This window comes from Nonomuraea antimicrobica, assembly GCF_039536965.1.
Lineage (GTDB): Bacteria > Actinomycetota > Actinomycetes > Streptosporangiales > Streptosporangiaceae > Nonomuraea > Nonomuraea antimicrobica.
Map to the genome: position 1 here is coordinate 1 of NZ_BAAAZP010000121.1, position 57,671 is coordinate 57,671.

A 57,671-nucleotide genomic window follows, 5' to 3' on the forward strand; every position below is an offset into this window, starting at 1 on the left:
CCCGCCCGGTTGCGCCTGGCGGCGGTGCTGCGCCGGGTACCCGGGCGCTGGGGCGAGGCGGTCGAGCACGCCACTCTGGCCGGGCCGCTCGCGCCCGTGCTGCCGGGGCCGCAGGTCCTGCTGGGCGATCTCGCGCTGCAGCGCGGCGAGCACGTACGCGCCGAGCGCTCCTACCGGGCCGCGCTCGCCGTCGACCCCGGCGACCCGCAGGCCCGCGTCAACCTGGGCCTGGCCCTGCTGCGCTGGGACCCGCCCCGCCCCCACCACGACCCGGCCTGGCCCGTCGACCCGCGCGAGACGGGACGCGCCAGGCGCGCGCTGGAGGTCTGGTCCCGCCAGGTCCGCCTCCTGCTCGCCGTGGCCACGGTCGCGATCGGCGCGAGCGCGCTGCTGCTCGACTGGGGCGCCCAGGCGCGCCTGAGCGGCCTCGCCGTGCTGGTGCTGCTGGCCCCGCTCACCGTGCGGCAGGCGCGGCGGGTCGGGATGTGGGCGTACGTGGGGGCGATGCTCGGCCGCGACCCCTGGCTCGGCGTGTCAGTGGTGTCGGCGGCGCTGTCGGTGGCCGCGTACGCCGCCTGGCTGGTGCTCGGGACGGCGCCGGGCCTGCCGTCCGCGCTCGACCCGGTGTGGGCCGGGCTGGCGGGCATCGTGGTGCTGGGCTGGCCGGCGCTGGCGGCGGTGCGCGCGCTGGCCGGGTGGTGGCGGGGACGTCCGCTGCGGGCCTTGGCCGAGACGCTCCCGGCCCGCGAGAGCGAGCGCACGGCCAGGCGGAACACCGGCGTGCTGCTCTGGATCGTGCTGGGCAGGACGTGGTCGGTGCTGCTGGCGGTGGCGGGCGGGGCGCTGGCGGTGGAGCCGCGGGCGGCGGTGGCCGCGGTGGCCGTGCCGTACCCGGTGGTGCGCGGCTACCTGCGCGCCCGGCGGCGCGACGACCAGCGGCCGGGTGACAGGTGGCCGGGTGACCAGTGGCCGGGTGACAGGTGGCTGGCGGTGGCGATCGGGCTGGTGGTGGCCGCCGCCGTGGCCTGCGCGGCGGGCGGGCTGCTCGGCACGGCGTGGGGGTGGTGGGCCGGGCTGGGCGCGCTCGGCGCGGTGGCGATCGTGTTCGCGGTGCGGGGACTGCGCTCGTGGTGGCGGGGCGGGCCTGGGCCGTGGCGCTCGTCCCTGCTCATGTGCGACCTGCCGATGGGGACCGAGCCGTCCGTCGCGCTGACCTCCGAGGTGCGCCGGACCTTCTCCTACGCGCGCAGCGTCGTCCTGTCCTACGGCGACGCGCTCGGGCCCAGGGTCGCCGGCGCGGTCGCCTCGGTCACCTCCGCCGGCGAGCTGCGCCTGATCGCCGGGACCGAGGCGTGGCAGGCCGTCGAGGACGACCCCAGGGTGGCGGTGTTCGCCACCGACCCGCTGCAACGACGATTCTGGGTCGAGGTACGCGGCATCGCCAGCGCCGACGCGGACGTCCTGCGCATCACACCCAAGCAGGTGCTCGTCGGCGAGTTCCCCGGGCGGCACCAACGTTCGGGAGGCAGATAGCCCTTTTCGTGACCTCCACCTAGCGTGTCAGGACCGCCCAACCGTCGCCTCGGTGCGGTATAACCGGGGGCGGACCGGGGAGGCGTGATGCGTGAGTCCGACAGGGCCCAGGCCGCGGGGCGGGCCGCGACGCGGGATCTGTTCGAGAAGGTTCGGCTGCGTTATTTCCAGATCCCCCCTGCCGTTCGCCGGGTGCTCTACGCGGTCACGCTGGTGGCCGCGATGGGCGTGGGCGCGGCACTCGGGTGGGACCTCATCAAGACCTTTCCCATCGTGCTCGTGCTGCTCGCGTTCGTCGCGCTGACCATGCGCTACCCGCGGGCCGCCGCCACCGCGCTGGTGGTGGTGGGCTGGGGCGCGCTGGCGCTGTGGGCGTTCTCCGGGCTGTTCCCCCCAGGGGCCGGCACCGTGCACCTGATGGTCGGGCTGGGCCTGGCCGTGGCCGCCGCCGCCCACCTCATCCGCTGGGTGACGCCGTGGGTGAGCACGCTGATATCGCTGGCCCCCGCGGGCGTGCTCGCCGCCGCGCTCTCCCCCGTCTCCGACGGCACCGCGACCTGGGCCGCCTACGCCGTCGCGGCCGCCGTGCTCGTCCACCGGTTCGTGCTCGCCCGCCGGGCCCGCGCGGCCAGCGTCGCCGCGGAAGAGCAGAAGGTACGCGTGCGCGCGCGCGAGGGCAGGCCCGAGTCGCCGCCCGACAAGACGGGCGCGCCGCCGCAGATCTCCGTCGAGGAGGCGCTCGGCGAGCTGGAGAGCATGATCGGGCTCGCGCCGGTCAAGGAGCAGGTACGCTCCATCGCCGCCTCCATCGAGGCCTCCCGCCTGCGGGCCGAGGCCGGCTACACCACCGAGCGGCCCACCAGGCACTTCGTCTTCGTCGGGCCGCCCGGCACCGGCAAGACCAGCGTGGCCCGCGCGCTGGCCAAGATCTTCTACGCGTTCGGCCTGCTGGAGACCCCCTACGTGGTCGAGGCGCAGCGGGCCGACCTGGTGGGCGAGTTCCTGGGCGCCACCGCGATCAAGACCAACGAGCTGGTCGACCGGGCGCTCGGCGGCGTGCTGTTCATCGACGAGGCGTACGCGCTGATGAACTCCTCCGACGGCCAGCCCGACAGGTTCGGCGCCGAGGCCGTGCAGACCCTGCTCAAACGCGCCGAGGACGACCGCGACCGGCTGATCATCATCCTGGCCGGCTACGAGCAGGAGATGGGCACGTTCCTGTCCAGCAACCCGGGCCTGGCCAGCCGGTTCGCCACCCGCGTACGTTTCCCCGGCTACTCCCCCGCCGAACTGGTCGACGTCACCGAGCTGCTCCAGCGGCGCAGGGGCGACCAGATGGGCTCCGAGACCAGGCGGGTCCTGCTCGGCCTCTTCGACGACGTGCACCGCCGCGGCCTGGTCGACGAGCTGGGCAACGCCAGGTTCGCGCGCAGCCTGGTCGAGGCCGCCGCGCAGGCCCGCGACGTCCGCGTGGTGGGCGCCGGCGGCACCCCGACCACCCAGGACCTGGTGACCACCACGACGCCCGACGTGACCAAGGCGTTCGAGGAGCTGACCGCCCGCTTCCGCGGCTACGTGGCCACGCCCACCCTGGAGGAGGCGCTGGCCGACCTCGACCAGATGGCCGGGCTGGCCCCGGTCAAGCGGCAGGTGCACGCGATCGCCGCCCAGCTCCAGGTGGCCAGGATGCGCCAGGAGCGCGGCCTGCCGACCCCGCAGCAGATGCGGCACTTCGTGTTCGCCGGCCCGCCGGGCACCGGCAAGACCACGGTCGCGCGCGTCCTGGGCCGGATCTTCGCCGCGCTCGGCCTGCTGGCCAGGCCCGACGTGGTCGAGGCGCACCGGGCCGACCTCGTGGGCCAGCACCTCGGCGCCACCGCGATCAAGACCAACGAGCTGGTCGACCGGGCGCTCGGCGGCGTGCTGTTCATCGACGAGGCGTACAGCCTGGTCAACCCCGGCTACCAGGGCGGCGACGCGTTCGGCGCCGAGGCCGTGCAGACCCTGCTCAAGCGCGCCGAGGACGACCGCGACCGGCTCGTCATCGTGCTGGCCGGCTACGAGCGCGAGATGGACTCCTTCCTGGCCACCAACCCGGGCCTGGCCAGCAGGTTCAGCCAGCGGGTGGCCTTCCCCAGCTACTCGCCGCAGGAGCTGTCGCGGATCGCCGTGCTGCTGGCGGAGAAGTCGGGCGACACGTTCGACGACGAGGCGCTGCGGCGCCTGGACGAGGTGTTCACCTGGGTGTGCGACGACCGGCTGATCGACGGGCTGGGCAACGGCCGCTTCGCCAGGTCGCTGTTCGAGCGGGCGGCCATGCGGCGCGACGTGCGGCTCGCGGCCCACGCCCAGCGCGGCGGGTCGGCCAGCTCGGCCGATCTGACCACGATCACCAGCGAGGACGTCCGTACGGCCGTGGACGAACTCTCCGGACGCTGACCTTCTTCGCAAGTTCCGTGCGGCGGCACCCTCACATAGTGTAGCTATATGACTACGATGAGCCACGTTCACTGACTCGTCGTACGTGCGGTGCGCGTAGGAGGGGGAGCGATGGCGGGGTTCCTGGCCCGCAGGCTGCTCAACTACGCCGTGCTCGTCGTCGTGGCCGCCAGTTCGGCCTACCTGCTGGCGGCCACGGCCCTCGACCCCCGCTCCAACTACGCCGACCGCACCCCCAAGCCGCCGCCCGCCGTGGTCGACGCCCAGCTCACCGCGCTCAACCTCAACGACAAGACGCCCCTGCTGCAGCGCTACGCCACCTGGGCGGGCGGGGTGCTGCACGGCGACTTCGGCAAGACGGTCGCGGGCGCGCCGGTCAACGACGATCTCGAGCGGCGCATGGGCGTCACGTTCCGGCTGGTCGTGCTGGGGCTGTTCTGCGGCAGCCTGCTCGGGGTGCTCACGGGGGCGTTCGCGGCGGCCAGGCAGTACGGCTGGCTCGACCGGCTCTCGACGGGCCTGTCTTTCGTGGTGCTCGCGGTGCCGGTGGTCGTGCTGGCCAACATGCTGATCCTGATCGCGGCGTGGGCCAACGAGCGCGTGTTCGGCCGCCAGGTGCTGCTGGTCAGCGGCGAGTACAGCGACGGGCTGACCGCCGGGTTCTGGGGCCACGTGGTCGACCGGCTGCAGCACCTGATCCTGCCGACGATCTCGCTCTCGATGGGGCTGATCGCGGTGTTCAGCCGCTACCAGCGCAACATGATGCTCGACGTGCTGGGGGCCGACTTCGTCCGTACGGCCAGGGCCAAGGGGCTGAGCAGGCGCCAGGCGCTCGTCCGGCACGCGCTGCGCACGGCGTTGATCCCGGTGGCGACCTACTTCGCGTTCACGTTCGGGGCGCTGCTGACGGGGGCCACGTTCACGGAGAAGATCTTCGGCTGGCACGGGCTGGGCGAGCAGCTCATCAACTCGATCTTCAGCAACGACGTCAACACCGTCGCGGCCATCTCCATGCTGGCCGCCGTCGCCGTGCTCTGCGCCTCGCTCGCCTCCGACCTGCTGCACGCCGCGCTCGATCCGAGGGTGCGGGCCTGATGACGCTGTCCGAGGAGGAGCTGGCCGAGGAGCTGACCGGCGGCGCGCTGACCAGGGCGCCGTCCAGGACCCGCGTGGTCGCCGGGCGGTTCTTCCGCTCCACGCAGGGACGGATCGGGTTCGCGGTGCTGGCGCTGATGTTCCTGCTGGCCTTCGCGGGCCCGCTGTTCAGCCCGTGGACCTACACCGACAAGGACTTCACCGCGTTCCTCCAGCCCCCGTCGGCACGCCACTGGTTCGGAACGCTCCAGACCGGCTCCGACGTCTTCGCGGTCACCCTGCGCGGCATGCAGAAGTCGCTGGTCGTGGGGCTGCTGGCGGCGCTGGTGTCCACCGCGCTGGCGGCGGTCGTGGGCGCGTTCGCGGGCTATTTCCTGGGGTGGACCGACCGGGTGCTGAGCTGGGTGACCGATCTGCTGCTCGTGCTGCCGGCGTTCCTCGTGCTGGCCATCCTGTCGCCGCTGTTCGGCCCCGGCCAGTGGCCGCTGTTCGTGGTCATGCTGGCGCTGTTCCTGTGGATGGTGACCTCGAAGATCGTGCGCGGGATGGCGATCTCGGTGAAGGAGCGCGAATACGTCCAGGCCGCCCGCTACATGGGCGTCCCACCGGTGCGGATCATCTTCCGCCACGTGATCCCCAACCTGTCGTCGCTGCTGATCGTGGACGCCACGCTCAACGTCAGCAGCGCCATCCTCACCGAGACCTCGCTGTCGTACTTCGGGTTCGGCATCCAGCCGCCCGACGTGTCGTTCGGGACGCTCATCGCCGACGGCTCCAAGACCGCGGTCTACGCGCCGTGGACGTTCTGGTTCGTGGCGGGCCTGCTGGTGGTCACGGTGCTGGCGGTCAACCTGGTCGGCGACGCGCTGCGCGACGCGTTCGACCCGTCCTCGGCCAGGGGGGCGCGATGAGCCCGGTGCTGGAGGTCAGCGACCTCAACGTGTCGTTCGGCGACGTACGCGCCGTGCGGGGGGTGAGCTACTCCGTGAGCCCGGGCGAGGTGCTCGGCATCGTGGGCGAGTCGGGCTCGGGCAAGTCGGTCACCTCGGCGGCCGTGATGGGCCTGCTGCCGCCCGGCGCGCGGGTCACCGGCTCGGTACGCCTGCACGGCAGAGAGCTGATCGGCGCCCCCGAGCGCGCACTCAACTCCTTCCGCGGCAGGTCCATGTCGATGGTCTTCCAGGACCCGCTCTCGGCGCTCACCCCGGTCTACCGGGTGGGCGACCAGATCGCCGAGGCCGTACGCGTGCACCAGCGGGTCAGCAAGGAGACCGCCCTGATCAAGGCCGTCGAGCTGCTCGACCTCGTCGGCATCCCGCATCCGTCCGAGCGGGCGCTGGCCTTTCCGCACGAGTTCTCCGGCGGCATGCGGCAGCGCGTGGTGATCGCGATGGCCATCGCCAACGACCCCGACGTGATCATCTGCGACGAGCCGACCACGGCGCTCGACGTCACCGTCCAGGCCCAGGTGCTGGAGGTGCTCAAACGGGCGCAGGCCAAGACCGGCGCGGCCATCATCATGATCACGCACGATCTGGGGGTGGTGGCCGGGTTCGCCGACCGCGTCCTGGTCATGTACGCCGGCCGGCCCGTCGAGGTGGGCCCGGTGGACGACATCTACTACCGGATGCGGATGCCGTACACGGTGGGCCTGCTCGGCTCGATCCCGCGGGTCGACCGCGACGGCCGGCAGCCGCTGGTGCCCATCGACGGCAACCCGCCCTCGCCCGCGGCGCTGCCGCCCGGGTGCCCGTTCGCGCCGCGCTGCCCGATGCGGATCGACGCGTGCGAGGAGAGCGAGCCGCCGCTGTTCGAGGTGGGCGAGGAGCACGGGGCGGCCTGCATCCGCTGGCAGGAGGTGGGCCCGCGGCCCCCGGGCCGCCACGCGGCCCCCGGGGAGGGGGTGCACCTGCGGGTCCGCGGCGAGCGCACCGTGCTCGACGTGCGCAACCTCGTCAAGGACTACCCGCTGTTCAAGGGCGCGGTGTTCAAGCGCAGGGTGGGCACGGTGCACGCGGTCGCCGGGGTCAGCTTCGACCTGCGGCAGGGCGAGACGCTGGGCCTGGTCGGCGAGTCGGGCAGCGGCAAGACGACCACGCTCACGGAGATCCTCGAACTGGCCGCGCCCCAGGAGGGCGGCATCGTCGTGCTCGGGCACGACACCGCCCGGCTGACCAGGTCGGAGCGCAGGGAGATCCGGCGCGACATGCAGGTGGTCTTCCAGGACCCGCTGGCCTCGCTCGACCCGCGCATGCCCGTGCACGACATCCTGGCCGAGCCCCTGCGCACGCACGGCGGGGGCGACCCCCGGCGGCGGATCGGCGAGCTGCTCGCGCTGGTCGGCCTCGACCCGTCCCACGCCGCCCGCTATCCACAGGACTTCTCCGGCGGGCAGCGGCAGCGCATCGGCATCGCCCGTGCGCTGGCGCTGGAGCCCCGGCTGCTGGTGCTCGACGAGCCCGTCTCGGCGCTCGACGTGTCGATCCAGGCCGGGGTGATCAACCTGCTCGACTCGCTGCGCACGAGGCTCGGGCTGTCCTACCTGTTCGTGGCGCACGACCTGGCCGTGGTGCGGCACATCGCCGACCGGGTGGCGGTGATGTATCTCGGCAGGATCGCCGAGATCGGCCAGGTGGACACCGTCTACAACGCTCCCGGCCATCCGTACACGCAGGCCCTGCTCTCGGCGATCCCGCTGCCCGACCCGGCACGCGAGCGTTCCCGTGAGCGGATCCTGCTCGAAGGTGACCTGCCCAGCCCGGCCAACCCTCCGACGGGCTGCAGATTCCGCACCAGGTGCCCGAAGTTCCGCGCCGAGCTGACCGACGACGAACGCAGGCTCTGCGTCGCCGTCGAGCCCGAGGTGCGGGCACTGGGCGACGACCAGGGTGCGGCCTGCCACTACGCAGACAGGCGCGAAGTCGTCTAGACCTCGCTCGATCCAGGAGGAAATCGCTCGATGAAAGCATCACGTGTGGCCGTGGCCGTCGCCGTGACGGGCTCGCTGCTGCTGGCGGGCTGCGGAGGGGGCCGGGGAGGCGGCCCGGGGGGCCAGGAGAGCGCCGGGGACGAGCGTACGATCAGGGCCTTCGACATCAACCCGCAGCCGCGAGAGAAGGTCAAGGACGGCGGGACGCTGCGCTGGGGCATCAACGAGTTCCCCGCCCAGTGGAACAGGAACCACGTCGACGGCAACCTGGCGATGGCCGCCGTGATCAGCAACGCGCTGCTGCCCTCGCCGTTCACCTCCAACGAGAAGGCCGAGATCTCGGTCGACCCCAACTACGTGGTGGACGCCGAGGTGACCGATCAGCGGCCCAAGCAGGTGGTGACGTACACGCTGAACCCGAAGGCCAGGTGGTCCGACGGCAAGCCGATCACGTGGGCCGACTACCAGGCCCAGTGGCACGCGCTCAACGGGCGCGACCCCGCCTTCCGCATCGCCTCCTCCACCGGCTACCAGGACATCGAGAAGGTGGCCAGGGGCAAGGACGACCACGAGGTGGTGGTGACGTTCGCCAAGCCGTTCGGTGACTGGCAGGCGCTGTTCGGGCCGCTGCTGCCGGCCGCCACCAACCGCAGCTCCGAGGCGTTCAACAACGCGTGGCTGAACAAGATCCCGGTGACGTCCGGGCCGTTCAAGTTCGGCGGGTTCGACCAGACGGCCAAGACGATCACGTTGCTGCGCGACGACGCGTGGTGGGGCGAGCGCGCGAAGCTCGACCGGATCATCTACCGCGCGTCGGAGCAGGACTCGCTGATCAGCGCGTTCAGCAACGGCGAACTCGACCTCATCGACGTGGGGCCGTCCGCGCCCGACTACGCGCGGGCCAGGGCCACCTCGGGAGCGCAGGTGCGGCAGGCGGCCGGGCCCGACTTCCGGCACTTCACCTTCAACGGCTCCAGCGACCTGCTCAAGGACCGCACCGTACGGCAGGCCGTCCAACTCGGCATCAACCGCCAGGCCATCGCCCAGTCGGACCTGCAAGGGCTCGACTGGCCGATCGCGCTGCTCAACAACCACTTCTTCATGAACACGCAGGAGGGCTACCAGGACAACGCCGGCGACCTCGGCGGGTACGCCCCCGCCCGGGCGAGGCAACTGCTCGACGCGGCCGGCTGGAAGCTGAACGGGGCCGTCCGCCACAAGAACGGCAAGCCGCTCGACCTGCGGTTCGTGGTGCCGTCGGGGGTGCAGATCAGCAAGTCGGAGGGCGAGCTGGCGCAGAGCATGCTCGCCCAGATCGGGGTCAAGCTCACCATCAAGGCCGTACCCAGCGACGACTTCTTCACCAAATACGTGATCCCCGGCAACTTCGACATCACGCCGTTCGCCTACATCGGCACGCCGTTCCCGGTCTCCAGCAGTTACGGGATCTACGCGAACGCGGCCGACGGCCGCACCTGGAACGCGAACTTCGGGCGTACCGGGTCGGCGGCCATCGACGAGTCCATGAACCGGGCCGCGCAGAGCCTCGACCCGGTGCGGGCCCGCGCGGCGACGAACGAGGCTGACAAGCTGATCTGGCAGGAGGTGAACGTGCTCCCGCTGTACCAGCGGCCGCAGATGGTGGCCGTGCGGCAGACGCTGGCGAACGTGGGAGCGCGCGGGTTCTACGACCTGCACTACGAGAACATCGGCTTCACGAACTGAACGGGTTACCGAAGCAGGGCATGAAGAACTGGGCAGCCGGGGGTTGACGACCCCGGCCACAGAGGCTTCTGGCGGGATGGCCGGTCAGGTGGTGGTGCCGGCCATCACGCGGTCGACGAGGCCCTCGGTGCCCTCTTCGCGGGCGCAGTGGGCGCAGCAGTACCAGTGCTCGCCCGACTGCACGCCGTGCCCGATGACCTTGGTGCCGCAGTGCTCGCAGATGGGCGCCATCGCCTCGATCGCGCACTGGAAGCAGTCGAACGTGTGCACCGACCCCTGCGCGTGCACCTCGAACGCCATGTCGTACTCGTTGCCACAGGTCTCGCAGACAGCCATGGTGATCCCCCTTACAAGTCGTCCGCCGGAGGGATACCCCGTTCCATGGCCTCCTTTCCCCAATGACCCCCCATATTCCCCCTATCTTGCCCGTTCCACCACAAAGCGGGCCACCAGCGGCAGGCCCAGCAGCCCCAGCGCGGCCAGGGCGACGGGCAGGCCGAGCCACCCGCTCAGCCCCGCCACGAGCAGCGGGCTCACCACGAACCCCGTGTACGAGATCGTCGACACCCCCCACACCATCGTCCCGCTGGGGTCGTCGGCCGCCGCCCGGCTCAGCACGGCGGGCAGCAGCGGCCCGAGCGCCAGACCCGTGAGCGCGAACCCCGCCAGCGACACCAGCGCTCCCCCGCCCAGCCCGGCCAGCGCGATCCCGGCCCCGCCACCGACCCCGGCCACCAGGTAGAGCGCCCTGAGCGGGGTGCGGGGCAGCGCCTGCACCACCAGCCGCCCCGCCGTCAGCGCCGCCATGTACGCCGACGGGGCGAGGCTGGCGAGCAGCGGCGTCGCGCCCCGGTGCTCCTCCAGCAGCAGGACCGACCACTGCTCGACCGAGTTCTCGACGACCAGCGCGCAGGCCGCCAGCACGCCCAGGACGACCGCGGCGCCCCACAGCCGCCGCCCCTCGGAGACGGGAGGCTCGGACCGCCCGCTCCCCAGGCGCAGCGCCGGCAGGGTCAGCGCCGTAGCGACCACGATCAGCGCGATGATCACGAGTACGGTGCCGACGTCGAGGCCGTACGAGCGGGCCAGGCCGGTGAGCGGGGCCGCCGCGATGACCGTGACCGGGAAGGCGGCGTGCACCTGCTGGAAGAGCCGGCGCCCCGTCTCGCGTTCCGCGCGGCCGGTGGCCAGGTTCAGGGCGATGTCCAGAGCGCCGCTGGTGGCGCCCACCACCAGCAGCGCCAGCGCGAGCTGCCACCCGTTGGACACCGGCACGATGGCGGCCACCCCGCCCGCGAAGAGGACCACGGTCACGGCCAGCGCGGCGCGTTCGCGCCCTCGGGCCAGCCGCCCGGTCAGCGCCATCGCGGGCAGCGCCCCCACCGGCACGGCGCTCAGCGCCAGCCCCAGATCCGCGGACGAGATGCCCAGCTCCAGCTTGACGGCGGGCAGCAGGGCCGACCACGACCCCCAGAACACGGCCCACGCCGCACACACCGCGATCAGCGGCATCTACCTACACCCCTTGAAATTTCGGTCAAATCTTAGTAAAGATCGTTCTTACCTCATTCCCTGCAGAAGGAACCCTCGTGCTCTTCCGTACGATCATCGCGGCCGCCCTGGCTGCCGCCGGGATCGCCGCCGTCCCCTCCGCCGCGTACGCCACCTCGGCCGCGTACACCCCAGAACGGGTCTGCGGCAAGGGCTTCCACCGGGTCGACGACGGCCACCGGGCGATGAAGACCCGCGAGGGAGCCGTGTTCGGGCGCGTGTACCTGTTGTACAACAAGCGCACCGGCAAGAACTGCGTGGCCGCGATCAAGACCGCCTACACCGGCACCCGTACGCTCACCGGCGCCTCCATCGAGGTGAAGGGCGGCGGGCAGAGCAAGGACGCGCGGAAGTACCGCTACTACGCCGAGACCGGCCACATCGACGGCGCGTGGAAGTGCGTGAAGTACGCGGGCTGGACCCGCGACCCCAGCGGCCGCGTCGAGGCGTGGGGCGGACGCACGTCGTGGAACAACTGCGCGGGCTGACCGACGGGACCACCGCGCGGGCCGGTCGGCGAGATCGTTGATCGGCGGGATAACTGCGCGGGCCGATCAGGGGTAGGAACCCGGGGGAGGAGGGGTTCCGACAGGCACAGCCCACATCATCCGTCCCCGTCCCCGAGACGGACCTTTCTCCGGCTCTTCCGCCGAGCCGCCGCCACGCCCGGACCGTCCCGCCACGCCGGTGCCGGGCGATCCGCGAGGCACGTCGCGAGCAGGAGAAAGGGACGCGCCCGGAAGGGGGAAGAGCATGAAACGCCTCAGAGTCACGAAATCGGCGGCCAAGCGGCGCATCCGGCCGGTCGTGGAGCTGGATCTGCGTTCCCCGTCGGGCCGACGACTTCCCTATTGAGTTGCTCCTTACACCGAACTTACGGGGGTATCTGTAGATAACATAGGTAACAGGAATATCACGGGGGGCTCACGATGAAGAGGCTAGTGGCGGTGCCGCCACCCGTCGCCCGGCACAAGGTGCGCGACATCTGCGTGGCCGACCGCCGGAACAAGCCGGCCACCGACTCCAAAGTGGTCGACCTGCGCGCATACTCCGGGCGCAACGTCATCCGCTTCCCCGGCGGCCCCACTCCCGCCGCCTGAGCCCGCCGCCCCGGACAAGGGCCCCGGATCGTCAGCCGTAGAGGCGCTTGGCGTACGACGCCCCGTAGTAGCTCTCCAGCTCTTCGAGCGTCTCGTCGACCTTCTGCACGTCCTTGACCAGCCTGGCGTGCGACGGCAGCCGGTCGGGACCCCACTGCTCCGGCTTCCACAGCGCGGAGCGCAGGAACGCCTTGGCGCAGTGGAAGAAGATCTGCTCGATCTCGACCACGAGGGCGAGGTGCGGGCGGTGCCCCTTGACGATCAGCTCGTCGAAGAACGGGGCCTCGCGCACGAGCCGGGCGCGGCCGTTGACGCGCAGCGTCTCGTTGCGGCCGGGGATCAGGAAGATCAACCCCACGTGCGGATTCTTCAGGATGTTGCGGAACCCGTCCGCCCTGCGGTTGCCCGGGCGGTCCGGGATCGCGATCGTGGCGTCGTCGATGACGTGCACGAAACCGGCCGGGTCGCCCTTCGGCGAGACGTCACAGTTGCCCGCGTCGTCGGAGGTCGCGATCAGGCAGAAGGGGGAGGCCGCCAGCCACTCCAGGTCACGCTCGTGCAGGCGGGCCCGCTCCTTGGCGGCCGCCCGCGGCGCGACCTCGCCGAGCAGCTCGCGCAGCTCCGCCTCCGACCCGATCTCTGCCCAGCCCATGTGATCTCCCCTCGGGGTTTTACCCCATTTTGTCAGTTATCGGGGCCAGCATCCGGCGCGGCGTCCGAAGGGCGAGACTCACCTGGTCCTGCCGTGTGTCGCCACGCAGGCCCGGCCCCGGGCGCACCTCGACCTCGTCGAGAGGGACGTCCGTGCGGCAGGCCGGGCAGACCGCGCCCCGGCCGAGGCGGCTGCCACAGGCCAGGTGGTGGAACTGGCGCCGGGCCCCGCGGTCGGACAGGTGCCGCTCGCCCCACTGGGCCAGCGCCAGCACGGGGAGCCACAGCTCGCGCCCGACGGAGGTGAGCACGTACTCGTCGCGGGGCGGGGACTCCTGGTAGCGGCGCCGTTCGAGGATGCCCGCCGCGACCAGCGCGGACAGCCGCTGGGACAACACCGCCTTCGGGATGTCGAGGTGGGCCTGGAAGTCGCCGAAGCGGCGCACGCCGTACATGGCGTCGCGGATGACGAGCAGCGTCCAGCGCTCGCCGATCACCTCCAGGGCACTGGCCAGCGCACAGTCCTGGCCGTCGTAGTTCTTGCCGAGCGCCATGGACCCCATGTTAGTTCATTCACCGAACCGTGCTAGCGTGCGCTCTCATGAGTTCAATGACCGAACCGACTGCGCCGACCAGGCCGGGCACGCTGGCCGTGGCGGCGTCGGCGCCGCTGCTCGTCCTGACGAACTTCACGCTGCCGATGGTCACGCTGCGGGACACGGCGCGCTCGCTGGAGGCAGGGCCCACGGGCCCGGTGTGGATCCTGGGCTCGATCGCGCTCGGGTTGTCCTCGCTGCTGCTGGTCGCCGGCGGGCTGGCCGACGACCACGGCCGCCGGCGGGTGCTAGTGACGGGCCTGACCGTGCTCGCGGCAGCCGCCGCGGTGGCCGCCCTCAGCCCGAACCTGCCGGTGTTCGTGCTGGCCAGGCTGGTACAGGGTGGGGCGAGCGCGGCGGTGCTGGCCGCCAGCCTGGGCATCGTGGGACACGCCTACCCGACGGGGACGGAGCGGGTGCGGGCCGCCGGCCGGTACGGGGCGATGATCGGGCTGGGCACGGCCGTGGGGCCCCTCGTGTCCGGGGTGCTGGCGACGGTGGCGGACTGGCGGGCGGTGTACTGGCTGATGGCGGCCTGCGGGCTGGCGCTGGCGGTCCTGTCGGCCCTGATGCTGGAGGAGTCGCGGGCGGAGCGGCCGCGCCGGTTCGACGTGCCGGGCGTGGTGCTGCTCACCCTGGGCGTGGCGGCGCTGGTCGCGGGGGTGACGGAAGGGCGGGCCGGGTGGTCGAGGCCGGTCGTGCTCTGGGCGTTCGCGCTGGCCGTGGTGCTGGTGGCGGCGTTCGTGGCCGTGGAGCGGCGGCGGCCGGAGCCGCTGCTGGACCTGGAGCTGTTCGGGCGGCCGGTGTTCCTGGTGGCGACCGGCGGCGCGCTGGTCGTCGGGGCCGCGGTGGTGGGGCTGCTCAGCTACCTGCCGACCGTGCTGCAGGACGCCCACGGGCTGACTCCGATGGAGACCGCGCTGCTGTTCGCCCTGTGGTCGGGGCTGTCGTTCCTGGCCTCGCTGCTGACCCGCCACGTACGCCTCGGCGCGGCCGGGCGGCTGGCCCTCGGCCTCGGGCTGAGCGCGGCCGGGTTCGCCGGGCTGCTCGGCGTGGGCGCGTCGCTGTCGCTCCCGCTGGTGCTCGGCGGGCTGGCGGTGAGCGGGGTGGGCTCCGGGCTGATCAACTCCTCGATCACCCACCTGGCCATCGAGAGCGTGCCCGCGCACCGGGTGAGCATGGGCTCGGGGGCCAACAACACCGCCAGGTACATCGGCTCCTCGCTGGGCGCGGCCGGAGTCGCGGCGGTCGTCGGAGGACTCGGGATCGTGCCGGGGACGACGGTCGCGGTGGCGGGCTGCGTGGTGCTCACGGGCGGGACGGCGCTCGCCGTGCTGCTGGTCCGCTCCTGACCGCCGCGCCTCCGACGGCCCCGTACGCTCGCGTCACCAGCGGCGGGCCTCGGCCATCACGCCCAGGTACGCATCGCGTTCCAGCGCGAACCTGCCCGGGTCCATGCCCTGCCGCTCCGCCCGCAGGTGCAGCATGGTCAGCTCGGTGGCCGCCTGCTGGTAGTCGCTCATGGCCCGGCCGAGCCCGGCCCCCCTGGCCCACTTCCTGGCCGCCTTGCGAGCGGGCAGCGTGGTGAGCATCCGTACGTCGGCGTCGGTGACCAGCCCGGTCTCCTGGTAGGCGGGCAGGTAGAAGGCCATCCTGGCGACCAGGTGGCGGCGCTCGGTCACGGTCACGACGATGAGCCCGACCAGCGCCGCCATGATCACCAGGTACGCGCCGCCGAGCCAGGACAGCGAGCCGGTGCTCGCGGCGCCGTTCCAGAGGCCGTGCAGGAAGACCGCGGCCAGGTAGCCGAGCGGGATCGCGGCGTACCTGCCCGCCGTGCGGCGGGTGAGAGCGTAGGCGACACCGAGGCCGATCATGGAGGTGTAGATCGGGTGGCCGAGCGGGTCGATCAGCCCGCGTACCACGAAGAGCTGCACCGCCGCCCCGGCGCCCTCCTCGCCGAACGCCAGCAGGTAGTAGCCGACGTTCTCCACGGCGGCGAAGCCGAGACCGGCCATGGAGGCGTACACGATGCCGTCGGTCAGGCCGTCGATCTCCGTGCGCCTGCGCAGGAGCAGCAGCAGGGCCAGGCCCTTGAACGCCTCCTCGACCACCGGGGCGAGCACGATGACGCCGATGTCCTCGACGGCGGCGGGGCCGTACCCGACCCTGGTGAAGAACTGCTGGCCGGCCAGCGTCAGCGCGATGCCCGCCACGATCGCCACCCCCGCGCCCCACACGAAGGCGAAGGCCAGGTTGAGCTTCGGCTCGGGTTCGATCCTGTCGAGCGAGAGCACGGCCGCGAGCAGCACGGGAAGGGGCGCCACCGCCAGCAGCGCGGACAGGCCGAAGCCGACCGGACCACCGCTGTACAACATGACGGCCAGCACGACCATCGCGAGAACGCCGGAGACCACCAGCCCGATCAGCAGAGCCTTGCTGGGACGCTGGGCGAGCAGTGGAGCTGTCATCGTGGTGCCCTCTCTTCCCGTCGGCTCGGCCCACTATGTGCCCGGCGCATCTACGGGCGCTTAACGCTCACTTGATTCGCGGTAGTAAGGATCCGCCACCACGGATTCACCGTCCGTGTACGAATACACCTCCCGGCCGGAAATGAACACCCTCAGCGCCCGGCTCATGACGTCCAGCGGGTCGCCGGACCAGATGACCACGTCACCGTCGAGCCCGGGCCGCAGCGCGCCCACCCGGTCGTCGAGACCCATGATGCGGGCGGGGTTCACGGTGATCGAGCGCAGCGCGGCGGCCGGGTCGAGGCCCTCCTTGACCGCCAGCGTGGCCTGGTGGACGAGGAAGTGGATGGGCACGACGGGGTGGTCGGTGGTGATGGCCAGCTCGACGCCCGCGCGGTCCAGGATGCCGGGGTTGCGCAGCGAGCGCTCGCGCAGCTCGACCTTCGACCGGCTGGTGAACAGCGGGCCGATGATGACCGGCACGTTCCGCTCGGCCAGGGTGTCGGCCAGCAGGTGACCCTCCGTGCCGTGGTTGATCACGAGGCGGTAGCCGAACTCGCCGGCCAGCCTGAGCGCGGTGGCGATGTCGTCGGCGCGGTGGGTGTGCTGGCACCACGGCAGCTCGCCGTCCAGCACGCGGACCAGCACCTCCAGCGTCCCGTCACGGTCGAACGGCTTGTCCTCGGCCGCGGCGGCGTCCCGCTTGGCCCGGTAGTCCTGGGCCTTCATGAACGCGTCGCGGATCACGGCGGCGACGCCCTGCCGGGTGGAGGGCAGCTTCTTCTGGTCGCCGTAGACGCGCTTGGGGTTCTCGCCGAGTGCGCTCTTGACGCTCACCGGCTCCTTGATCAGCATCTCGTCCACGGATCTGCCCCAGCACTTGACCGCGACCGTCTGGCCGCCGATCGGGTTGCCGGAGCCGGGCTTGATCACGGCGCTCGTGACGCCGCCGGACAACGCGTCGCCGAAGGCCAGGTCCGCCGGGTTGATGGCGTCGAGCGCGCGCAGGCGGGCGCCGTTGGGGTCGGTCATCTCGTTGGTGTCCTGGCCCGCCCAGCCCTCGGCCTCCTCGTGCACGCCGAGGTGGCCGTGGGCCTCCACGAAGCCGGGCAGCACCCAGGCGCCCGCGGCGTCCACGACCGGGATGCCCTCGGGCACGGCCACGTCCCGGCCGACCGCGGTGATCTTCCCGTCCTGGACGAGTACGGTTCCACCGTCAATGGGGTCGCCGTCTACCGGCACGACATATCCACTGGTAATGGCAACATTCATGACTCGTAACCTATCGGTGGGCTAGGGTGATGACTCTCCACCCCGGCTCATCCATGTGAAGGTCAGTCAATGTCGGACACCAGCGACCTGGGCGTGAGCCCTCTCTCGCTGCGCGACGAGGAGCTGTCGGACCTGCTGGCCGGGCAGCGGTTCGGCGCACTGGCGACCATGACCGCCGGTGGCCGCCCGCACCTGTCCACCGTCGCCTACACCTGGGATCCGCGACGGCGCGTCGTACGGATCTCGACCGTCGCCGACCGGCCCAAGGTGCGCCAGTTGCACCAGAACCCGCGCTGCGCGCTCTATGCGGCCAGCGACGACTTCTCGTCGTACGTGGTGGCCGAGGGCGAGGCGGAGCTGTCGCCGGTGAGCGACGAGCCGGGCGACGAGGTGGGCAGGGAACTGCTGGCGCACCTTGGACCGGTCGGCGACGAGGAGACGTTCCTGCGCCGGGCGGTCACGGACCGGCGGCTGGTGATCAGGCTCAGGGTGTCACGGCTGTACGGGAGCGCCCTGCCCGTCGCCTCCGCGTAGCGCGCCACCGGTCGCGATCACCACCAGGACCTGTGCCAGGGGTTCGCCCTTGCAAGTTGCCCAGTGGCGGCTTACGATCCGCGTAATTGTTAGGAAACTTTCTTTAAAGAAAGGTCCGACGTGCGCCGATTAGCCACCCCCCTGATCGCCGTTCTCGTGATCGTCGCGCTGTGCGGGCTGCCCGCGCAGGCCGCGAGCCGCCTCGTCGCCACGTTCGCACTGTCCGGGACCACGGGCACGTTCGTGGTGAGCAACCCAGGCACGACCGCCGTGACCGGCTGGTCGATCGTCTTCGAGTTGCCCGCCGGAGTCACCGCGTCCAGCCCGCAGAACGCCACCATCCGGCAGAACGGCACCAGGGTGACGCTCACTCCCGCCTTCTACATCAACACCCTCCAACCGGGCAGGACCACCGAGCCGTACAGCCCGAAGGTCACGCTCAGCGCCGCCGTGCAGCCCGTGAGCTGCCTGATCGACGGCGCGAACTGCGACGGCAGCGGCGGCGACCCGCCCGCCAAGCCGCCGGTGAGCGCCACCTACGACGTGAACGGCACCTCGGCCAAGTTCGTCGTGGCCAACAACGGCACCACCCCGCTCAACGGCTGGTCGATCGTCTTCGACCTGCCCTTCGGGGTCACCACGAGCAACGCCCAGAACGGTTCGCTCAGCCAGAGCGGGCGTACCGTGACCCTCACCCCCGCCCACTACAACACGACCGTGAACGCGGGTGGGACCACCGAGCCGTACAGCCCGGCGTTCACGCTCAGCACCGCCAATGCCGAGCCCACGAGCTGCCGGATCAACGACGTGAACTGCGACGGCTCCCCCGACGCGCCGCCGGCCGCGCCGGGCAACCTGCGCTCGCCCGCCCACACCACGAAGACCGTCTCGCTCGCCTGGGACGCCTCCGTGCCGGGCAGCCTCCCGATCACCGGGTACGACGTCTACAACGGCTCCTCGCTCGCCACCTCCGTGACCGGGACCTCGGCCACGGTGTCCGGGCTGACGCCGTCGACCGAGTACACGTTCACGGTCAAGGCCAAGGACCGCAAGGGCACGACGTCGCCCGCGTCCTCGGCACTGAAGGTGACCACCCGCAACCCGGCCGACGACACGCAGCCGCCCACCGCGCCAGGCGATCTGCGCAGCACGGCGAAGACGTCGTCCAGCGTCACGCTGGCGTGGTCCGCCTCATCCGACAGTTCCGGCATCGCCAGCTACGACGTCTACATCGGCTCTTCGGTGGCCGCGACCGTCACCGGCACCACGGCGGTCGTCTCCGGACTGTCCCCTTCGACCGAGTACTCGTTCACCGTGAAGGCCCGCGACCTGTTCGACAACGTCTCCCCCGCCAGCGCCGTGGTGCGGGCGACCACCGCGGACATCGTCGAGAACGGCTACGCCCGCGTCGGATACTTCGTGCAGTGGGGCATCTACGGCCGCCAGTACTTCGTCCGCAACCTCGACACCACCGGCGCGGCGGACAAGCTCACGCACATCAACTACGCCTTCGCCAACATCGACCCGCAGAACCTGACCTGTCTCCAAGGCGTCACCAAGGGCACCACCACCAACCCCCAGGACCCGAACCAGGGCGACGGGGCGGGCGACGCCGAGGCCGACTACGGACGGCCGTTCAGCGCCGCCCAGTCGGTGGACGGCGTGGCCGACACCGGCTGGGAGAAGCTGCGCGGCAACTTCAACCAGATCAAGAAGCTCAAGGCCAAGCACCCGCACCTGAAGGTGCTGATCTCGCTGGGCGGCTGGACGTACTCCAAGTACTTCTCCGACGTGGCCGCCACCGACGCGGCCCGCAAGAAGTTCGTCTCGTCGTGCATCGACATCTACATCAAGGGCAACCTGCCCGAATACAACGGCGCGGGCGGCCCCGGCACGGCGGCGGGCGTCTTCGACGGCATCGACCTCGACTGGGAGTGGCCGGGCGCCGAAGGGCATCCGGGCAACCACGTCAGCCCGGCCGACAAGGCCAACAACACGCTGCTCATCGCCGAGTTCCGCCGCCAGCTCGACGCGCTGACGACCACGACGGGCAAGAGGTACCAGCTCACGGCCTTCACCCCGGCCGACCCGGCCAAGATCGCCGCCGGCTGGGACCTGCCCGAGGTCGCCAAGCACCTGGACATCTTCAACGTCCAGGGGTACGACTTCCACGGCGCGGGCAGCGACAACTCCTGGGAGCCGAACCGTACCGGGCACCAGGGCAACCTCTATCTCGACAGCGACAGCCCGTACAACCCGGACTTCAGCGTCGAGAAGGCCGTGGACGTCTACCTCCAGGCCGGGGTGAACCCCCGCAAGATCACCATCGGCCTGGCGTACTACGGCCGCGGCTGGCAACAGGTCACCGACGGCGGCAAGTACGGCGAGTGGCAGCAGGCCAACGGCGCCGCCCCCGGCCAGTTCCAGGAGGAGGCGGGCACGCGGGGCTACAGCAACCTGCTGGCCATGGTGCCGGGCTGCACGATCCGGCACGACGAACTGGCGGTGGCCACGTACTGCTACACCGGGAACGGCGGGCAGTGGTGGACGTTCGACGACGCCTGGTCGATCGGCAAGAAGACGGCCTGGCTGCGGAGCAAAGGGCTGCTCGGCGCGATGATCTGGGAGATGTCCGGTGACACCGGCGCCCTGACCACCGCCCTGGACGCCGGCCTCCGCTGACCTTCGACACCGGGGCGGGACCACGGACGCCACCCGCCCCGGCCCACCCTCGCGCACGCGCCCCCAGGCGTCACCGCCGCCGCCCCCGTGAATCCCGCGTGTCTAATGCTCATCCGCCAGGCACCGGCGGGCTACTCTGCTCTCAACTCCAAGTCATGCGATCTTGTCACCGTCGAGTCGTCGTTGTGTCTCTCCCCATCAGAGGAGATCCATGTTCAGGCGACTCGCCGTCCTCGTCGCGACCTCCCTCGTCCTCCCCCTCGCCTCGACCCCCGCCGAAGCCACGACCGCCGCCGCGGATGTCGTCAACGTCGCCCACCGGGGCGCCTCCGCCTACGCCCCCGAGAACACGATCGCCGCCTTCGAGCTGGCCGCCCGGCAGGGCGCCGACCTGTTCGAGCTGGACGTCCAGGAGACCAAGGACCACGAGCTGGTCCTGATGCACGACACGACGCTCACCCGTACCACCGACGTGGAGCGCGTCTTCCCCGGCCTCGCCCCCTGGAACATCGACGACCTCACCCTCGCCCAGATCCGCAAACTGGACGCCGGTTCGTGGCTGTCCGACAAGTACGACGGCGAGCGCGTCCCCACCCTGGGCGACGCGCTGCGCGCGATGAGCGGCTCAGGGCTGGGCCTGCTGCTGGAGGTCAAGGCGCCGGAGCGCTACCCCGGCATCGAGGCCCGCATCGCCGCCGAACTGCGCGACCACTCCTCCTGGACGGCCTCGGGCAAGGTGGTGGTGCAGTCGTTCAACTGGGACTCGATGCGCAGGTTCGGACGGTTGCTGCCCGACGTGCCGATCGGGCTGCTGGGGACGCCTTCGAGCGCTGAGCTGCCGGGGCTGGCCCGGTTCGCCGACCAGATCAACCCGCCGTACGGCACGCTCACGGCCTCCTATGTACGCCGCGTCCACTCCCTGGGCCTGGACGTCCTCACCTGGACCGTCGACAACCCGGACACCATGCGCCGCATGGTCGGATACGGGGTGGACGGCATCATCACCAACAAGCCCGACGTCCTGCGCGACGTACTCGGCTCCTGAACCCACGCCCTCTCGGGGCATGTCACTTATCGCGCGGAGGGGTGAGGCGGGCCTGACCACGTCGGGAGGGCCTGCCACGATCCCACAGCCGATCGTGACGAGGTGCCGTCAGTTGGCTTCCAGAACGAAGAACAGGAAGCTCAGGAACCTCGTCCCGGTGATCTCGCGGAACTCCTCGGGGAACAGTTCACGGGCTTCCGGCACAAACGGCGGTTCGCTGATGACGCTGATGCGAAAGCCGGCCGTGGTGAAGGCCTCGGTCATCGCGTGCAGCGGCCGGTCCCAGAAGCTCATCTGTGCGGTCTGCCCGCCCATGGTCCATTCTTCGATCCGGTTACGGGTCCCGAAATAGTGGGCCTTCTCCCCGGCCAAGCGACGCATGAGGGTGATGACGAAAGGATGATCGACCGAGACGAGGAGCCGGCCGCCGGGCCTCACCACGCGTCGCAGCTCGGCCAGTGTCGGCCCCCAGTCTTCCAGGTAGTGCAGCACCAGGGACGCGATGACGTCGTCGAACGCGCCATCGGGAAAGAGCAGTGGGCCGGCCAGGTCGGCGACCCGCAGATCCGCGTCGGCACCCAGCCTTCGCCGGGCCGTCTCCAGCATCCCGGCGCTCGCGTCGATGCCGGTCACGAGGGCGCCTCGATCCCGCAGCTCGGCGAACAGGGCACCCGAGCCGCAACCGGCGTCGAGGATGCGCCGGCCGGACACATCCCCAGCGAGTTCCAGCATCGCGGGCCGCTCGTAGTACGCGTTCGCGAGGCCGGTCTCGTTCTCGGCCGTGTACCCCTTGGCGATCCTGTCGTAGTCGTTGAACCTGGACGAATCTGCACGCTTCGCATGGTTCTCGGGCATAGTCGTCATGCGGGCCATTTTGGCTCACCCGTCACGGGCCGCGCAGACATACAGCCCGTTTGCCATGGCTGGATGGCCGATGTCCTAGTGAACGTTGTCCGCGTCGCGGGACGGTGTCGCCGCAAGGGCTACGGCGGGGCGCATCCGGTACGCGACGATCAACGCGGGGACGACGACCACGGCCATGGCCAGAAAGGCGTCAGAGAAGGCAGCGCCTTCGTGACCGGGGTAGAGAGGGTTGACGGCGCCGCTGCCGCTTTGCTGTCTTGCGGTCAGCAGCACACCGAACAGGGCCGGGCCGGCGCCCGCGCCGAGGAACTGGGCTCCTTGCAGGATCCCGAGGCCGACGCCGACCTGCTCGGCGGGCAACGCGCCGGCCGCGGCGCTGATGACCGGGGTCATCACGAAGATGAACCCGACGCTGAGCCCGAAAATCCCGACCCCCGCGGGGATCAGCGACGTGCCTCCCGTGAAGGTCGACAAGAACAGGACGAACAGTCCCATGGCTGCGAGGCCCGTCAGCACCAGGGGCCGGGTGCCGATGCGGTCAGAGAGACGGCCGATCAACGGCGAGACGACGGCGACGGCGACCCCGGCCGGGATCATGACCAGGGCCCCGGCTCCCGGGCCGAGACCGTTGACGTCGACCACCAGCAGCGGGACGAGCACCAGGCCGCCGAGGTTGACGATCATGGCCAGGAACGCGACGACGACCGCGGCCCGGTAGACCCGGTTGGTGAACAGCGCGGGCGGGACGAACGGCTGTGCGACGCGGATGGTGCGCCACGCGAAGAGCGCGATTGCCGCGATCGCCACCACGAGGCTGACCCAGGAAGAGGGCGCGGTCAGGCCGGCGACCTGTGCCTGAGTGATGCCGAACAGGACCAGCCCGGCCCCCAGGCCGAGGAGGATGCCGCCGAGAAGATCGAACCGGCTCGCACCCGCCGGAGCCTGGTCCGGTAGCACGCGCAACGCCGCAGGAAGCAGCACCAACGCGACCACCAGCATGAGCCAGAACAGCGCGGGCCAGCCGAGGAACTCGCCGATCCCGCCGCCGACGGCCGGTCCGGCGGCGGTGCCGATACCCGAGGCCGCGGAGATGACGCCGATCCCCATCCCTCGCTTGCCCTCCGGCATCAACCTGGTGACGGCAATGATCGAGAGCACGGGTATCGCGGCCGCGCCTGTCCCCATCACGATCCGCCCGAGCACGAGCACGGGAAGATCGGGAGAGAGTGCGCAGATCAGGCTCCCGGCGGCGTAGGTCAGCAGAGCGAAACCGAACAGACGCCGCAGGCTCACCCGGTCGGAGATGCGGCCGTAAAAGGGGATCCCGACCGAGAACATCAGCAGGAAACCGGTGACGACCCACGCGAGCTCCGCGTCTGAAGCCCCGAACTGTGCTCCGATCGACGGGAGTACGAGATTGACCATGTCGCTGGCGATGACCGTGACGAGCATCGCCGGCATGAGCACGGCCAGCAGGGCCGGCACGGAGCTGGTTCGTTCGGTTGTAGTCGACGTGAGTGTCATTCCAGGCGTCCTCCGCACGGCAGTTACTGCCACTGCTGTAGTTACAGTTAGGACAAAGAGAACGGCGGAGGACCTGCCCCCGCCACTGCTCAGCTAGCGATTCTGGGCCGCGAGTTCGCGCTCCCTGTCCAGCACCTGCCGGAGCAGGTGGGCGATGGTCGTTCGGCCGAGCCGCTCTTCCATGGCCCGTTCGGCGTCTTGGAACTCCACCTCGAGCAGGGCCTGCATGTGGCGCCCGACCGCGCACTGGTCGCTGGGTGGATGGGCGTGCCGCGACAGGATCGGCCCCGCCTCGACCGCGGCGTAGGCGTCGTAGAGGCTGATCTCGCGTGGGGCGCGGGCAAGGGACCAGCCGCCACCACGCCCCTCAGTGGACCACACCAGGCCGGCGTCCCGCAGACAGGCGAGGATGCGCCGCACGAGAACCGGATTGCTCGCCAGGCTGTCCGCGATCTCTGCGGAGGTCAGCGAGCGGTCGCCCGGGCGCGCCAACATCGTGAGCGCGTGAATCGCGACCGCACTCCTGCTGCTGAGACTCACCCTCACCCCTTCGGACTCCGCCGCGACACTGAGTGAACTGTAATGAGGCTAGTTGCAGTTCGATCGCTCGTCAATCCAACGCCTGATGGGCTTGGGCACGAAAGGCCGACGCCCCTCGCCAGAACCGAGCCGAGTCGCTTGCTGAACAACAAGATCAGAGATGGTCGAGACCGATGGTTGATTACCAGCCGTCCCACTTTCGGCAACCCCACCAGGGACCGGTCAGATGCCTGAGCCCGTATTCGTGGTCGTTGGCGCGCGGTTGACCATGAGTAGCCCACACGAAGCATCGCGAGCCCGCGATAGGCCAATCGCTGATCTGTAGTTCGACGCCGGTGAGCTCGTCCTTCTCTGTGAGAACGTGGCCGCATACCGGAAAGAGTCCTGTCCACGCGCAGACAGGAAGGTCTTGTGCGCCGCCGCGCAGGACGTCCTGGGCGAAGCCCTCCATGCTGGACCGGGAGAGGGCGAAGCGTGTCTTGAAGGGCAGGTCGGCGTCGACGGCGGCCCACAGCACCCAGACGATCAGGGGTAACGCGAGCCAGCCGAGGAATCGGCGCCGTACTGCGGTGGCGTCGTGTATCAACGCCACGATGAGGCGGACAGCCCAGTACAACACCAGCGGCACGAGAGCGAAGATCACTACCACGCCGGATTCGGTATAGCTGAAGGGGACGCTCACCCACCAGGCGATCACGAGGGTGGTGATCACGGCAGCGGCGTGGTAGCCCCATCCTGGTGGCTTGTCGATCACGGCGTCACCCTAGCGCTTGGTCGCCGCGATCTCCAGAGACGCGGATCGCCGCCAAGACCGGCATTCCCAAGACCTCGCTTCACCGGTGCCTGTTGACCACGCGCCATCACGGCTGACCTGGGACGTGTCGTCGTGCCCGCGCTGCCGGGCTCACCAAGCTCAGCGGGTTACGGCGGTTTCCCGCTCCACGCGTGACAGCTTCTCGGGATTGCGCACGTGGTAGGCGCCGGTGACGTAGCCGTTCTCGACGCGTACCGCCACCACGCCGTCGATCTCCCCGTCGACGCGGACGAGCAGCCCGGGGCCGCCGTTGATCTGGACCGGCTCGACCGACCGTTCCGCGTCGCGTTTCCACCAGCCGGCGGCCAGCAGGCGAGCCACCTGGTCGGCCCCCACGACGGGCCGCAGCAGGGCATGTTTGACTCCGCCGCCGTCGCTCAGGGCGACGACGTCCGGTGCGAGGATGTCGAGCAGGCTCTGCAGGTCGCCGGTTTCGACCGCTCGCTGGAAGGCCTGGAGCGCGGCCTGGGTCTCGGCCGGGGAGGCGATGCCGCGGGGGCGACGGGCGGCGACATGTGCCCGCGCCCGGTAGGCGATCTGACGGACCGCGGCGGGGCTCTTGTCGACGGCTTCGGCGATCTCGTCGTAGGCCAGGTCGAACACCTCGCGCAGCACGAACACCGCCCGCTCGGTCGGTTGGAGCGTCTCCAGCACCAGCAGCATCGCCATCGAGACGCTGTCGGCCAGTTCGACGTCCTCGGCCACGTCGGGCGCGGTCAGCAGCGGCTCGGGCAGCCACGGCCCAACATAGGACTCCTTGCGCCGGACGAGCGCGCGCAGCCGGTCCAGCGCCTGCCGGGTGACGATCCGTACCAGATAGGCGCGCTGCTCGCGCACGGTGGCCAGATCGACGTTCACCCAGCGCAGCCAGGTCTCCTGCAGGACGTCCTCGGCGTCGGTGGCCGAGCCGAGCATCTCGTAGGCGACGGTGAACAACAGGTTGCGGTGAGCGACGAACGCCTCGGTGGCCGAATCCACCCGATCGCCGCCATCGCGCGGCTCGACCGTGCCCGCAGTCCGCTCCGCGCTGCGCTCGTTCATGCCCGACTCCCGCCTGCTCGTTCCCAGCCCTGGTACACGCACTAGGACGCCGGCCCCCACCCCTCCATAACACCCACGGTAGGTGGCCTATGTCACATGACCGCACTGTTACAGGAGCCAGAACACCGCCGTCTCGTGTCTGTCAGGACGCCGCACGAACGACCCAGACAGCGCCACGACCCCACACCAGGAAAGGTCTCACCAATGTCCACACCCCCGACGACCGGCCTCCGGTCGCGCATGCCCAACCCCCTCCCCTTCGTCCCCGAGATGGCGGTGGTCGGCGAGGGCCTGCACAAGGTCATCAAGAACGGCTCGATTCCGCAGACCACCGTCCACCTGCTGCAACTGCGCGCCGGACAGATCCTCGGCAGCACCTACTTCACCATCAGGGAAACCGGCAACCTCCGCAGGATCGGAGAGCCAGAGGAGCGCATCACCGCCGTGGCCACCTGGCGCGACGCCACCTTCTTCACCGACGCCGAACGAGTCGCGCTGGAACTCGTGGAAGCCGTCCTCACCCCGAACCCCTCCGGGGAACGCGTCCCCGACGAACTGCACGCCAAGGCGGCCGCGCTCTACGACGACAAAGCGCTCTGGACACTCATCATGGCGATCGCCCACATCGGCTTCTTCACCCCCGCCGCCCTCATCGCCAAGCCGATCCCCGGCATGCCCCCCGGCCAGAACTACAACGCATAACCAGCACCGCAGCACATCAGAAGGACACACAGCATGAGCATCACCACGTTCGCGGTCGCGGGAGCGACCGGCCGACTGGGACGCCACGTCGTCGACGTCCTCACCGAACGAGGACACCACGTCGTGCCGATGTCACGAGCCACCGGCGTGGACATCATCACCGGCGAGGGCCTGACCGAAGCCCTCACCGACGTCGAAGTCATCATCGACGTCGCCTCCTGGCACGCCTCCGACCAGGACGCCGCGACAGAATTCTTCCGCACGTCGGCCCGCAACCTGCACCAATACGGCCGGCAGGCGGGCGTCACCCGGATCGCCATGGCATCCATCATCGGCGTCGACAACGCCACCGCCGGATTCCTCGCCGCCAAGAAGGTGCACGAAGAACTCCTCCTGTCCGGCCCGATCCCCGTCCGCATCCTGCGGGCCGCCCAGTTCCACGAGTTCGTTGGGCAGCTCCTGGACTGGCAGCAGGGCGACACCGCCTACCTCCCGGCCCTGCCCACCCAGCTCGTGGCCTGTCGCGCCGTGGCCGAGACACTGGCCGACCTCGCCCTCGCCCCCACCGCCCCGGCCCCGGGAACGCCGATCCCCGAGATCGCCGGCCCCCGCAAGGAGACCCTGGCCGAGGCCGCCCAGCTCCTCGGCGCCCGCCGAGGCATCAAAGTCGTCGCCGTCGACGGGGCCGGCATGCCCGACGCCGAGATCGCCGCCAGCGGCGGGTTCCTGCCCAGCCCGCACGCCGAACTCGCAGGGCCCACCTTCCAGGAGTGGCTCGACACCCAACCCTGACCCAGCCGCACGGCACGACCTCGCCCTTGTTCTCGAAACCCCACACCCCGGGGAGCCTCGAGAACAAGGGCTCACTCCGACGAAAAGGAGGGCTCACCCATGCCCGTCACCACCATCGACCCAACCACCGCACTCGTCCTCATCGACCTGCAAAACCTCGTCGTCAGCCTCCCCACCACCCCGCACACCGGCTCGCAGGTGGTGACCCGCGCCGCCGAACTGGCCGACGCCTTCCGCCACCACGGCGCCCTGGTCGTCCTGGTCCGGCTCACCGCCCGCACGGACGGATCAGACGCCCCGCCAGGACGCACCGAGATCCCCCGCCCGCCCGGCCCTCTGCCCGCGGGCTGGGACGACATCGTCGACGACCTGAGCGGCCACCCCGGCGACATCACCGTGACCAAACGCACCTGGAGCGCCTTCCACGGCACCGACCTCGACCTGCAACTACGCCGCCGCGGCGTCACCCAGATCGTGCTGGCCGGGATCGCCACCAGCATCGGCGTGGAGTCCACCGCCCGCGCCGCCTACGCACACGGCTACAACGTCACCCTGGCGACCGACGCCGCAGCCGACCGGGACTCCCAGGCGCATCACCACAGCCTGGAACGGATCTTCCCGCTCCTCGGCGAGCGCGGCTCCACCGCCGAGATCATCGGCCTGCTGGCCAAGACCCGCGCCTGACGGTCTCACACGATCACTGGATGAATGGACAGATGATAACGAAAGCGCTGGAATTGCCGCTGCACATGCGGCGGAACGGGCTCAACCCGGTCGAGGAACTGACCCGGGCCCGCGACAGCGAGGGCGTGGTACGGGTGACGACGCCGTTCGGCGCGCCCGCGTACGTGATCTGCCGCTATGAGGACGTTCGCCAGGTGCCGGCGGATCCGGCTCGGTTCAGCAGCGCCCTGACACCGTTCCCGGGATCCGGGCAGATGAACGCCGACGAACTGGCCAAGATGAAGGCCGGGCAGTTGATCGGATTCGACCCGCCCGAGCACACGCGGTTGCGCCGGATGCTCACCCCGGAATTCACGGTACGGCGGATGCGCAGGCTCGAGCCGCGGATCACCGAGATCGTCCAGACGGCCTTGGACGATCTGGAGCGGGCCGGCAAGCCGGCCGACCTGGTGGAACACTTCGCCCTGCCGGTGCCGTCGCTGGTGATCTGCGAGCTGCTGGGCGTGCCGCAGGCCGACCGCGCCGAGTTCCACGCGCGTTCCGTGCGCCTGCTGGACACCTCCTTGCCGATGGAGCAGCGCGTCGCGGCGCAGCGGGAGGACCGCGCCTACATGGCCGGGCTGGTGGCCCGCGCCCAGGCGGATCCGGGCGAGGACATGCTGGGCATGCTGGTGCGCGAGCACGGCCACGATCTCACCACCGATGAGCTGACCGGCATCGCGGGACTTCTGCTGCTGGCCGGGCATGAGACGACCTCGAACATGCTCGGCCTGGGCACCCTGGCCCTGCTGCGGCACCCGGACCAGTTGGCGATGATCCGCGAGGATCCGTCCCAGGTCGAGCCCGCCGTCGAGGAGCTCTTGCGCTGGCTGTCCATCGTGCAGTCGCTGCCGCCGCGCACGACCACGACGGATGTGGAGATCGCCGGGCATGCCATCCCCGCGGGATCACTCGTGATCTGCTCGTTTCCCGCCGCCAACCGCGACCCCGCCCTCGTCGACGATCCCGAGACACTCGACATCACCCGGGGAGCCGCCGGTCACGTCGCCTTCGGCCATGGGGTGCACCACTGCCTCGGGGCGCCGCTGGCGCGGATGGAGATGCGCATCGCCTTCCCGGCACTGCTGCGGCGCTTCCCCGGCCTCGCCCTGGCCGACTCATACGAGCAGGTGAATTTCCGGGTCTCCAGCCTCGTGTACGGCGTGCACACGCTGCGGGTGACCTGGTGAGCGGACAGCCGCCGAGAGCCGACACCTCACCCACCCGGCACCCGACCACCAAGGAGAGTGATCCCAGGTCAAGGCAGACCAAGCTCCTCTCCTCCGCTCATGCGAATCATGCGAATCATGCGAAGCGGCCCGTGCGTCCCCGGTTCTTCGGCCTGATGAAGGCGAGCACAGGGTTCCTGGCCGCCACGCTGCTGGTGCAGGGGATCACCGCTGGGCAGCTCCTGTCCGACGAGGGCAGCCGCCAGTTGCACCATGCCGCTGGCCCCGTCGTCACGGTCGCGATGGTCCTGCAGATCATCGCCGCGCTCCTGGTGTGGCGGGCGGGCCGCGGATCGGCGCGGTACCTGGCCGCCAGTGCGGTCCTGATGGTGCTGATCAGTGTCCAGTTCGTGGTTGGTGGGAGCGGCAACCTCGCCGTCCACGTCCCTCTCGGCGTAGCGCTCTTCGGCGCGGGCGCCGTCCTGGCGGCACAGGTCTGGTCACCCCGCCCCGCCGACTGAACTCACAGCCCGACTCACCCACCTCGGGTGCCACCAACCGTCGGGCTCGGCTCTGCTCCACCGCGTGTCGTCTCGCCGCGCACCGCGCTTCCGAAACGCCGATGTGACGTCGATCTACGAGACGTCCTCGTCCCAGTCCGGCTCATCCGGGTCGCGTAGCTGCCGGACACCGGCAGGACCCAGGTCGGGCTGGGCGAAGGAGCAGGTGCCGATCACGTTGATGTGCCGTCGAACGAACGGCGACAGCCGCGCAGCTCGCGGGCAGGCCGGGGCCGGCTCACCGGCCCTTCCCCACCAGCCATTCGCGCAGTTGCTCGTCATCACTGAGGCTGATCAACCGCACAAGCCCTCAGTTCTCACGGTGGTTCGGCGCGTCAACCTAGGTACGTCACGTACTGATCATTCAACCGCACGGCCGACCGTACGGTTGCATCAGATTTGTGAACGCGGCGTCGGCATGTCACCGACACCCCCGTTGCCGACCAGGCATTTCACGTCTAGCCGGAGCCCAAAATACTTGGGCAGTGCACTTATTCGAGAGGTGCGGCACTCCTCAGGATCAGACCCCGTCGGTCCAGTATTTCTGGAGTCGCGCGATGGCCTCCTCCTTGCTCATCCCCGCCACGGTCGTCTCGTCAAGACCCACCCTGGAGATCAACATGAACACGAGGTCTGCGGGCAGGGCCTCCGATGGCAACTCGGGGGCTCCGCGATCGGGTCTCACCTCGTTCTGGACGCACGCCCAGAAGGTCACCTCGTCCACCTGAAGTTGATCACGGAGAATGTGGCTCCAAATACCCGGGCCGTAGGTGCTTCGGTCGACCGGGTGAGAGATCCGGGTCCTCAGAATCCTGCCATCGGGAAGATCCAACTCGTAGGTGACATGGTGCGTCCCCGTTCCTCCCCGGGCGTTTCGCACCAAACGCCAGCCCTCGATCCGACAGAACCGGTCGTGATGCTCACGGGCAGGCTGGGGCCGGCTCACCGGCCCTTCCCTACCAGCCATTCGCGCAGTTGTTCGTCATCACTGAGGCTGATCAACTGCACAAGCCCCCAGTTCTCGCGGTGGTTCGGCGCGTCGAGCAGACGGGCCTGCCAATCCTCCGCATACTCACGGAGGCCCTCGATCATCTCCGCAATGGCTTGGTCAAAGGTCGCACCGTCCGCGGCGACAGGTAGCCCTGGAATGAAAACCGACCAGCCGCCGGCTTCAGGAAGCACCTGTGCTCGAGAAGGAGTGACCACCGCGAGGTAGTGCCGGAGTCTTTCAACATCCACGAAGGCCGTCACGGCTGACTCACGACGCACCGTTGCCACGCGACCTCTCTCGGCCGCATCCAAAAGCGCCTTGAGATGTGCACGAGCTTCTGTATAGCTGTCGAAGTGAACAGCGGTCATGACGAACCCCCCAGCGAGACGCACCTCCATGATGCCACGTCACCTTAGGTACGTCAAGTACGTCAAGTACGTAAGGCACGTCACGCGCGTCAGATGCGTCAAGTACGTCGCGTACTGATCATTCAGTCGCACGGCGACCGTACAGTTGCATCGGATTTGCGAACGGGGCGTCGGCATGTCACCGACGCCCCGTTGCCGACCAGGCATTTCACATCTAGCTGGAGCCCAAGATCAGCTGCACCCGCTGGTCGAGCCGCAGCCCTCGCAGACGTAGCAGCTACCGGCGGGACGCATCTTCGTGCCGCACGTCATGCAGAGCGGCGCGTCGGCCGTGAAACGCTGGTGGCTCTCCAGCGTCACCTCCCTGGCGGCCGGCAGCACCTCCGCCGTCGGCCGGGCGGCGGGCTCGATGGGGGCCGACTGCGCCAGCGCCTCGCGGTCCACCGTCTCCTGCAGGGCCGCCGGGTCCTCGCCGCGCTGCTGCGCCGCCCGCTCGGCCGCCGAGAAGATGCCCAGCGCCGCCCGCTCGTCATAGGGCAGGTGGTCGAGGGCCAGGCGGCGGAAGATGTAGTCCATCACCGAGGTGGCCATCCGGATGTCCGGGTCGTCGGTCATCCCGGCCGGCTCGAACCGCATGTTGACGAACTTGCTCATGTACGTCTCCAGCGGCACGCCGTACTGGAGCCCGATGGAGATCGCCACCGAGAAGGCGTCCATGACGCCCGCCAGCGTCGAGCCCTGCTTGGACATCTTGAGGAAGACCTCGCCCAGCCCGTCGTCGGGGTAGGACGAAGCGGTCATGTAGCCCTTGGCGCCGCCCACCGTGAAGCGGGTGGTCATGCTCGGCCGCTGGTTGGGCATGCGCCGCCGGGTCGGCCGGTTGACCTCGATGACCTTGACCTCGGGCTCCGCGGACTCCTTGGGCTCCTGCTTCTTGGAGCCGTCGCCCACCGACAGCGGCTGGCCCACCTTGCAGTTGTCGCGGTAGACCGCCAGGGCCTTGAGGCCGAGCCGCCAGCCTTCGAGGTAGACCTGCTCGATGTCGTCGATCGTGGCCGACTCGGGCAGGTTGACGGTCTTGGAGATGGCGCCGGACAGGAACGACTGCGTGGCCGCCATCATCCGGACGTGCCCCATCGGCGCGATCGCCCGCTCGCCCATCGCGCAGTCGAACACCTCGTAATGCTCCTGGCGCAGACCGGGGGCGTCGACGACGTGGCCGTGCTCGGCGATGTACTCGACGGTCGCCTCGATCTGCTCCTGCTGGTAGCCGAGCTGCTTGAGCGCCCGCGGGATCGTCTGGTTGACGATCTGCATGGACCCGCCGCCGACCAGCTTCTTGAACTTGACCAGCGCCAGGTCCGGCTCGATGCCGGTCGTGTCGCAGTCCATCATGAGGCCGATCGTGCCGGTGGGGGCCAGGAGGCTGGCCTGCGCGTTGCGGTAGCCGTGCCTCTCGCCCAGCTTCAGGCACTCCGACCACTGGCGGGACGCCTCGGCGTGGATCTTCGCGTCCATGGAGCCGATCGTGCGCAGGTCGTCGTTGGCCGCCGCGTGCTTGCGCATGACGCGCTTGTGCGGCTCGGCGTTCCTGGCATACCCGTCGTACGGGCCCACGACCCCGGCCAGCTCGGCGCTGCGCCGGTAGGACACGCCGGTCATCAGCGACGTGATCGCCCCGGCCACGGCCCGGCCGCCGTCGGAGTCGTACGCGTGGCCCGTCGCCATGAGCAGCGCGCCCAGGTTGGCGTAGCCGATGCCGAGCTGCCGGTAGGCCCGCGTGGTCTCGCCGATCTTCTCCGTCGGGAAGTCGGCGAAGGTGATCGAGATGTCCATCGCGGTGATGATCAGCTCGGTCAGCTTGACGAAGTCGGCCACGTTGAAGGTGTTGTCGTCCTTCAGGAACTTCAGCAGGTTGATGCTGGCCAGGTTGCAGGAGGAGTTGTCGAGGTGGACGTACTCGCTGCAGGGGTTGCTGGCCGTGATGCGGCCCGTCTCCGGCGTAGTGTGCCAGTCGTTGATCGTGTCGTCGTACTGGACGCCGGGGTCGGCGCACTCCCACGCCGCCTTGGCCATCTTGCGGAAGAGGTCTTTCGCGTCGACCTTCTCGATGACCTCGCCGGTCAGGCGGGCCCGCAGCGCGAAGTCGTCGCCCTTCTCCACCGCGCGCATGAACTCCTCGGAGACGCGTACGGAGTTGTTGGCGTTCTGGTACTGGACGCTGACGATGTCCTTTCCGCCCAGGTCCATGTCGAAGCCGGCGTCACGCAGCGCGCGGACCTTGTCCTCCTCGCGCGCCTTGGTCTCGATGAACTCCTCGATGTCGGGGTGGTCGACGTCGAGCACGACCATCTTGGCCGCCCGCCGGGTCGCCCCGCCCGACTTGATGGTGCCCGCGCTCGCGTCGGCGCCCCGCATGAAGGACACGGGCCCGCTCGCGGTGCCGCCGCTCGACAACAACTCCTTGGACGAACGGATCCTCGACAGGTTCACACCGGACCCGGAGCCGCCCTTGAAGATCACGCCCTCTTCCTTGTACCACTCCAGGATCGACTCCATCGTGTCGTCCACGGAGAGGATGAAGCAGGCGCTGACCTGCTGGGGCGACCGGGTGCCCACGTTGAACCAGACCGGCGAGTTGAACGCGAACACCTGGTGCGCCAGCGCGTGCTTCAACTCGTGGTCGAAGATCTCGGCGTCCTCGTCGGTCGCGAAGTAGCCGTGCTCGATGCCGGTCGTGGTGTAGACGCCGACGACCCGGTCGATGAGCTGCTTCAGGCTCCACTCCCGCTGCGGCGTGCCCACGGCGCCGCGGAAGTATTTCGTCGTCACGATGTTGGCCGCGTTGACCGACCAGAACTCGGGGAACTCGACGCCCCGCTGCTCAAAGTTGACCGACCCGTCACGCCAGTTCGTCATGACGACGTCGCGGCGCTCCCACTGGATCTCGTCATACGGGTGCACGCCAGGCGTGGTGAAGATCCGCTTCATCTTCAGGCCCTTGCGCGGACGCTTGCCCCCGCGCGCCACTGAACCGCTGGCCGTCTCCGTCATGACTCCCCCTTCTTCGCCTTCAACTGTGAGATCTCGGCCTCGAAGTCCGCCAGGCTCTCGAAACCGCGATATACCGATGCGAACCGCAGGTAGGCCACCTCGTCGAGGTCTCGCAACGGGCCGAGGATGGCCAGCCCCACCTCGTTGGAGGGGATCTCGGCCGCGCCCTTCGCCCTGATGGCCTCCTCCACCCGCTGCCCGAGCTGCGCCAGCGAATCCTCGCTGACCGGCCTGCCCTGACACGCCCGCCGCACGCCCGCGACGACCTTGTCCCGCGAGAACGGCTCCGTCACTCCGCTCCGCTTGCTCACCATGAGCAGAACGGTCTCCTGCGTGGTGAACCTGCGCCCGCAGTCGGGACAGGTGCGACGACGCCGGATCGCCGCGCCGTCGTCCGTGGAGCGGCTGTCGATGACCCTGGTGTCAGGGTGGCGACAGAACGGACAGTGCACGCTTTCGCCTCCAAGACCTGCGGCCACCACACACGCCGGAACCACCGTGACGGGACGCTCGCGCACACTCCACGGCTGTCCATGGAGCGGTCACGGAAACACAAGGTGTGGTGAACTACATCGGTGTAACTACTAGATGTTGTGGTCCAACGGTAGAAGCGCGCGACCATGAACGCAAGTTGAGCGCACCCATCCGACCGAAGTCGCTGATCAGCCCACCCTCCCCACCAGCCTCGGGCGTGTCGCTCCGGCTCGGGTGATCTTCCCGCAGGTGAGGCGTCACATCTGTTGCGTACAGGCTCACTCGCAAACAAACCTCACAACCCTACCGAACCCCACACCAACCACCTCTCCCCCACCAACCACACCCCTCCGACCCCCCAGACATTCGCCCCAACACCGGCCCGTCACCGCCCCAACACCTGCCCTCTGCACCCACAAGACCTGACCTCCTGACCTCCGGCCCACAACCCGCACACGGCCTCCACGCCGCCTGGTCCTGACCGCCGCGCCGAGGCCCGCCCGATCCTTTCCCAGACGCCGTCCCCCGCTCAACGGACGCGCCGTGAGCCTCCCGACAATCGTCGCCGCCGCCTCAGGACCTACCTCCAACCCGATCCTGACCCCCACGCCGACCTGGGCCCTTACCTCATTTCAACCCTGACTCCGCCCCCGACCATCCCGAAAGCCGCTCACAGTCTCCGAGCAGCCGTTCGCGATTCCCTCGTCCGTGTCCGCGCGCCGGACACCGGCAGGCGGCCTCGCCCGTCACCGTAAGGCGGCCGTGTCCTTCGGAACGTACAGGCGGGCGCCCGGCCGGATGAGGGAGTCGGGCAGCCCGTTCAGCCGCTTGATCTCCTCCACCACAGCCCCGGTGTCATCGCCCTCGGCCAGCGCGTCGGCGATCTTCCACAGCGTGTCCCCCTTGTGGACCTCGACCCACTGCAACCCGGTGTGCCCGGCCACCACGACCTGGACCGCCGCGTGCCCGGCCGCCCGCGTGCCGAGCCAGAACCCGCCCAGCGACAACAGCGCCACGCCCACCACGAGCACGACCCGCCCACGCCGGGTCAGCCGCACAGGCGCAGCACCCCGCCGCCCGGCCAAGCCACCGCCCCGCCCGGCCACGCCCGGTCCGGCCACGCCGGCCCGCCGCCCGGCCACGCCGTCGCTCTCTCCAGCCGTACGACCCCGCCGTCCAGCCGGGCCATCCTTCCGGTCGGGCGCGTCGGCCCGCCGTCCAGCCATATCAGCCCGTCGCCCGGCCACGCCGTCGCCCGACCCGGCCAAACCGGCACTCTGCCTGGCCGCACGGCCTCGCCGCTCAACCGGCCGCCCGGTGCCGGCCCTCCGACTGGCCACGGTGTCCTCGCCGCCCCCGGCGGCACCGCCACACGACGAGCCGATCACCCGCCCGAGCCCTCGCCCGCCCCCTGGCTCTCGGTCGCTCGTCCGCCTCGCGCCCTGACCGTTCTCCGGGTCGCGTCCGTTTCTCCGCTCGCGCTCCGCCGACCGCTGCGGTCTCTTCCCCCGCGAGCCCGCTCGTGCGCCCCTCCCCTGGGGCACGGCTTCGTCGGGCGGGTCGTTGCTCGTGCGCGGCGGCGGTACGAGTCGCAAATGGGGCCTTTCCCCACCACCCGTGCGCGGCGCCGATCTCCTACCGGAATTCGCGCGAACGGCACCCCCCGCACGCGTAATGTCTTCCCGTCGGTCCTTGCTCTGCGTGGCTTCGGCGATCAGTGTGAGCCGCTTGACGTCTTCGCTGGTCGCATCCGTACGTGTGGGCGTTCGCATGGTTGACCTCCCGCCGTGTGGCCTGAGGAAAAGGCCGAATTAAGATCAGCAAATCGAACACGGTGTCGATCGAACTCCCGTACGATGTTGTACACCACGCTGGCAACAATTTCGAGGAAGACTCGAACAATTGTTTGAAGATGATCTTCAACAGCGATACGGTCGCTGTGTGCGACATCAGGACCACAGACCGGGAGGTTCGCCGGTGAGGCGGGCCGCCAGGCGAGGAGGAAGAGCATGACCGAGCGGGACGACGCGAACGGGGTCAGCGACCTCGCGGTGCGCCGACGAGACTCCCTGGGCTTGACACCCAGGCAGCGCAAGATCCTCGAAGTGATCCGCGACTCGGTGCAACAGCGCGGATATCCGCCGTCGATGCGCGAGATCGGCGAGGCGGTGCAGCTCACCAGCACGTCCAGCGTGTCGCACCAGCTCACCGCGCTCCAGCGCAAGGGCTACCTGCGCCGCGACCCGCACCGGCCGCGCGCGCTCGAGGTGCGCCTTCCTGGCGAGCCCGTGCTGTGGGTCGACCCCGACGCGACCGACGAGGAGCCCACGGTCAACCGCCCGACGGCTGCCTACGTTCCGCTGGTGGGCCGCATCGCCGCCGGTGGCCCGATCCTCGCCGAGGAGAGCGTGGAAGACGTCTTCGCGCTGCCGAAGCAGCTCGTCGGCGAGGGCACGCTGTTCCTCCTGCAGGTCAGCGGTGACTCGATGATCGAGGCCGCCATCGCCGACGGCGACTGGGTGGTCGTGCGCCAGCAGCCGGTGGCGGAGAGCGGCGACATCGTGGCAGCCATGATCGAGGGCGAGGCCACGGTCAAGACCTTCAAGCGCAAAGACGGTCATGTCTGGCTGGTCCCGCACAACCCCAACTACGAGCCCATCCCGGGTGACGAGGCCAGCGTCCTGGGCAAGGTCGTGGCGGTGCTGCGCCGGCTCTAGCAGGCGAGAGCTCGGGCGCGCGCCCAACCGGTCGTGCCACGCACTGGCGCGCGCCAAAACATCCACCCACGGGGCACAACATCCTCCTCGGCCCCGAGGGTGCCGAGCGGTGCCTGCCGGTCACGCGCTACGCCCGTCGCCGCAACAGCACGCCTCCGCCATGGCTATGGAACGCTCCAAAGCGAGATCCTGACGGTCCTTGCACAGCCCCATGAACGGGGCCCGACGGTCCATCAAAGCCCCACGGACGCGGGCCCGGCGGTGCTTCACAACCCCACGGACGCGGGTCCTGCCGCTCTTCACAGCCCCAGCGCCCCATGAACGCCGGTAAGAACTCCCGTGCTCGCCCCCACCGTCAGACCCCCTCGATCCGGGCCCCGCTCCCCCCGTACAACGCATGCGCCGCCCCGATTGCCTGGTCCGCGAAGGCCAGGACGTCGCGCCTACGCTCGAACGGCGACCCGTAGAGCGACCGCCGGGGCGTTCCGAAGTGGTCGCCCAGCCCCGACACCGCACCCGACAGCGTCGCCTCGGCCGTGTCGTCCGCGCGCAGCCTCAGTGCCTCGTTCACCACCCGATGCCAGCGCTCAGGGAAGACCTCCAGGGCGTGCAGCCCGGCCCCCGTCTTCGAGGTGATCTCGCCGGTGGCCAGCGTGTAGTGCAGCCGCGCGACTCCGGTCACCACCCACACCGCGCCGTACCCGCCGAGGCAGGTCAGCCCCCACAGGGAGGCCGGGCGCCAGGCGCGGGTGACCAGGCGGCGCCAGTAGCGGTCGAGGTTGCCGTCGGCCCAGGCGGCCAGTACGGAGGGATCGTTCCAGATCTTCAGCTCCTCCGGCTTCGGCCCCCGGCAGGTCAGGCCGTGCCTGGCCAGCGTGTGCCAGGTGACCGGGTTCACCTCGCCCCGCCGGTTGAGCCGCCCCGCGTGCGCCCGGGGCCGCTCGCCCAGGGACGCGGGGTCACGGCCGAGGTCGTCCCAGGTGAGGTAGACGCCGTCGAAGGGATGGACCCCGAGCCTGGTGTGGATGCGTTCGAGTACGCCGACGGGCGGCGCGGCGGCCGTCACGGCCACGAAGTCGACGTCGCTCGTGTCGGGCCGGTAGTCGCCCAGAGCCGCCGAACCCTCCAGATAGAGCCCCTCCACCAGCCCGGGAGCCTCCGCGTCGGCCAAGGAGAGGTACGTCTCGACGATCGCGTCGATCTTCGGGTGAGGCGTCATGGCCGCCCAGCCTGCCACACTCCGCGCCGCTGCCTCATCACATTCGACAATCCTAGAATGGCCGGGTGAACGACGCATATCCCTCTTTAGACCTTAAATCCACGCATGATGGACTCAAGTGGGCAGCAGTCGATCCCGGGGTGATTCCGGCCTGGATCGCCGACATGGACCTGCCCACCGCCCCCGCCGTGGCCGAGGCCCTGCGCCGGCGGGCCGACGGCGACCTCGGCTACCCGACCTGGCTGATGGAGCCGACCGCAGGACCCCTGGCCGAGGCGTTCACCGAGCGCATGGCGAGCCGGTACGTCTGGCACCCCGACCCCTCCCTCGTACGCCCCTTCAACGACCTCAACCAGGCCCTCCAGGTGCTCCTCCAGATCTGGACCGCGCCCGGCGACGGCGTGGCGGTGCACACCCCCGCCTACCACCCGTTCCTGACCACGCTGAGCGTGATGGAGCGCCCCCTCCACCCCGTCCGGCTCGAACCGGACGGCGACACGTGGCGCTTCGAGGTGCCCGACCTGTCGGGCTGCCGGGTGCTCCTGCTGGTCAACCCGCACAACCCGACCGGCCGCGTCTTCACCCGCGCGGAGCTGACGGAGCTGGCCGAGCACGCCGAACGCCACGACCTGCTCGTCATCGCCGACGAGATCCACGCCGACCTGGTGTACGAACCGCACCGGCACATCCCGTTCGCCACGATCCTCCCCGAGCGCACGGTCACGCTCACGTCCGCGACGAAGGCGTTCAACCTGGGCGGCATCCGCTGCTCGGTCGCCCACTTCGGCCACCGGGGCGCCCGCGAGGCGCTGGAGCGGCAGCCACCCTTCGTGTACGGGTCACCGAGCGTGTTCGGCGTCGAGGCCACGGTCGCGGCCTGGCGGCACGGGGACGCCTGGCTGGCCGAGACCGTGGCCCTGCTCGACCGCCACCGGCGCACGATCGCCGCCCGCCTGCCCGGCGCGTTCGGCTACCGGATGCCGGAGGCGACGTACCTGGCATGGCTGGAGGTGGGCCGGCCGGGCATGGCGGAGGTGTTCGAGCGCGAGGCCAGGGTCCGGCTGAACGACGGCGCGGACTACGGCCCCGGTGGCGAGCACCACGTACGGCTCAACTTCGCCACCACCGAGGCCATCCTCACCGAGGTCCTCGACCGCCTGGCCCGCACCGCTTAGAAGGTCGGCTCAGGAGGTCGGCTCAGGAGGTCAGCGGCGGCAGCTCAGGCGCGACCACCGCCGGCCGCTCGTCGAGGGCGGCGAGCGCCAGCTCGATCGCCTTGTCGAGCTGCGGATCGCGCCCCGCCACCCGGTCCTGGGGCGTGATCACCACCTCGACGTCGGGATCGACGCCGTGGTTCTCGACCCCCCACCCGGGCCCGTCGAGCCAGAACGAGTAGCGGGGCTGGGTGACCACGGTCCCGTCCACGAGCGCGTAGCGGCTGTCGATCCCGATCACCCCACCCCACGTGCGTACGCCCACCAGGGGCCCGATCCCCCGGTTCTTGATGCCCACGCTGACGATGTCGCCGTCGGATCCGGCGAACTCGTCCGCGACCGTCACCACGGGCCCGCGGGGGGAGTCCTCCGGGTAACGCGTCGGCCGGTAGCCGCGGGCCAGCGCCCAGCCGGTGACCTTTCGTGAGAGCTTCTCCAGGACCAGCTCCGACAGGTGACCGCCGCCGTTCTCCCGGACGTCCACGATCAGCCCGTCGCGGGCCATCTCGGTACGCAGGTCCCGGTGGAACTGCGCCCACCCCTCGGCCGTCATGTCCGGCACGTGCAGGTAGCCCAGCCTGCCCTCCGACACCCGCCGGACGTGGGCGCGCCGGTCCTCCACCCAGTCGTGGTAGCGCAACGAGGACTCGTCGGAGATCGGAGAGACCACGACCCGGCGTACGTCGCCGCCGGAGGCGGGCCGCACGGTCAGCTCGACGGGCTGCCCCGCGGTGCCGGACAGCAGCGCGAGCGGCCCGCGTACCGGGTCGACCGGGCGGCCGCCCACCGCGAGGATCGCGTCGCCGGGGCGGATCGCGACGCCGGGCGCGAGCAGCGGCGAGCGGGCGGCGTGGTCGGACGACTCGCCGGGCAGGATCCGTTCGACCCGCCACTCACCGTCCGCGTCCCTGGCCAGGTCGGCGCCGAGCAGGCCCTGGCGGCGGCGGGGGTCGCCGCCACCGCCACCCGCGCCGTACGCGTAGGCGTGCGAGGTGCCCAGCTCACCCTGCGTCTCCCAGAGCAGGTCGATCAGCTCGGAGTGGGTGCCGATGCGCTCGACGAGCGGCTCGTACCGGTCGAGCACGCCCTGCCAGTCCACGCCGCTCATGTCCGCCCGCCAGAAGTGGTCGCGCATGAGCCGCCCGGCCTCGCGGAAGCCCTGCCGCCACTCGGCCACCGGGTCGATCTGGACGGCGATCCGGTCGAGGTCCACGGTGACGACCTCGTCGCCCTCGCTCGCGGCGCGGGTCTGCAGGCCGTTCTTGCCGTTGGTGACGATCCTGGAGCCGTCGCCGCTGACCTCGAACGAGCGCACCTCCTTGCCCAGCTCGGCCTTGGCGCGCTTCTTGAGGTCGTAGCGTTCAAGCACGGTCTCGTGGTTCTGCTCGCTGCCGTCGCCGAGCCGGCCCGTGACCGGGTGGCGCAGCCACAGCAGCGCGTCCTTGCCGGTACGCAGGTTGCCGTACCGTCCGGCCTGCACCGGCACGGGAACCACGCGGGCGAAGATGCCCTCGGGGTCGACCTCGGTGCGCGGCGGCTCGTCGTCCTTCTTCTCGCCCTTGGCGGGCTTGTCGTCCTCGCCGTTGAACCCGCGTCCCTGCAGGGAGGGGTCGAACGGCGAGGGCGTGGTGGCCTGCAGCGGCAGGATGTACGGCTTGCACCCGTACGGGAAGGACAGGTCGAAGACGTGCGCGTCGTAGACCGGGTCGAAGGTGCGTATCGACAGGAACGCCAGGTGTTTGCCGTCCTTGGTGAACACCGGGTCGTAGTCGGCGAAGCGCGGCGGCGTCACCTCGATCACCGAGGTGCCGTCCACGCGTCCCATCTTGATCTGCGTCAGCCGGGAGGAGTGCGGGAACTCCCAGGCCAACCAGCCGGAATCGGGCGAGAAGGCCAGCCCGCTGACGTCGCCCTCGTCGGTGCGGTCCAACTCGCGGAGGTGCTCGCCGTCCAGGTCGGCGACCAGCAGCCGCCCGTCGTGCGTGGCCACGGCCACGTGCTTGCCGTCGGGCGCGGCGGCCAACTCCAGCACGCGGCCGAGCTGCCCGGCGGCCAGCGTCCTGACCTGGCCTCCGGGGGTGCCGATCTCCAGCGCGTCCTCCCCGCCCGCGTCGGACACCCACACGGCCCTGCCGGTGGCGTCGAGCACCTGCGGCAGCCGTACGCGTACCCCCGGCTGGACCCGCAGCGCGCCGGCGGGCCCGTCGCGGTGGGTCACCCAGTGCGCGCTGCCGCGGATCTCGACCACGCTGGCCCGCCCACTGGCGTCCGTCGCGAACGAGCCCACCCGCAGCGGCGCCGGCCGCCTGGCCCGCCCGGGGCGCGGCCCGCCCAGCTTGATCTCCAGCCGGTACGGCTCGGCGTCCAGGCTCTCCAGCAGCCACAGGTCACCGGCGTGGGCGTAGACCACCCGCTGACCGTCGCTGCTGGCGTGGCGGGCGTAGAACTCCTCGTGGGAGCTGTGCCTGCGCAGGTCGGAGCCGTCGGGCAGGGCGGAGTGGAGGTTGCCCGTGCCCTCGGCGTCGGTCAGGAACACGATCCGGTCGCCGACCCAGCTCACCGACCAGTACTGCGCCGCGCTGTCGGCGAACAGCCTGGTGAACTCGCCGTCGCCGGTGGCGTCCACCCAGATCTTGCCCGCGGTGCCGCCCCGGTAGCGCTTCCAGTGGGACGGCTCGCGCCACATCGACGACACGGTGGCGACCTTCCCCTCGCCCGGCCCCCCGCCCGGCCCCTCGCCCAGCGCGACGTCGGAGACCCAGCCGTACGGCAGCCGGGTGGCCGGACCGCCGTCGAGCGGCACCGCGTACGCCCAGCGTCTGGACCTGGAGCCCTGCCCGAACGCGCTGGTGGCGAGCACGTCGCCGGCCGCGCTCCACCCGTGGACGGTGGTCGTGCCGTCGCCCCAGTACGTCAGCCGCTCCCCCTCCGCGCCGTCGATCTCGGCCGCGAACACCTCGGGGGCGCCCTCCTTGGTGCCGGTCCACGCGATGCGGCCGCCGTCGGGCGAGAATCTCGGGTGCGACACCGGTACCCGGTCGGCGGTGAACCGCCAGGCTCTCCCTCCGGTCAGCGGAGCCAGCCAGACGTCGTCGTCGGCGACGAAGGTGACCAGGTCCCCGTGCAGGTGCGGGTGTCTCAGATATGCGCCATTTATCACATATGCACATTAATCTGCGGCACCAAGCCCAGCCCAAGATTTCCTCCGCCGGCGGACGGGCCCGGGTCCGCGAACCCCCAAGTCCGGGATGTCGGGCTTTGTAGGGGGAAGAGGTCGAACGCCACTTTCGCGCACCGTCTTCCGTGCCCTGCGAGGAACCATGAAGATCGTCGCCCGTCCGCACCAGCTCCCGCTCCGCCTGGCCACCGGGGCCTTCATCCTGAACTCCGGACTCGGCAAGATCCACGCCGACGAGCGGACGGTCGCGTCCCTGCACGGCATGGCCGCGGGCACCTACCCGTTCCTTCGCCGCCTGGACCCGGCCTTCTTCGTCCGGCTCCTGTCGAGGACCGAGGTCGCGCTCGGGGCGGCGCTGATCACGCCGTTCGTGCCGTCACTGGCCGCGGGGGCCGCGCTGACCGGGTTCGCCGCCGGGCTGGTCGGCCTCTACCTCAGGACGCCGGGGATGCGCGAGCCGGGCAGCCTGCGGCCGACCCGCGAGGGTCTCACGCTCGCCAAGGACGTCTGGATGCTGAGCATCGGGCTGAGCCTGGTGATCGAGGAACTGCGCGCCCGCGACCATCATTGATCTCCGATCCCGGGCCGCTAACGTTCCCCAGGCCGGGTAGCCGGGCACGCATGCTACACATTGGCTACACCTTGACGTCCGAACAGACTCCGATGTCCGAACAGACTCCGATGTCCGAACAGAGTCCGCCTCGCGAACTGGCCGACCACGCCGCCGCGGCCGAGCGGATCGGCTTCGACTACGCGGTCATCTCCGACCACTACTTGCCGTGGGTCGAGGAGATGGGTCATTCGCCCTACTACTGGTCGGTGCTCGGCGCGGCGGCCCAGGCCACCGAGCGGCTGCCCCTCATGACGTACGTGACCTACCCCATCTATCACCCGGCCGTGGTGGCGCAGAAGGCGGCCACGATGGGCGTGCTGAGCCAGGGCCGGTTCACCCTGGGCCTCGGCGCGGGCGAGAACACCGACGAGCACGTCGTCGGTGCGGGCCGGCCGCCGGTTGACACCAGGCACCGGATGTTCGCCGAGGCCGTACTGATCATCAGGAAGCTCTTCAGCGGCGCGTACGTCACCCACCAGGGCCAGTTCTACGACGTGGACTCCGCCAAGCTGTACGACCTGCCCGAGCGGCCCGTCCCCATCGGCATCGCCGCCTCCGGCGGGCAGTCGGCCGAACTGGCCGCCGAGTATGCCGACGTGCTGGTCGTCAACGAGCCCAGGCCGGAGGTGGTGCGGCAGTTCCACGCCGCGGGCGGCGAGGGCAGGCCCGTCTACGGCCAACTCCCCATCGCGTACGACACCGACCCCGAGGACGTGGCCGCGAACGTGCCGTGCGGCGACGACGTGGACGCCGTCCTGAGGGCCGCCAAGAGGTTCGCCGACGCCGGGTACACGCACGTGGCGCTGGTGCAGATCGGGCACGACCAGCAGCAGTCGTTCTTCGACTGGGCGGAGAAGGAGCTGCTGCCGGCCCTGCGCACCCTCTGAACCGGCCGGTCCCGCATCCCGGCACCGGGCCGCGGGACCGGCGGGCGCTACGGAACGATGTTGACCAGCTTGGGCGCGCGGACGATCACCTTGCGGGGCGCGCCCCGCAGGTAGGGCGCGACCTTCTCCGAGCCCAGCGCCAGCGCCCGCAGGTCTTCCTCGGTGATGTCGGGCGAGACCTCCAGCCGGTCACGCACCTTGCCCGCCACCTGCACCACGCAGGTCACAGAATCCTGCACCAGCAGCGCCGGATCGGCCGTCGGCCACCCCGCGAACGCCACGGACCCAGTACGGCCCAGCCGCTCCCAGCCCTCCTCGGCGGTGTACGGGGCCACCAGCGACAGCGTCACGGCCAGCGTCTCGGCGGCCTCGCGCACCGCCGGGTCGGCGGCTCCCGGACCGGAGTCGATGGCCTTGCGCGTGGCCGAGGTCAGCTCCATCATGCGGGCCACCGCCACGTTGAAGCGCTGGCCCTCGACCAGCTTGGTGACCTCGTCGATCGTGTGGTGGGTCACCTTGCGCAGCTCGGCGTCGCCGCCCTCGAACGCGGCGCCCGGCTCGCTGGTGACCTCGGACATCACGCGCAGCGCGCGGGCCAGGAACTTCTGTGAGGCGGCCGGGGAGACGTCGGCCCAGTCGATGTCGTCCTCCGGCGGCCCGGCGAAGATCATGGTCAGCCGTACGGCGTCGACGCCGAAGTCGTCGATCTGCCGCCCCAGGTCGACGCCGTTGCCCAGGGACTTCGACATGGCCTTGCCGCCGTTGATGACCTGCCCCTGGTTGAGCATCCGCAGGAACGGCTCGGTGAAGCCGACCATGCCCATGTCGTGCAGGACCTTGGTGAAGAAGCGCGAGTACAGCAGGTGCAGCACGGCGTGCTCGATGCCGCCGACGTACTGGTCGATCGGGCCCCACTTGCGTACCTGCTCGGGGTCGAACGGGCCGTCGGCGTAGCCGGGCGAGCAGTAACGCAGGAAGTACCACGACGAGTCGACGAACGTGTCCATCGTGTCGGTGTCGCGCCTGGCCGGGCCGGAGCACTTGGGGCACTCGACGTTGACCCACTCGGCGGCACTGGCCAGCGGGGCGACGCCCTTGGGCGCCAGCGCCTCGCCGCGCAGGTCGGGCAGCGTGACCGGCAACTGCTCGTCGGGGACGGGCACCTCGCCGCAGTCGGGGCAGTGGATGATCGGGATCGGCGTGCCCCAGTAGCGCTGACGCGACAGCAGCCAGTCGCGCAGCCGGAAGTTGACCGCGCCGGTGCCCCTGCCCTCGGCCTGCAGGATCTCGATGATCCTGGCGATGCCCTCGGCCTTGCTCAGCCCGTCGAGCGGGCCGGAGTTGACCAGCATGCCCTCACCGGGCGTGGCCTCGCCGGTCTCGCCGGGATCGGCCAGGCCGGTGTGCACGACGACCTTCACCGGCAGGTCGAACCTCCGCGCGAAGTCCAGGTCGCGCTGGTCGTGGGCGGGCACGGCCATGATGGCGCCGTGGCCGTAGTCGGACAGCACGTAGTCGGCCGCCCAGACCGGGATGCGCTCGCCGTTGACCGGGTTGATCGCGTGGCGGCCCAGGAAGACGCCGGTCTTCTCCTTGTCGGTGGCCAGCCGCTCGATGTCGCTCAGCCGGGCGACCTCGGCGCGGTAGGCCTCGAAGGCGGGGCGCTGCGCGTCGGTGACGATCTCGTCGGCCAGCGCGGCGTCGGCGGCGACCACGAAGAACGTGGCGCCGAACAGCGTGTCGGGCCGCGTGGTGTAGACGTGGACCGGCTCCTCGCGGCCCTCGACCTCGAACAGCACGTCGGCGCCCTCGGAGCGGCCGATCCAGTTGCGCTGCATGGTCAGCAGCCGCTCGGGCCAGCCCACCAGTTGCTCCATGTCGTCCAGCAGGCGCTGCGCGTACTCAGTGATCTTGAAGTACCACTGCGTCAGCTCGCGGCGGATGACGTCGGCGCCGCAGCGCTCGCACTTGCCGGCCACGACCTGCTCGTTGGCCAGCACGGTCTGGTCGTTGGGGCACCAGTTGACCAGGCCGCCCTTGCGGTAGGCCAGGCCGCGCTCGAAGAAGCGGATGAACAGCCACTGGTTCCAGTGGTAGTAGTCGGGGTCGCTGGTGTGCAGGCGCCGCGACCAGTCGAAGGAGATGCCGTAGCGCCGGAACGAGGTGGCCTGCGTCTCGATGTTGGCGTACGTCCACTCCGCGGGGTGGGCGTTGCGCTTGATGGCGGCGTTCTCCGCGGGCAGGCCGAAGGAGTCCCAGCCGATCGGGTGCAGGACGTTGTAGCCCTTCTGCATCCAGTAACGCGCGACGACGTCGCCGATGGCGAACACCTCGCCATGGCCCATGTGCAGGTCGCCGGACGGATAGGGGAACATGTCGAGCATGTAGCGCCGCTCACGCGGGTCGGCGGGGTCGTCGCTCGCCCGGTAGGTGTCCTGCTCCTCCCATCGCTGCTGCCACTTGGCCTGCAGCGCCTGCGGATCGTACTCACTCACGGCTAGTGTCCTTCTGGCTTGAGGCGGACCCATAAGAAAACCCCCCGTGCACACAACGAGGGGTGGAGCCGCGACGGCGAGATCGTCTTCAGGGCCGTCGCGGCCCGCTAAGAAGCAGGGTCGCGGAACGCATGTGTCAAGCCTAGCGCACCTCTTCGGCTGAATGCAGATACTCCAACGGCGTCCGCGGGCACAATGGTCTCTTCGGGTCCGGCGAGACCTGATGGTGATGTATCCGTTGTGACCTCATTCGTCCCGGAAGAATAGCCTTGCCGCCGTGGTATACCCAGACGAGCCAGATCGACCGGAGGATGGCCTGCCCCTGCAGGATCCGCCGACCGATCCTCGTGGCTTCGCTCGTTTCGCTGCGGAACCACCTGCATCTCCTGGAAAATCCCATGAGATCATGCGTGACACGTCAAATCCGGATATAACGGGACATCCGGATACAACCTCGGGAGGGTCGGCAGCAATGGCGACGGAGAACTCCGGACCTCACGTGCCGTCGTCCTGGCCGGACGCACCACGTCGCGATGTACCGCCCGCCTGGCCGGAGGAGCCGCCCGCCGCCGAGGTGCCGACGTCGTGGCCCGAGGCTCCGAGGCCGTCCCACCCGGAGCCGTCCTGGCCGGAGCCGCCGCGCAAGGACCCCTCCTGGCCCGAGCCCCCGGGCGCCTCCCGTCCGGGCCCGCCGCTCCAGGACCCGGCTCTCGGCGCGGCCTCGTGGCCGGACGCGTCGTCGCAGTCCCCGGCCTGGCCGGAGCCGCCCCGCCGCGACCCCGGCGCCTCACTCCGCGACAGCGCGGGCTCCTTCCACGACACCGGCGGCTCCCTGCGCGACATCGGCGGTCCCGAGGCACCTTCGCACCAGGCGATCCCGACGTCCTGGCCCGAGGCGAACTCCCGGGCCACGTCCCCTTCCTGGCCCGAGACCGCTCCCCGCGACGTGCCCGCCCCGTGGGCCGACACGCCTGCCCGGGGCGTGCCCGCGGCCTGGCAGGACAGCTCCGCACAGGACATGCCGACCTCATGGCCGCAGACGGGACCGCCGCCCCAGAGCGGCGTGGGCCCAGCCGGCCGGCCGGAGGGGTCGCCCATGGGCGGCCCGCCGCCCGTCCAGCCGGCCGACCCCGTTCCCGCGTGGGCCCAGCCACCCGCCGCCGCCCCCGACGCCTGGTCCAACCTGGCCAGCCCCGCCCCCTGGCCCCCGGCCGGCCCTGCGGGCGACTTCCCGCCCAACCAGAACATCCACTCCAGCCAGAACAACCTGCCCAACCAGAACACCCCGCCCAGCCAGCACGCCCCACCCGGTCAGCACCTCCCGGCCGACGAACGCACGGCCACCTACGCCCAGCACACCGAGACCCTCCTGAACGATCGCGCGGTGCCCTCCACCCCCATGGATTCTGCTCACACCGGCGCATCCTCCGCCGAAGACCAGTCCGCCCGCCCCGGCTCCAACCTGAGCCGCGATCCCTCCGACCCCGAGCACCGGTTCGTGACGGCCGGTCAAATCAGCGGCTCCCGCACCCCGCCCCCCGAGCGCCAGCAGGAGCTGTGGAACACCGTTTTCGGCGACAACTACCAGGCCATGAGCGATCAGGACGTCCTCGACGAAGAGAGGTCGGGCAAGCCCGTCTGGATCTACGCGCTCGGCGGCTCCGTGGCGATCGCGCTGGTCGCCGCGCTGCTGTGGGCGTTCCTGTGGGGCCCGCTGGCCGGTGAGGAGCCGTCCAGCGCCAGCGTGAGCAGCGAGCAGACGGCGTCGCCGCCAGCGCCGAGCGCCACCAAGACCGCCACCTCGATCGGCCCGCTGCCGAAGTATCCCGGCAAGGCGGCGGGCGTCCTCGGCCGGGTGCCGGTCGCCGCGGCCGGGATCTCGGTCCCGCGCCTGGGCGGCACCTGGCAGCTCGACCAGCGCGCCACGGTCAAGGGCACCTACGGCTTCGACAGCCGCCAGTACGTCCAGGTGGCCCCGGAGAAGTACGCCGAGTTCCTGGCCGGACCGCTGTCGCAGCGGCTGGCCTCGTACTACGAGCAGGACAACCTGGAGCCGGTCATCAAGCAGGTCGTGCTGAGCGCCCGCAAGTCCTTCTTCCCGCCGGACAACAAGGTCCGCAAGATCGCCCAGCAGCCGATCAAGGTGGGCGACCAGACGGGACGGCTGATCGCGTACGCGCTGACCTCGGAGACCGAGAAGGCCACCATCGTGACCATGGCCGTCAACACCGGCGCGAACGTCCCGGCCATCGTCTACATGTCGATCCCCTCCGACAGCAAGCAGCTCCTGCCCGACATCCGCACGGTGATGAACCAGATCAAGCTGACCGCGCCGTAGTCGCGAGCGGGCCCTAGAAGGTGCACTCCATGTGCTTGATGCCGTTGATGAAGCTGGAGTGCAGGCGGTCGGGCTTGCCGCCCTCGATGTTCGGCACGCGGCGCAGCAGCTCGCGGAACATCACCGTGATCTCGCGCCGGGCCAGATGGGCGCCGAGGCAGAAGTGCGGCCCCGGCCCGCCGAAGCCGACGTGCGGGTTGGGGTGGCGGGTGATGTCGAAGCGCAGCGGGTCGGTGAACACGGCCTCGTCCCGGTTCGCGGCCCAGTAGAACAGCAGGGCCTTGTGGCCCTTGCGGTAGAGGTGGCCGTTCATCTCGAAGTCCCTGGTGAGCTTGCGGCGCATGAAGTTCACCGGGGAGGCCAGCCGGACGATCTCCTCCACGGCCCCGGGCGCGCGGCCGTCGACGTCCTCCAGCCACAGGGCGCGCTGGCCGGGGTTCTGGGTGAGCAGGCGCAGGCCGTAGGAGATGGCGTTGCGCGTGGTCTCGTTGCCGGCCACGACCAGCAGGATGAAGAACGAGCCCAGCTCCTGAAGGGTCAGCCGCTCACCGTCGAGGTTGGCGTTGACGAGGGACGAGGTCAGGTCGCCCGTGGGGTGGCCGGTACGGTGCGCGGCCAGGTCCTGGACGAGCTGTTGCAGCTCCATCCCGGCGTTGAGCAGGCGCTCGGCGAGGTTCTCGACGTCGCCGCCGGTGTATTCGGGGTCGAAGCCGCCGAGGATGAGGTTGGAGCGGTCGAAGACGTACTGGTAGTCGCGCTCGGGGATGCCCATCATGTCGCAGATGATCTTCAGGGGCAGTCGGGCGGCGACCTCGGTGACGAAGTCGCAGCCGGGGCCCTTGGCCAGCAGGTCGTCCACGATGCCGACGGCGGCCGCCTCGACGTCCGCCTCGAACTGCTTGATCATCTTGGGCGTGAAGGCGCGGGAGACGATCCGGCGCAGCCTGGCGTGGCGCGGGTCGTCCATGTTGATCATCGACCCGAAGTACTCGGCGAACTCCGCGGGCATGTCGGGGATGTTCGTCGCGCCGCCGTCGCCCGAGCAGAAGACCTCCGGGTTCCTGCTGGCCTCGAGGATGTCGGCGTGCTTGACCAGCGCATAGTAGCCGGGGCCCTTGGGGGCGTAGGGCAGCTCCATCTCCTCGAAGAAGGCCGGGGTCTCCCGCCCGCGCAGCCGCGCGAACGCCTCCTCCCTCTCGCTCATGGGCCTGGCCCAGAATTCGCGGTTCGACAGATCGAAGTCCACGGCGCTCATGAGGCAATCATTCGAAAAGCGGCCACTTACGTCAATGGGTGGGACGTACACCGTACGTCGATGGCCGGGAAAACCTGTGGCTCCCGCTGCCGGGAACACTTTAGGGTGTCCCGCATGACCTTCTTCTACCTGCGTTAGCGATCCGCCGGCGGGTCGCGGACGACCCACCGCCGGCGATGCGGGGCGGCTGAGCGAGCGCCGTCCCGGGTCGCGACGTGGGAGAAGGACACGTGCATACGTTTGCCGTGGCCAGGGCCGTGCATGGCATCGAGCCCTTGGTGGCCGCGGAGATTCGACGTTCCAGGCTCGGTGTGGTGCGCGGGGTGCGCCATCGCGAGGTGTGGTTCGAGGCCCCGCCAGGGGCCGACCTGCTCGGCCTGCGTACGGCCGACGACGTGCTGCTGGCCGCCGCCGTGGTGGACGGGATCGGCCACGACCGCTCCGCCCTGCGCAGGCTGGCCGGGGCGGCGCGCGAGCTGGACCCTGGGTGGGTCGCCGGTGGTGGCGGTGGCGGGCTGGAGGTGTCGGCGTCGTTCGTGGGGCGGCGCAACTACACCCGGTTCGAGATCGAGGACGCGGTGGGGGCCGAGTTGGCGCGGCCGTCGCGGGTGCCGTACCACTCCAGGAGCGACGGCGGGCGGCCGCCGCTCGGCGCGATGGCGTGGCGGGTCACGATCGAGGGCGACCAGGCGGTCATCGCGGTACGGGTGGCGGACCGGCCGCTGCACCGGCGGGCGTACAAGGCGGCCTCGATCCGGGGCACGCTGCACCCGCCGGTGGCGGCGGCCATGGCACACCTCGCCCAGCTCGACAGCGCCCAACTCGGGGGTGACCGACTCGACGGTGACCGCCTCGGCTCTGCGCGCACGGTGCTCGATCCGTGTTGCGGGGCGGGCACCACGCTGGTCGAGGCCCGCGCCGTGGCGGGCTCCGCGCGGACCCGTTTCCTGGGCTTCGACCTCGACCCCGCCGCCCTCGCCGCCGCCACCGCGAACGCCGCGCACCCGGATTTCGGGCGGTCGCCGTTCGCGTGGACGATGGCCGACGGCGGCCGGCTCCCGGTGGACGCGGGCAGCGTGGACCGGGTGCTGGTGAACCCCCCGTGGGGACGCCAGGTGCCGCCCGCGGGCCTGCTCGCCCGGGGCCTGGGCCCGCTGTGGCGGGAGGTACGGCGGGTGCTGGCCCCCGGCGGGCTGGCCGTGGCGCTGGTCCACGGCGAGATCCCGGACGGGTTCGCCGTGGAGGAGACCGTCGAGGTCAGCCTGTCGGGACAGCACCCCCTCATCGCCGTCCTCCGCCCTCGCTGACCAGAACCCCCGAAGGCCGGGAGCTTCGGGCGGGCGGGGGTGTCAGGTGGCGGGGCCGAGCCAGTCCAGGATGAGCCGGTTGACCTCGGCGGGTCGCTCCAGGTGCAGGAAGTGCCCGGCGCCCGCCACCAGCTCGGCCCGCGAGCCCTCGGGCAATTGGCCCCACGCGTCCTTGGCCAGCCCGGCGCCCAGGGCTCCGTCCTGGGCGCCGTGCAGGTACAGGACGGGGCCCGTGACCGCGCGCTCGACGGCCGGGTAGCGGCCGGAGGGCGGGGTGGCGCCGAGCAGGGCCCGGTAGTAGCCGATGGCGGCGGCCAGGTTGGCGGGGTTGCCGATGCTGCGCCGGACGAACTCGAGGTCCTCGCCCGCGTCGTACCCGGGAGACCAGTCGCGCCAGAGGCTGTCGATGAAGCCGGGCGTCGCGGCGGCCGTCTCGGCCAGCGGCGTCTGGAAGAGGAAGATGTAGAAGGAGCGCTTGAGCTGCTCGTAGTCGAAGAAGCCGCGCGCGAGCGAGCCGGGCGGCGGCAGCGCCATCGTCACGGCACGGCGGAAGCGGCCGGCGGTGACGTAGACGGGCAGGGCTCCCCAGTCGTGGCCGATGACGACGGCGTCGTCGCCGCCTCCGAGTTCCTCGTGCAGCGCCCGCACGTCGGCGACGAGCGCCGCGTCCTCGTACGCGCCGTCGGCCGGGACCTCCGTGGGGGCGTAGCCGCGCATGAACGGCGCGACCGCCCGGTAGCCGCGCTCGGCCAGCGCGGGCATCAGGTGCCGCCAGGTGTGCGCAGTGTCGGGGAACCCGTGCAGGCACAGTGCCAGCGGGCCCTCTCCCAATGTCAGATACGCGAACTCCACCCCGTTGGCGTGGATAGTCCTGATCTCCATGACTGCGAAACCTAGCACGCCCCCATCTCCCTGAAAGGTGGGCAGCGTCATACACCGAGAAGTTGCCTCAGCCCTGGTTCGCCCTGATCAGATCGGCTCCCTTCTCACCGATCATGATGGCGGGGGCGTGGGTGTGGCCCCGGTTGAGCGTCGGCATGACCGACACGTCCACGACCCTGAGCCCCTCGATCCCCCGCACGCGCAGCTCCGGGTCCACGACCGAGGCGTCGTCCGCGCCCATGCGACAGGTGCCGACCGGGTGGTAGAGGGTCTCGCCGCGCTCACGCACCCACTGGGCCAGCTCCTCATCGCTCTCCGGCCCCCGGTACGGCGCCATCGGCCCGCCCGCGTACGGCCGCATCGCCACGGCGGCGAACACCCGCTTGGCGGCCTTCAGCCCCGCCACCAGGCGCCTGACATCGGCGCCGGCGGTCAGGTAGCCGGGGTCGATCACCACGTCGCGGCCGTTCAGCCCGACCTTGCCGCGGCTCTCCGGCTGCAGCAGCACGACCCCGACGGTGAGCCCGTGCCCGGTCGGCGGCGTGAGCCCGTGGTCGACGAACGGACCGGGCGCGAAGATCAGCTCGATGTCGGGCGCGGACTCCTCGTCGGACGTCCTGATGAACGCGACGGCCTCGCCCACGTTCGTGGTGAGCATGCCGGAGCGCAGGACGATGTAGCGCAGCAGGTTGCCGATGGACTCGGCCTTGGTCAGCGTCACCGGCTGCCTGCACTCGACGTACACGCCGGTCGACAGGTGGTCCTGCAGGTTCTTGCCGACCTCGGGCAGCTCGCGCACGACCGGCACCCCGGCGTCGCGCAGCTCGTCGGCCGCGCCCACGCCGGAGCGCATGAGCAGGTACGGCGAGCCGATCGCACCCGCCGACAGCACGACCTCCCGCCGGGCCCTGATCGGGGCGCCGCCGCTGTGCTCGATGCCGGTCGCGCGCCTGCCGTCGAACGTCACCCTGTTCACCGTGGCGCCTGTGACCACGTGCAGGTTCGGCCGGGAGAGCGCCGGGCGCAGGTAGGCGTCGGCCGAGCTCCATCGCCTGCCCCGGTGCTGCGTGACCGGGGTGGGCGAGTAGCCCTCGTTGGAGCGGCCGTTCAGCTCGGGCAGCCGGGGGAACCCCAGCTCCGCGCACGCCTGGAGGAACGCCGTGGTGGTGACGTTGGGGCTGCGCAGCTCGGAGACGTAGAGAGGGCCGGAGGTGCCGTAGACCTCGCCCCGGTTGCTGCCCACGCGGCGCTCGGCCCTGGTGAAGTACGGCAGGACGTCGTCGTACGCCCAGCCGGGCACGCCCCATTGGTCGTAGTCCTGCTGGCAGCCGCGCACCCACATCTGGGCGTTGAGCGAGGACGAGCCGCCCAGCACGCGACCCCTGGGCCAGTACAGCTCGCGGCCGGACATCTCGCTCTGTTTGGCCGTGGTGTAGTTCCAGTCGTAGTCCGTCTTGAAGAGTCTGGCGAAGCCCGCCGGCATGCGGATCTCGAGCTTGTCGTCCTTGCCGCCCGCCTCGACCAGCGCCACCGAGACGCCGGGGTCCTCCGACAGCCTCCCGGCCAGCACGCACCCGGCCGAGCCCGCTCCGACGATCACGTAGTCGTACTCCATGGCGCCCACTCCAAGGGGTCAGTGACTTCCTACTGCTTACTCGACGGGGGCGGGCCCGTCCATATGCGCTCGCGGCTTGAGTTCCCCCTCACAGGACGCGAATTTGTCGCCTTTCCGATGGCCGGCGTTCAACGTGTTATTACGGGGCTACCGGTCGGTATGGTCGTCCTGCGAAGATGGCGCCGAAGCCGTTGCACAGGGAGGAAGGCGTCATGCTCAATCTGTCGATCGTCCTGGAAGACAGCGCCAGGAGCACCCCCGACGGCACCGCCATCGTCTTCGGTGACATGCGGCTGCCGTACTCCATGATCGACACAGTAGCCAACCAGGTCGCGAACCTGCTGGTGGCGCGCGGAATCGGCAAGGGCGACAAGGTGGCGCTGGCGTGCCCCAACCTGCCCTACTTCCCGTTCGTCTACTTCGGCATCCTCAAGGCGGGCGCCACAGTGGTGCCGCTCAACGTGCTGCTGCAGCCGCGCGAGATCACCTACCACCTCGACGACAGCGACGCCAAGGCGCTGTTCTGCTTCGAGGGCACGCCCGAGCTGCCGCTGGGTGAGCGCGGCAGGGCGGGCTTCGAGGCGGCCGAGGGCTGCGAGCACTTCTTCGTGCTGCCCGCGACCGCGCTGGCGACCGAGTCCGCGTACGGGGAGTCGATCTGGGCGGCGCTCGGCGGCATGGCCGCGGAGTTCGAGACCGTGCAGACGGCTCCCGACGACACCGCCGTGATCCTCTACACCTCGGGCACCACCGGCCAGCCCAAGGGCGCCGAGCTGAGCCACCAGAACATGCTGTTCAACGCCATGGTCAACGACAAGATGTTCCCCCGGGGGGAGGAGGACGGCGACACCTACCTGGCGGTGCTGCCGCTGTTCCACTCCTTCGGCCAGACCACCGTCATGACCACGGGCTTCCTGCGCGGCGCCACCGTCGTGCTGATGCCGCGCTTCGACCCGGGCGAGGCGCTCGCGGTCATGGCGAAGGAGAAGGTGACGTTCTTCGCCGGCGTGCCCACGATGTACTGGGGCATGCTCACGAAGATCCACACCGAGGGCGTGGAGGTGCCGCGCTCGCTGCGCGTGGCGGTGGCGGGCGGCGCGTCCTCGCCGGTGGAGGTGCTCAAGGACTTCGAGCGGACCTTCGGGATCGGCATCCTGGAGGGCTACGGACTGTCGGAGACCTCGCCGGTGGCCAGCTTCAACCAGCCCGGCCGGCCCACCAAGCCCGGCACGATCGGCACCCCGATCTGGGGTGTGGAGATGAAGCTGGTCGACGGCGACTGGAAGACGGTCGAGGGCGAGGGGCCGGGCGAGATCGCCATCCGCGGCCACAACGTCATGAAGGGCTACTACGGCCGCGCCGAGGCGACGGCCGAGGTGATGAAGGACGGCTGGTTCCGTACGGGGGACATCGCCACCCGTGACGGCGACGGCTTCTACTCCATCATCGACCGGGTCAAGGACATGATCATCCGCGGCGGGTTCAACGTCTACCCGCGCGAGCTCGAAGAGGTCCTCATGACGCACGAGGCCGTGTCGCTGGCCGCCGTCGTCGGGGTCGCGCACGAGTCGCACGGCGAGGAGGTCAAGGCGTACGTCATCCGCACCCCCGGGGCCACGCTCACCGAGGACGAGCTGATCGCCTGGGCCAAGGAGAACATGGCGGCCTACAAGTACCCCCGGATCGTCGAGTTCCGTGACAGCCTGCCGATGACGGCCACGGGCAAGATCCTCAAGCGCGAGCTGCGCTGACCGCCCATCGGAGGCGCGGCACCCCCGCGCCTCCGCCCTCGGCCCTCCGCCCTCGACCCGATCGACCGGCCTGATTAACGAGGTGAAATGTCCCGGCGGCGGCCGGTAGCTTGCCCGTCATGCGAGATCGACCGGAAGACTTCGACGAAGGGCTGCTGCGTCCCGCGCTGAGGCAGTGGGGCATCGAGGCGAGCACGCTCGACTACGCGCCCGTGGGGTTCGGCGACTTCCACTGGGTGGCGGGCGACCGGGCCGGGCGGCGCTGGTTCGTCACGGTCGCCGATGTGCGCCGGCAGACGTTCGACGGGCTCCGGCTGGCCATGGAGACGGCGGCGGTGCTGCGCGAGGAGGCGGGGCTGGGCTTCGTCGTCGCCCCGACGCGCGCCGCCGACGGAGCCACGCTGCGCCGCCTCGACCGCCACCGGTACGCCATGAGCGTGTTCCCGTACGTGGGCGGCACGGCCGGGCACTTCGGCGACGAGTTGCCCGAGACCGAGCGCGGCCTCGTCATCGACCTGCTGGCCGAGCTGCACGCCACCCCGCCCCCGTCCACCACCCCCGCGCGACCGGTGGACCTGGCCGGGCGGGCCTGGCTGGAGCGGACGCTGGGCGACGACGGCTCCCTGCCGTGGCTCGGCGGCCCGTACTCGGGGCCCGCACGCGAGCTGGTCGCCACCCACGCGCGGACGTTGCGGCGCAGGCTGGAGGAGTTCGACCGGCTGGCGGGCAGGCCCGGCGAACCGGTCGTGACGCACGGCGAGCCGCACCCCGGCAACCTGCTGCGGGCCGACGGCGACCGGCGGCTGCTGGTCGACTGGGACACGGCCGGAATGGCGGTCCCCGAGCGGGACCTGTGGCTGGTGGCCCGGTCGGACGACGACCTGGCCCGGTACGCCGACGCGACGGGCCACTCCCCCGACCGGGACGCGCTGGCCCTCTACCGGCTGCGGTGGGCGCTGAA

At 70.5% G+C, this 57,671-nt stretch carries 49 protein-coding genes (1 of these 49 running past the window's edge); 25 read left to right on the forward strand and 24 right to left on the reverse strand.

Annotated elements, in window-relative coordinates; genetic code table 11:
- The 6 genes from ABD844_RS33050 to ABD844_RS33075 form a co-directional block, all read left to right on the forward strand.
- A partial coding sequence (locus tag ABD844_RS33050; protein ID WP_344886717.1) for a hypothetical protein occupies positions 1-1,533 on the forward strand: 1,533 nt, incomplete at its 5' end.
- 87 nt (positions 1,534-1,620) lie between these two features.
- Entirely contained in the window at positions 1,621-3,972 is a 2,352-nt protein-coding gene (locus ABD844_RS33055; protein ID WP_344886720.1) for an AAA family ATPase, read from the forward strand.
- Positions 3,973-4,083: 111 nt separating this feature from the next.
- On the forward strand, positions 4,084-5,067 hold the full coding sequence (locus ABD844_RS33060; protein WP_344886722.1) for an ABC transporter permease: 984 nt from the start codon (positions 4,084-4,086) through the stop codon (positions 5,065-5,067).
- Positions 5,067-5,978 carry an ABC transporter permease gene (locus ABD844_RS33065; RefSeq protein ID WP_344886724.1) on the forward strand — a complete coding sequence of 304 codons (912 nt, stop codon included), beginning with the start codon at positions 5,067-5,069 and terminating at the stop codon, positions 5,976-5,978. Before ABD844_RS33060 ends, ABD844_RS33065 begins: the two co-directional genes overlap by 1 nt.
- The gene (locus ABD844_RS33070; protein ID WP_344886728.1) at positions 5,975-7,996 is read left to right on the forward strand and encodes a dipeptide ABC transporter ATP-binding protein; all 2,022 of its coding nucleotides are present in this window, start codon (positions 5,975-5,977) and stop codon (positions 7,994-7,996) included. Before ABD844_RS33065 ends, ABD844_RS33070 begins: the two co-directional genes overlap by 4 nt.
- Positions 7,997-8,026: 30 nt before the next feature.
- On the forward strand, positions 8,027-9,721 hold the full coding sequence (locus ABD844_RS33075; RefSeq protein WP_344886730.1) for an ABC transporter family substrate-binding protein: 1,695 nt from the start codon (positions 8,027-8,029) through the stop codon (positions 9,719-9,721).
- Positions 9,722-9,805: 84 nt separating this feature from the next.
- Here the strand turns inward: ABD844_RS33075 and ABD844_RS33080 are convergent, their stop codons facing one another.
- Complete coding sequence (locus ABD844_RS33080; protein WP_344886732.1) at positions 9,806-10,057, reverse strand: hypothetical protein; 252 nt, start codon at positions 10,055-10,057, stop codon at positions 9,806-9,808.
- Positions 10,058-10,138: 81 nt separating this feature from the next.
- Positions 10,139-11,233: an MFS transporter gene (locus ABD844_RS33085; RefSeq protein WP_344886734.1), complete on the reverse strand. Its 1,095-nt coding sequence runs from the start codon at positions 11,231-11,233 to the stop codon at positions 10,139-10,141.
- A gap of 77 nt (positions 11,234-11,310) precedes the next feature.
- On the opposite strand from ABD844_RS33085, the gene ABD844_RS33090 reads away from it, so the two are divergent.
- Positions 11,311-11,760, forward strand: coding sequence for a hypothetical protein (locus tag ABD844_RS33090; RefSeq protein ID WP_344886736.1), 450 nt, complete (start codon positions 11,311-11,313; stop codon positions 11,758-11,760).
- 441 nt (positions 11,761-12,201) lie between these two features.
- Positions 12,202-12,372, forward strand: a complete 171-nt coding sequence (locus ABD844_RS33095; RefSeq protein ID WP_344886738.1) for a hypothetical protein — start codon at positions 12,202-12,204, stop codon at positions 12,370-12,372.
- Positions 12,373-12,403: 31 nt separating this feature from the next.
- Here the strand turns inward: ABD844_RS33095 and ABD844_RS33100 are convergent, their stop codons facing one another.
- A complete protein-coding gene (locus tag ABD844_RS33100) occupies positions 12,404-13,024 on the reverse strand; it encodes a pyridoxamine 5'-phosphate oxidase family protein (RefSeq protein WP_344886740.1) in 621 nt (206 codons plus the stop codon).
- Between the two features lie 19 nt (positions 13,025-13,043).
- Entirely contained in the window at positions 13,044-13,577 is a 534-nt protein-coding gene (locus tag ABD844_RS33105; RefSeq protein ID WP_344886742.1) for a winged helix-turn-helix transcriptional regulator, read from the reverse strand.
- A gap of 56 nt (positions 13,578-13,633) precedes the next feature.
- On the opposite strand from ABD844_RS33105, the gene ABD844_RS33110 reads away from it, so the two are divergent.
- Positions 13,634-14,971, forward strand: a complete 1,338-nt coding sequence (locus tag ABD844_RS33110; protein ID WP_344886744.1) for an MFS transporter — start codon at positions 13,634-13,636, stop codon at positions 14,969-14,971.
- A 33-nt stretch (positions 14,972-15,004) separates the two neighbouring features.
- Here ABD844_RS33110 and ABD844_RS33115 read toward each other — a convergent pair whose 3' ends face one another.
- On the reverse strand, positions 15,005-16,090 hold the full coding sequence (locus ABD844_RS33115; RefSeq protein WP_344886746.1) for a PrsW family intramembrane metalloprotease: 1,086 nt from the start codon (positions 16,088-16,090) through the stop codon (positions 15,005-15,007).
- Between the two features lie 60 nt (positions 16,091-16,150).
- Positions 16,151-17,362 (reverse strand): amidohydrolase, encoded by a 1,212-nt coding sequence (locus tag ABD844_RS33120; protein ID WP_344886748.1) that lies wholly within the window; start codon positions 17,360-17,362, stop codon positions 16,151-16,153.
- 69 nt (positions 17,363-17,431) lie between these two features.
- Here ABD844_RS33120 and ABD844_RS33125 point away from each other — a divergent pair, with 69 nt between their 5' ends.
- From ABD844_RS33125 to ABD844_RS33135, 3 genes are all read left to right on the forward strand, one after another.
- Entirely contained in the window at positions 17,432-17,896 is a 465-nt protein-coding gene (locus ABD844_RS33125) for a TIGR03618 family F420-dependent PPOX class oxidoreductase (RefSeq protein ID WP_344886750.1), read from the forward strand.
- A 120-nt stretch (positions 17,897-18,016) separates the two neighbouring features.
- Positions 18,017-20,578 (forward strand): glycosyl hydrolase family 18 protein, encoded by a 2,562-nt coding sequence (locus ABD844_RS33130; RefSeq protein ID WP_344886752.1) that lies wholly within the window; start codon positions 18,017-18,019, stop codon positions 20,576-20,578.
- Positions 20,579-20,789: 211 nt separating this feature from the next.
- Complete coding sequence (locus ABD844_RS33135; RefSeq protein WP_344886753.1) at positions 20,790-21,623, forward strand: glycerophosphodiester phosphodiesterase; 834 nt, start codon at positions 20,790-20,792, stop codon at positions 21,621-21,623.
- A gap of 108 nt (positions 21,624-21,731) precedes the next feature.
- Here ABD844_RS33135 and ABD844_RS33140 read toward each other — a convergent pair whose 3' ends face one another.
- The 5 genes from ABD844_RS33140 to ABD844_RS33160 form a co-directional block, all read right to left on the reverse strand.
- Positions 21,732-22,496, reverse strand: coding sequence for a class I SAM-dependent methyltransferase (locus tag ABD844_RS33140; protein WP_425568704.1), 765 nt, complete (start codon positions 22,494-22,496; stop codon positions 21,732-21,734).
- A 66-nt stretch (positions 22,497-22,562) separates the two neighbouring features.
- Positions 22,563-23,972 carry an MFS transporter gene (locus tag ABD844_RS33145; RefSeq protein WP_344886756.1) on the reverse strand — a complete coding sequence of 470 codons (1,410 nt, stop codon included), beginning with the start codon at positions 23,970-23,972 and terminating at the stop codon, positions 22,563-22,565.
- Positions 23,973-24,104: 132 nt separating this feature from the next.
- Positions 24,105-24,551 (reverse strand): Rrf2 family transcriptional regulator, encoded by a 447-nt coding sequence (locus ABD844_RS33150; RefSeq protein ID WP_344886758.1) that lies wholly within the window; start codon positions 24,549-24,551, stop codon positions 24,105-24,107.
- Between the two features lie 181 nt (positions 24,552-24,732).
- Positions 24,733-25,305 carry a hypothetical protein gene (locus ABD844_RS33155; protein WP_344886760.1) on the reverse strand — a complete coding sequence of 191 codons (573 nt, stop codon included), beginning with the start codon at positions 25,303-25,305 and terminating at the stop codon, positions 24,733-24,735.
- 159 nt (positions 25,306-25,464) lie between these two features.
- Positions 25,465-26,406: an RNA polymerase sigma-70 factor gene (locus tag ABD844_RS33160; RefSeq protein WP_344886762.1), complete on the reverse strand. Its 942-nt coding sequence runs from the start codon at positions 26,404-26,406 to the stop codon at positions 25,465-25,467.
- A gap of 204 nt (positions 26,407-26,610) precedes the next feature.
- On the opposite strand from ABD844_RS33160, the gene ABD844_RS33165 reads away from it, so the two are divergent.
- From ABD844_RS33165 to ABD844_RS33185, 5 genes are all read left to right on the forward strand, one after another.
- The gene (locus ABD844_RS33165) at positions 26,611-27,108 is read left to right on the forward strand and encodes a carboxymuconolactone decarboxylase family protein (protein ID WP_344886763.1); all 498 of its coding nucleotides are present in this window, start codon (positions 26,611-26,613) and stop codon (positions 27,106-27,108) included.
- A 33-nt stretch (positions 27,109-27,141) separates the two neighbouring features.
- On the forward strand, positions 27,142-27,900 hold the full coding sequence (locus ABD844_RS33170) for an SDR family oxidoreductase (protein WP_344886765.1): 759 nt from the start codon (positions 27,142-27,144) through the stop codon (positions 27,898-27,900).
- Between the two features lie 99 nt (positions 27,901-27,999).
- Complete coding sequence (locus ABD844_RS33175) at positions 28,000-28,584, forward strand: isochorismatase family protein (RefSeq protein ID WP_344886767.1); 585 nt, start codon at positions 28,000-28,002, stop codon at positions 28,582-28,584.
- A 32-nt stretch (positions 28,585-28,616) separates the two neighbouring features.
- The gene (locus tag ABD844_RS33180; protein WP_344886769.1) at positions 28,617-29,813 is read left to right on the forward strand and encodes a cytochrome P450; all 1,197 of its coding nucleotides are present in this window, start codon (positions 28,617-28,619) and stop codon (positions 29,811-29,813) included.
- Positions 29,814-29,944: 131 nt separating this feature from the next.
- The gene (locus ABD844_RS33185; protein ID WP_344886771.1) at positions 29,945-30,313 is read left to right on the forward strand and encodes a hypothetical protein; all 369 of its coding nucleotides are present in this window, start codon (positions 29,945-29,947) and stop codon (positions 30,311-30,313) included.
- Between the two features lie 114 nt (positions 30,314-30,427).
- Here the strand turns inward: ABD844_RS33185 and ABD844_RS33190 are convergent, their stop codons facing one another.
- The 7 genes from ABD844_RS33190 to ABD844_RS33220 all read right to left on the reverse strand — a co-directional run bounded on the left by ABD844_RS33190 (position 30,428) and on the right by ABD844_RS33220 (position 36,428).
- Positions 30,428-30,634 carry a hypothetical protein gene (locus tag ABD844_RS33190; protein WP_344886773.1) on the reverse strand — a complete coding sequence of 69 codons (207 nt, stop codon included), beginning with the start codon at positions 30,632-30,634 and terminating at the stop codon, positions 30,428-30,430.
- A 238-nt stretch (positions 30,635-30,872) separates the two neighbouring features.
- A complete protein-coding gene (locus tag ABD844_RS33195; RefSeq protein ID WP_344886775.1) occupies positions 30,873-31,076 on the reverse strand; it encodes a hypothetical protein in 204 nt (67 codons plus the stop codon).
- 218 nt (positions 31,077-31,294) lie between these two features.
- Complete coding sequence (locus ABD844_RS33200) at positions 31,295-31,741, reverse strand: prevent-host-death protein (RefSeq protein WP_344886777.1); 447 nt, start codon at positions 31,739-31,741, stop codon at positions 31,295-31,297.
- A gap of 201 nt (positions 31,742-31,942) precedes the next feature.
- Positions 31,943-34,765, reverse strand: coding sequence for a vitamin B12-dependent ribonucleotide reductase (locus ABD844_RS33205; protein WP_344886779.1), 2,823 nt, complete (start codon positions 34,763-34,765; stop codon positions 31,943-31,945).
- The gene (nrdR, locus tag ABD844_RS33210; protein WP_344886781.1) at positions 34,762-35,217 is read right to left on the reverse strand and encodes a transcriptional regulator NrdR; all 456 of its coding nucleotides are present in this window, start codon (positions 35,215-35,217) and stop codon (positions 34,762-34,764) included. The genes ABD844_RS33205 and nrdR overlap by 4 nt, the downstream gene beginning before the upstream one ends.
- Before the next feature lie 768 nt (positions 35,218-35,985).
- Entirely contained in the window at positions 35,986-36,297 is a 312-nt protein-coding gene (locus ABD844_RS33215) for a LysM peptidoglycan-binding domain-containing protein (protein ID WP_344886783.1), read from the reverse strand.
- On the reverse strand, positions 36,288-36,428 hold the full coding sequence (locus ABD844_RS33220; RefSeq protein ID WP_344886785.1) for a hypothetical protein: 141 nt from the start codon (positions 36,426-36,428) through the stop codon (positions 36,288-36,290). The genes ABD844_RS33215 and ABD844_RS33220 overlap by 10 nt, the downstream gene beginning before the upstream one ends.
- 820 nt (positions 36,429-37,248) lie before the next feature.
- Between ABD844_RS33220 and lexA the strand changes: the two genes are divergently transcribed.
- Complete coding sequence (gene lexA, locus ABD844_RS33225) at positions 37,249-37,956, forward strand: transcriptional repressor LexA (protein WP_344886787.1); 708 nt, start codon at positions 37,249-37,251, stop codon at positions 37,954-37,956.
- A 355-nt stretch (positions 37,957-38,311) separates the two neighbouring features.
- Here the strand turns inward: lexA and ABD844_RS33230 are convergent, their stop codons facing one another.
- Positions 38,312-39,175 (reverse strand): nucleotidyltransferase domain-containing protein, encoded by an 864-nt coding sequence (locus tag ABD844_RS33230; protein ID WP_344886789.1) that lies wholly within the window; start codon positions 39,173-39,175, stop codon positions 38,312-38,314.
- 140 nt (positions 39,176-39,315) lie between these two features.
- Between ABD844_RS33230 and ABD844_RS33235 the strand changes: the two genes are divergently transcribed.
- Positions 39,316-40,350: a MalY/PatB family protein gene (locus ABD844_RS33235; protein ID WP_344886791.1), complete on the forward strand. Its 1,035-nt coding sequence runs from the start codon at positions 39,316-39,318 to the stop codon at positions 40,348-40,350.
- A gap of 22 nt (positions 40,351-40,372) precedes the next feature.
- Here ABD844_RS33235 and ABD844_RS33240 read toward each other — a convergent pair whose 3' ends face one another.
- Positions 40,373-43,549 (reverse strand): S41 family peptidase, encoded by a 3,177-nt coding sequence (locus ABD844_RS33240; RefSeq protein ID WP_344886793.1) that lies wholly within the window; start codon positions 43,547-43,549, stop codon positions 40,373-40,375.
- A gap of 160 nt (positions 43,550-43,709) precedes the next feature.
- On the opposite strand from ABD844_RS33240, the gene ABD844_RS33245 reads away from it, so the two are divergent.
- Positions 43,710-44,138 carry a hypothetical protein gene (locus ABD844_RS33245; RefSeq protein ID WP_344886795.1) on the forward strand — a complete coding sequence of 143 codons (429 nt, stop codon included), beginning with the start codon at positions 43,710-43,712 and terminating at the stop codon, positions 44,136-44,138.
- Positions 44,139-44,188: 50 nt separating this feature from the next.
- Positions 44,189-45,067: a TIGR03557 family F420-dependent LLM class oxidoreductase gene (locus tag ABD844_RS33250; RefSeq protein ID WP_344886796.1), complete on the forward strand. Its 879-nt coding sequence runs from the start codon at positions 44,189-44,191 to the stop codon at positions 45,065-45,067.
- Positions 45,068-45,114: 47 nt separating this feature from the next.
- On the opposite strand, the gene leuS is transcribed toward ABD844_RS33250, so the two are convergent.
- Positions 45,115-47,595, reverse strand: a complete 2,481-nt coding sequence (gene leuS, locus ABD844_RS33255) for a leucine--tRNA ligase (RefSeq protein ID WP_344886798.1) — start codon at positions 47,593-47,595, stop codon at positions 45,115-45,117.
- Between the two features lie 439 nt (positions 47,596-48,034).
- On the opposite strand from leuS, the gene ABD844_RS33260 reads away from it, so the two are divergent.
- Positions 48,035-49,900 (forward strand): hypothetical protein, encoded by a 1,866-nt coding sequence (locus tag ABD844_RS33260; protein WP_344886800.1) that lies wholly within the window; start codon positions 48,035-48,037, stop codon positions 49,898-49,900.
- Between the two features lie 13 nt (positions 49,901-49,913).
- Here the strand turns inward: ABD844_RS33260 and ABD844_RS33265 are convergent, their stop codons facing one another.
- On the reverse strand, positions 49,914-51,155 hold the full coding sequence (locus ABD844_RS33265) for a cytochrome P450 (protein ID WP_344886802.1): 1,242 nt from the start codon (positions 51,153-51,155) through the stop codon (positions 49,914-49,916).
- Between the two features lie 230 nt (positions 51,156-51,385).
- On the opposite strand from ABD844_RS33265, the gene ABD844_RS33270 reads away from it, so the two are divergent.
- Positions 51,386-52,462, forward strand: a complete 1,077-nt coding sequence (locus ABD844_RS33270; protein ID WP_344886804.1) for a methyltransferase domain-containing protein — start codon at positions 51,386-51,388, stop codon at positions 52,460-52,462.
- Positions 52,463-52,504: 42 nt separating this feature from the next.
- Here ABD844_RS33270 and ABD844_RS33275 read toward each other — a convergent pair whose 3' ends face one another.
- On the reverse strand, positions 52,505-53,344 hold the full coding sequence (locus ABD844_RS33275; protein ID WP_344886806.1) for an alpha/beta fold hydrolase: 840 nt from the start codon (positions 53,342-53,344) through the stop codon (positions 52,505-52,507).
- Between the two features lie 67 nt (positions 53,345-53,411).
- Positions 53,412-54,959 carry a GMC family oxidoreductase gene (locus ABD844_RS33280; protein WP_344886808.1) on the reverse strand — a complete coding sequence of 516 codons (1,548 nt, stop codon included), beginning with the start codon at positions 54,957-54,959 and terminating at the stop codon, positions 53,412-53,414.
- Positions 54,960-55,171: 212 nt separating this feature from the next.
- On the opposite strand from ABD844_RS33280, the gene ABD844_RS33285 reads away from it, so the two are divergent.
- Both ABD844_RS33285 and ABD844_RS33290 read left to right on the forward strand, forming a co-directional pair.
- Positions 55,172-56,710, forward strand: coding sequence for a long-chain-fatty-acid--CoA ligase (locus ABD844_RS33285; RefSeq protein ID WP_344886810.1), 1,539 nt, complete (start codon positions 55,172-55,174; stop codon positions 56,708-56,710).
- 119 nt (positions 56,711-56,829) lie between these two features.
- Positions 56,830-57,671, forward strand: the 5' portion of a protein-coding gene (locus ABD844_RS33290; protein WP_344886812.1) for a phosphotransferase. It continues 139 nt past the right edge of the window; the window shows 842 of its 981 coding nt (coding positions 1-842); it begins with the start codon at positions 56,830-56,832; its stop codon lies off the right edge, out of view.

Excerpts from the sequence above, each read along its gene's own strand:
- ABD844_RS33120 (WP_344886748.1), bottom strand. The coding sequence starts at position 17,362 with ATGAATGTTGCCATTACCAGTGGATATGTCGTGCCGGTAGACGGCGAC.
- ABD844_RS33065 (WP_344886724.1), top strand. The coding sequence starts at position 5,067 with ATGACGCTGTCCGAGGAGGAGCTGGCCGAGGAGCTGACCGGCGGCGCG.
- ABD844_RS33095 (WP_344886738.1), top strand. The coding sequence starts at position 12,202 with ATGAAGAGGCTAGTGGCGGTGCCGCCACCCGTCGCCCGGCACAAGGTG.
- ABD844_RS33070 (WP_344886728.1), top strand. The coding sequence starts at position 5,975 with ATGAGCCCGGTGCTGGAGGTCAGCGACCTCAACGTGTCGTTCGGCGAC.
- ABD844_RS33175 (WP_344886767.1), top strand. The coding sequence starts at position 28,000 with ATGCCCGTCACCACCATCGACCCAACCACCGCACTCGTCCTCATCGAC.
- ABD844_RS33285 (WP_344886810.1), top strand. The coding sequence starts at position 55,172 with ATGCTCAATCTGTCGATCGTCCTGGAAGACAGCGCCAGGAGCACCCCC.
- ABD844_RS33280 (WP_344886808.1), bottom strand. The coding sequence starts at position 54,959 with ATGGAGTACGACTACGTGATCGTCGGAGCGGGCTCGGCCGGGTGCGTG.
- ABD844_RS33135 (WP_344886753.1), top strand. The coding sequence starts at position 20,790 with ATGTTCAGGCGACTCGCCGTCCTCGTCGCGACCTCCCTCGTCCTCCCC.
- ABD844_RS33105 (WP_344886742.1), bottom strand. The coding sequence starts at position 13,577 with ATGGCGCTCGGCAAGAACTACGACGGCCAGGACTGTGCGCTGGCCAGT.
- ABD844_RS33205 (WP_344886779.1), bottom strand. The coding sequence starts at position 34,765 with ATGACGGAGACGGCCAGCGGTTCAGTGGCGCGCGGGGGCAAGCGTCCG.
- ABD844_RS33230 (WP_344886789.1), bottom strand. The coding sequence starts at position 39,175 with ATGACGCCTCACCCGAAGATCGACGCGATCGTCGAGACGTACCTCTCC.
- ABD844_RS33220 (WP_344886785.1), bottom strand. The coding sequence starts at position 36,428 with ATGGCCCGGCTGGACGGCGGGGTCGTACGGCTGGAGAGAGCGACGGCG.
- ABD844_RS33115 (WP_344886746.1), bottom strand. The coding sequence starts at position 16,090 with ATGACAGCTCCACTGCTCGCCCAGCGTCCCAGCAAGGCTCTGCTGATC.
- ABD844_RS33190 (WP_344886773.1), bottom strand. The coding sequence starts at position 30,634 with ATGACGAGCAACTGCGCGAATGGCTGGTGGGGAAGGGCCGGTGAGCCG.
- ABD844_RS33275 (WP_344886806.1), bottom strand. The coding sequence starts at position 53,344 with ATGGAGATCAGGACTATCCACGCCAACGGGGTGGAGTTCGCGTATCTG.
- ABD844_RS33085 (WP_344886734.1), bottom strand. The coding sequence starts at position 11,233 with ATGCCGCTGATCGCGGTGTGTGCGGCGTGGGCCGTGTTCTGGGGGTCG.
- ABD844_RS33080 (WP_344886732.1), bottom strand. The coding sequence starts at position 10,057 with ATGGCTGTCTGCGAGACCTGTGGCAACGAGTACGACATGGCGTTCGAG.
- ABD844_RS33260 (WP_344886800.1), top strand. The coding sequence starts at position 48,035 with ATGGCGACGGAGAACTCCGGACCTCACGTGCCGTCGTCCTGGCCGGAC.
- ABD844_RS33180 (WP_344886769.1), top strand. The coding sequence starts at position 28,617 with ATGATAACGAAAGCGCTGGAATTGCCGCTGCACATGCGGCGGAACGGG.
- ABD844_RS33140 (WP_425568704.1), bottom strand. The coding sequence starts at position 22,496 with ATGGCCCGCATGACGACTATGCCCGAGAACCATGCGAAGCGTGCAGAT.
- ABD844_RS33245 (WP_344886795.1), top strand. The coding sequence starts at position 43,710 with ATGAAGATCGTCGCCCGTCCGCACCAGCTCCCGCTCCGCCTGGCCACC.
- ABD844_RS33125 (WP_344886750.1), top strand. The coding sequence starts at position 17,432 with ATGTCGGACACCAGCGACCTGGGCGTGAGCCCTCTCTCGCTGCGCGAC.
- ABD844_RS33110 (WP_344886744.1), top strand. The coding sequence starts at position 13,634 with ATGACCGAACCGACTGCGCCGACCAGGCCGGGCACGCTGGCCGTGGCG.
- ABD844_RS33075 (WP_344886730.1), top strand. The coding sequence starts at position 8,027 with ATGAAAGCATCACGTGTGGCCGTGGCCGTCGCCGTGACGGGCTCGCTG.
- ABD844_RS33060 (WP_344886722.1), top strand. The coding sequence starts at position 4,084 with ATGGCGGGGTTCCTGGCCCGCAGGCTGCTCAACTACGCCGTGCTCGTC.
- ABD844_RS33170 (WP_344886765.1), top strand. The coding sequence starts at position 27,142 with ATGAGCATCACCACGTTCGCGGTCGCGGGAGCGACCGGCCGACTGGGA.
- ABD844_RS33265 (WP_344886802.1), bottom strand. The coding sequence starts at position 51,155 with ATGAGCGCCGTGGACTTCGATCTGTCGAACCGCGAATTCTGGGCCAGG.
- ABD844_RS33165 (WP_344886763.1), top strand. The coding sequence starts at position 26,611 with ATGTCCACACCCCCGACGACCGGCCTCCGGTCGCGCATGCCCAACCCC.
- ABD844_RS33055 (WP_344886720.1), top strand. The coding sequence starts at position 1,621 with ATGCGTGAGTCCGACAGGGCCCAGGCCGCGGGGCGGGCCGCGACGCGG.
- ABD844_RS33100 (WP_344886740.1), bottom strand. The coding sequence starts at position 13,024 with ATGGGCTGGGCAGAGATCGGGTCGGAGGCGGAGCTGCGCGAGCTGCTC.
- lexA (WP_344886787.1), top strand. The coding sequence starts at position 37,249 with ATGACCGAGCGGGACGACGCGAACGGGGTCAGCGACCTCGCGGTGCGC.
- ABD844_RS33160 (WP_344886762.1), bottom strand. The coding sequence starts at position 26,406 with ATGAACGAGCGCAGCGCGGAGCGGACTGCGGGCACGGTCGAGCCGCGC.
- ABD844_RS33250 (WP_344886796.1), top strand. The coding sequence starts at position 44,189 with ATGCTACACATTGGCTACACCTTGACGTCCGAACAGACTCCGATGTCC.
- ABD844_RS33200 (WP_344886777.1), bottom strand. The coding sequence starts at position 31,741 with ATGGAGGTGCGTCTCGCTGGGGGGTTCGTCATGACCGCTGTTCACTTC.
- leuS (WP_344886798.1), bottom strand. The coding sequence starts at position 47,595 with ATGGGTCCGCCTCAAGCCAGAAGGACACTAGCCGTGAGTGAGTACGAT.